Origin of the sequence: Paenibacillus sp. NAIST15-1 (assembly GCF_001894745.1) — a bacterium.
Taxonomy (GTDB): Bacteria; Bacillota; Bacilli; order Paenibacillales; family Paenibacillaceae; genus Paenibacillus_B; species Paenibacillus_B suaedae.
Genome location: NZ_BBYF01000011.1, coordinates 115,343 through 173,013, shown reverse-complemented (window position 1 = coordinate 173,013; position 57,671 = coordinate 115,343). Strand labels below are relative to the sequence as shown.

At 47.5% G+C, this 57,671-nt stretch carries 52 protein-coding genes (2 of these 52 running past the window's edge); 32 read left to right on the top strand and 20 right to left on the bottom strand.

Translation table 11 applies throughout. The features are described from left to right. Together PBN151_RS21205 and PBN151_RS21200 are read right to left on the bottom strand one after the other, a co-directional pair. Window positions 1-414, bottom strand: the 5' end (the start) of a protein-coding gene (locus PBN151_RS21205) for a Fe-Mn family superoxide dismutase (RefSeq protein ID WP_139295393.1). Its footprint begins 867 nt before the window's first position; only the first 414 of its 1,281 coding nucleotides appear in the window; the start codon lies at window positions 412-414; the stop codon falls past the left edge of the window. A gap of 185 nt (window positions 415-599) precedes the next feature. Further along, on the bottom strand, window positions 600-1,622 hold the full coding sequence (locus PBN151_RS21200; protein ID WP_021256127.1) for an alpha/beta hydrolase: 1,023 nt from the start codon (window positions 1,620-1,622) through the stop codon (window positions 600-602). A gap of 333 nt (window positions 1,623-1,955) precedes the next feature. On the opposite strand from PBN151_RS21200, the gene PBN151_RS21195 reads away from it, so the two are divergent. After that, a complete protein-coding gene (locus tag PBN151_RS21195) occupies window positions 1,956-2,705 on the top strand; it encodes an IclR family transcriptional regulator (RefSeq protein WP_028533615.1) in 750 nt (249 codons plus the stop codon). 233 nt (window positions 2,706-2,938) lie between these two features. Here the strand turns inward: PBN151_RS21195 and PBN151_RS21190 are convergent, their stop codons facing one another. Continuing rightward, a complete protein-coding gene (locus tag PBN151_RS21190) occupies window positions 2,939-5,269 on the bottom strand; it encodes a helix-turn-helix domain-containing protein (protein ID WP_072730594.1) in 2,331 nt (776 codons plus the stop codon). A gap of 442 nt (window positions 5,270-5,711) precedes the next feature. Between PBN151_RS21190 and PBN151_RS21185 the strand changes: the two genes are divergently transcribed. The 4 genes from PBN151_RS21185 (at window position 5,712) to PBN151_RS21170 (ending at window position 10,546) form a co-directional block, all read left to right on the top strand. Then, complete coding sequence (locus PBN151_RS21185) at window positions 5,712-6,689, top strand: ABC transporter permease (RefSeq protein WP_072730593.1); 978 nt, start codon at window positions 5,712-5,714, stop codon at window positions 6,687-6,689. A 21-nt stretch (window positions 6,690-6,710) separates the two neighbouring features. Further along, window positions 6,711-7,598, top strand: a complete 888-nt coding sequence (locus tag PBN151_RS21180) for a carbohydrate ABC transporter permease (protein WP_065291583.1) — start codon at window positions 6,711-6,713, stop codon at window positions 7,596-7,598. Between the two features lie 63 nt (window positions 7,599-7,661). Then, window positions 7,662-9,176: an extracellular solute-binding protein gene (locus tag PBN151_RS21175; protein ID WP_072730592.1), complete on the top strand. Its 1,515-nt coding sequence runs from the start codon at window positions 7,662-7,664 to the stop codon at window positions 9,174-9,176. A 65-nt stretch (window positions 9,177-9,241) separates the two neighbouring features. Then, complete coding sequence (locus tag PBN151_RS21170; RefSeq protein ID WP_072730591.1) at window positions 9,242-10,546, top strand: Gfo/Idh/MocA family protein; 1,305 nt, start codon at window positions 9,242-9,244, stop codon at window positions 10,544-10,546. 80 nt (window positions 10,547-10,626) lie between these two features. On the opposite strand, the gene PBN151_RS21165 is transcribed toward PBN151_RS21170, so the two are convergent. From PBN151_RS21165 to PBN151_RS21135, 7 genes are all read right to left on the bottom strand, one after another. Continuing rightward, window positions 10,627-11,364: an ABC transporter ATP-binding protein gene (locus tag PBN151_RS21165; protein ID WP_139295392.1), complete on the bottom strand. Its 738-nt coding sequence runs from the start codon at window positions 11,362-11,364 to the stop codon at window positions 10,627-10,629. Then, complete coding sequence (locus PBN151_RS21160; RefSeq protein WP_083545259.1) at window positions 11,361-12,200, bottom strand: ABC transporter permease; 840 nt, start codon at window positions 12,198-12,200, stop codon at window positions 11,361-11,363. Before PBN151_RS21160 ends, PBN151_RS21165 begins: the two co-directional genes overlap by 4 nt. Then, window positions 12,197-12,655 (bottom strand): nitrous oxide reductase accessory protein NosL, encoded by a 459-nt coding sequence (locus tag PBN151_RS21155; protein WP_072730590.1) that lies wholly within the window; start codon window positions 12,653-12,655, stop codon window positions 12,197-12,199. Before PBN151_RS21155 ends, PBN151_RS21160 begins: the two co-directional genes overlap by 4 nt. After that, window positions 12,652-14,103: a nitrous oxide reductase family maturation protein NosD gene (nosD, locus tag PBN151_RS21150; RefSeq protein ID WP_083545258.1), complete on the bottom strand. Its 1,452-nt coding sequence runs from the start codon at window positions 14,101-14,103 to the stop codon at window positions 12,652-12,654. Before nosD ends, PBN151_RS21155 begins: the two co-directional genes overlap by 4 nt. An 81-nt stretch (window positions 14,104-14,184) precedes the next feature. Next, on the bottom strand, window positions 14,185-15,588 hold the full coding sequence (locus PBN151_RS21145) for a sensor histidine kinase (protein ID WP_072730589.1): 1,404 nt from the start codon (window positions 15,586-15,588) through the stop codon (window positions 14,185-14,187). 5 nt (window positions 15,589-15,593) lie between these two features. Next, a complete protein-coding gene (locus PBN151_RS21140) occupies window positions 15,594-16,271 on the bottom strand; it encodes a response regulator transcription factor (protein WP_072730588.1) in 678 nt (225 codons plus the stop codon). Window positions 16,272-16,289: 18 nt separating this feature from the next. Next, window positions 16,290-17,276, bottom strand: coding sequence for a YncE family protein (locus PBN151_RS21135; protein ID WP_072730587.1), 987 nt, complete (start codon window positions 17,274-17,276; stop codon window positions 16,290-16,292). A gap of 211 nt (window positions 17,277-17,487) precedes the next feature. On the opposite strand from PBN151_RS21135, the gene PBN151_RS21130 reads away from it, so the two are divergent. Further along, window positions 17,488-18,213: a nitrous oxide reductase accessory protein NosL gene (locus PBN151_RS21130; protein WP_072730586.1), complete on the top strand. Its 726-nt coding sequence runs from the start codon at window positions 17,488-17,490 to the stop codon at window positions 18,211-18,213. A 189-nt stretch (window positions 18,214-18,402) separates the two neighbouring features. Here PBN151_RS21130 and PBN151_RS21125 read toward each other — a convergent pair whose 3' ends face one another. From PBN151_RS21125 to PBN151_RS21115, 3 genes are all read right to left on the bottom strand, one after another. Next, window positions 18,403-19,809, bottom strand: coding sequence for a hypothetical protein (locus PBN151_RS21125; protein WP_072730585.1), 1,407 nt, complete (start codon window positions 19,807-19,809; stop codon window positions 18,403-18,405). A 221-nt stretch (window positions 19,810-20,030) separates the two neighbouring features. Further along, complete coding sequence (locus PBN151_RS21120; protein WP_072730584.1) at window positions 20,031-21,116, bottom strand: glycosyltransferase family 61 protein; 1,086 nt, start codon at window positions 21,114-21,116, stop codon at window positions 20,031-20,033. Window positions 21,117-21,314: 198 nt separating this feature from the next. Beyond that, window positions 21,315-21,935, bottom strand: coding sequence for a flavin reductase family protein (locus tag PBN151_RS21115; protein ID WP_072730583.1), 621 nt, complete (start codon window positions 21,933-21,935; stop codon window positions 21,315-21,317). 108 nt (window positions 21,936-22,043) lie between these two features. Between PBN151_RS21115 and PBN151_RS21110 the strand changes: the two genes are divergently transcribed. Then, complete coding sequence (locus PBN151_RS21110; protein ID WP_072730582.1) at window positions 22,044-22,754, top strand: ArsR/SmtB family transcription factor; 711 nt, start codon at window positions 22,044-22,046, stop codon at window positions 22,752-22,754. Window positions 22,755-22,843: 89 nt separating this feature from the next. Here the strand turns inward: PBN151_RS21110 and PBN151_RS21105 are convergent, their stop codons facing one another. Then, window positions 22,844-23,572, bottom strand: a complete 729-nt coding sequence (locus PBN151_RS21105) for an SDR family oxidoreductase (RefSeq protein WP_072730581.1) — start codon at window positions 23,570-23,572, stop codon at window positions 22,844-22,846. A gap of 184 nt (window positions 23,573-23,756) precedes the next feature. On the opposite strand from PBN151_RS21105, the gene PBN151_RS21100 reads away from it, so the two are divergent. Continuing rightward, window positions 23,757-24,122, top strand: coding sequence for a winged helix-turn-helix transcriptional regulator (locus PBN151_RS21100; RefSeq protein ID WP_065291570.1), 366 nt, complete (start codon window positions 23,757-23,759; stop codon window positions 24,120-24,122). A gap of 245 nt (window positions 24,123-24,367) precedes the next feature. On the opposite strand, the gene acnA is transcribed toward PBN151_RS21100, so the two are convergent. Then, window positions 24,368-27,091, bottom strand: coding sequence for an aconitate hydratase AcnA (gene acnA / locus PBN151_RS21095; RefSeq protein WP_072730580.1), 2,724 nt, complete (start codon window positions 27,089-27,091; stop codon window positions 24,368-24,370). Window positions 27,092-27,505: 414 nt separating this feature from the next. Here acnA and PBN151_RS21090 point away from each other — a divergent pair, with 414 nt between their 5' ends. The 21 genes from PBN151_RS21090 to PBN151_RS20985 all read left to right on the top strand — a co-directional run bounded on the left by PBN151_RS21090 (window position 27,506) and on the right by PBN151_RS20985 (window position 50,740). Beyond that, a complete protein-coding gene (locus tag PBN151_RS21090; RefSeq protein WP_072730579.1) occupies window positions 27,506-28,513 on the top strand; it encodes an amidase domain-containing protein in 1,008 nt (335 codons plus the stop codon). Window positions 28,514-28,574: 61 nt separating this feature from the next. Then, window positions 28,575-29,678: a D-alanine--D-alanine ligase gene (locus PBN151_RS21085; protein ID WP_072730578.1), complete on the top strand. Its 1,104-nt coding sequence runs from the start codon at window positions 28,575-28,577 to the stop codon at window positions 29,676-29,678. A 244-nt stretch (window positions 29,679-29,922) separates the two neighbouring features. Then, the gene (locus PBN151_RS21080) at window positions 29,923-30,630 is read left to right on the top strand and encodes a response regulator transcription factor (RefSeq protein WP_072730577.1); all 708 of its coding nucleotides are present in this window, start codon (window positions 29,923-29,925) and stop codon (window positions 30,628-30,630) included. Then, complete coding sequence (locus PBN151_RS21075; protein ID WP_072730576.1) at window positions 30,627-32,123, top strand: sensor histidine kinase; 1,497 nt, start codon at window positions 30,627-30,629, stop codon at window positions 32,121-32,123. The genes PBN151_RS21080 and PBN151_RS21075 overlap by 4 nt, the downstream gene beginning before the upstream one ends. A 2-nt stretch (window positions 32,124-32,125) precedes the next feature. Then, window positions 32,126-33,175: a LolA family protein gene (locus PBN151_RS21070; RefSeq protein ID WP_072730575.1), complete on the top strand. Its 1,050-nt coding sequence runs from the start codon at window positions 32,126-32,128 to the stop codon at window positions 33,173-33,175. A gap of 27 nt (window positions 33,176-33,202) precedes the next feature. After that, on the top strand, window positions 33,203-33,682 hold the full coding sequence (locus tag PBN151_RS21065; RefSeq protein WP_072730574.1) for a PH domain-containing protein: 480 nt from the start codon (window positions 33,203-33,205) through the stop codon (window positions 33,680-33,682). After that, complete coding sequence (locus tag PBN151_RS21060) at window positions 33,672-35,201, top strand: PH domain-containing protein (protein ID WP_072730573.1); 1,530 nt, start codon at window positions 33,672-33,674, stop codon at window positions 35,199-35,201. Before PBN151_RS21065 ends, PBN151_RS21060 begins: the two co-directional genes overlap by 11 nt. Window positions 35,202-35,599: 398 nt before the next feature. Beyond that, window positions 35,600-37,819 carry a hypothetical protein gene (locus PBN151_RS21055; RefSeq protein WP_072730572.1) on the top strand — a complete coding sequence of 740 codons (2,220 nt, stop codon included), beginning with the start codon at window positions 35,600-35,602 and terminating at the stop codon, window positions 37,817-37,819. 127 nt (window positions 37,820-37,946) lie between these two features. Then, complete coding sequence (locus PBN151_RS21050) at window positions 37,947-39,140, top strand: HEAT repeat domain-containing protein (RefSeq protein ID WP_072730571.1); 1,194 nt, start codon at window positions 37,947-37,949, stop codon at window positions 39,138-39,140. Window positions 39,141-39,171: 31 nt separating this feature from the next. Then, window positions 39,172-40,560 (top strand): glycosyltransferase family 2 protein, encoded by a 1,389-nt coding sequence (locus PBN151_RS21045; protein ID WP_072730623.1) that lies wholly within the window; start codon window positions 39,172-39,174, stop codon window positions 40,558-40,560. A 27-nt stretch (window positions 40,561-40,587) separates the two neighbouring features. Then, window positions 40,588-41,394 carry a response regulator gene (locus tag PBN151_RS21040; protein WP_021256097.1) on the top strand — a complete coding sequence of 269 codons (807 nt, stop codon included), beginning with the start codon at window positions 40,588-40,590 and terminating at the stop codon, window positions 41,392-41,394. 39 nt (window positions 41,395-41,433) lie between these two features. Then, window positions 41,434-42,807, top strand: coding sequence for a nucleotide sugar dehydrogenase (locus tag PBN151_RS21035; RefSeq protein ID WP_370510442.1), 1,374 nt, complete (start codon window positions 41,434-41,436; stop codon window positions 42,805-42,807). A gap of 76 nt (window positions 42,808-42,883) precedes the next feature. After that, entirely contained in the window at window positions 42,884-43,735 is an 852-nt protein-coding gene (locus tag PBN151_RS21030; RefSeq protein ID WP_227774911.1) for an SGNH/GDSL hydrolase family protein, read from the top strand. An 833-nt stretch (window positions 43,736-44,568) separates the two neighbouring features. Next, entirely contained in the window at window positions 44,569-45,042 is a 474-nt protein-coding gene (locus PBN151_RS21025) for a hypothetical protein (protein WP_072730570.1), read from the top strand. Window positions 45,043-45,068: 26 nt separating this feature from the next. Further along, entirely contained in the window at window positions 45,069-45,494 is a 426-nt protein-coding gene (locus tag PBN151_RS21020) for a TlpA family protein disulfide reductase (protein WP_072730569.1), read from the top strand. 1 nt (window position 45,495) lies between these two features. Next, window positions 45,496-46,008, top strand: coding sequence for a MauE/DoxX family redox-associated membrane protein (locus PBN151_RS32560; protein WP_072730568.1), 513 nt, complete (start codon window positions 45,496-45,498; stop codon window positions 46,006-46,008). After that, window positions 45,992-46,387: a hypothetical protein gene (locus tag PBN151_RS21010; protein WP_072730567.1), complete on the top strand. Its 396-nt coding sequence runs from the start codon at window positions 45,992-45,994 to the stop codon at window positions 46,385-46,387. The genes PBN151_RS32560 and PBN151_RS21010 overlap by 17 nt, the downstream gene beginning before the upstream one ends. Beyond that, a complete protein-coding gene (locus tag PBN151_RS21005; RefSeq protein WP_072730566.1) occupies window positions 46,384-46,797 on the top strand; it encodes a hypothetical protein in 414 nt (137 codons plus the stop codon). The genes PBN151_RS21010 and PBN151_RS21005 overlap by 4 nt, the downstream gene beginning before the upstream one ends. Beyond that, on the top strand, window positions 46,797-48,599 hold the full coding sequence (locus PBN151_RS21000; RefSeq protein WP_072730565.1) for an ABC transporter ATP-binding protein: 1,803 nt from the start codon (window positions 46,797-46,799) through the stop codon (window positions 48,597-48,599). Before PBN151_RS21005 ends, PBN151_RS21000 begins: the two co-directional genes overlap by 1 nt. Before the next feature lie 356 nt (window positions 48,600-48,955). After that, on the top strand, window positions 48,956-50,287 hold the full coding sequence (locus tag PBN151_RS20990) for an ABC transporter substrate-binding protein (protein WP_083545255.1): 1,332 nt from the start codon (window positions 48,956-48,958) through the stop codon (window positions 50,285-50,287). A gap of 48 nt (window positions 50,288-50,335) precedes the next feature. Then, window positions 50,336-50,740, top strand: a complete 405-nt coding sequence (locus PBN151_RS20985; protein WP_175560766.1) for a hypothetical protein — start codon at window positions 50,336-50,338, stop codon at window positions 50,738-50,740. Window positions 50,741-50,936: 196 nt separating this feature from the next. Here the strand turns inward: PBN151_RS20985 and PBN151_RS20980 are convergent, their stop codons facing one another. Next, window positions 50,937-52,004 carry a hypothetical protein gene (locus PBN151_RS20980; protein ID WP_083545254.1) on the bottom strand — a complete coding sequence of 356 codons (1,068 nt, stop codon included), beginning with the start codon at window positions 52,002-52,004 and terminating at the stop codon, window positions 50,937-50,939. A 36-nt stretch (window positions 52,005-52,040) separates the two neighbouring features. Continuing rightward, window positions 52,041-53,027 (bottom strand): hypothetical protein, encoded by a 987-nt coding sequence (locus PBN151_RS20975; protein WP_072730562.1) that lies wholly within the window; start codon window positions 53,025-53,027, stop codon window positions 52,041-52,043. Between the two features lie 578 nt (window positions 53,028-53,605). On the opposite strand from PBN151_RS20975, the gene PBN151_RS32330 reads away from it, so the two are divergent. Together PBN151_RS32330 and PBN151_RS20970 are read left to right on the top strand one after the other, a co-directional pair. Beyond that, entirely contained in the window at window positions 53,606-53,728 is a 123-nt protein-coding gene (locus PBN151_RS32330; RefSeq protein ID WP_265332117.1) for a hypothetical protein, read from the top strand. A gap of 49 nt (window positions 53,729-53,777) precedes the next feature. Further along, on the top strand, window positions 53,778-53,975 hold the full coding sequence (locus PBN151_RS20970; RefSeq protein WP_072730561.1) for a hypothetical protein: 198 nt from the start codon (window positions 53,778-53,780) through the stop codon (window positions 53,973-53,975). Window positions 53,976-54,050: 75 nt separating this feature from the next. Here the strand turns inward: PBN151_RS20970 and PBN151_RS20965 are convergent, their stop codons facing one another. Then, window positions 54,051-55,124, bottom strand: a complete 1,074-nt coding sequence (locus tag PBN151_RS20965) for a hypothetical protein (protein ID WP_072730560.1) — start codon at window positions 55,122-55,124, stop codon at window positions 54,051-54,053. 271 nt (window positions 55,125-55,395) lie between these two features. On the opposite strand from PBN151_RS20965, the gene PBN151_RS20955 reads away from it, so the two are divergent. Continuing rightward, window positions 55,396-55,719, top strand: coding sequence for a hypothetical protein (locus tag PBN151_RS20955; RefSeq protein ID WP_021256091.1), 324 nt, complete (start codon window positions 55,396-55,398; stop codon window positions 55,717-55,719). Between the two features lie 231 nt (window positions 55,720-55,950). Here PBN151_RS20955 and PBN151_RS20950 read toward each other — a convergent pair whose 3' ends face one another. Further along, the gene (locus PBN151_RS20950; protein ID WP_065293670.1) at window positions 55,951-56,931 is read right to left on the bottom strand and encodes an electron transfer flavoprotein subunit alpha/FixB family protein; all 981 of its coding nucleotides are present in this window, start codon (window positions 56,929-56,931) and stop codon (window positions 55,951-55,953) included. Between the two features lie 56 nt (window positions 56,932-56,987). Next, window positions 56,988-57,671: the 3' portion of an electron transfer flavoprotein subunit beta/FixA family protein gene (locus PBN151_RS20945; RefSeq protein ID WP_072730558.1), read on the bottom strand. It continues 75 nt past the right edge of the window; 684 of the gene's 759 nt are visible here — the last part of the coding sequence; its start codon lies off the right edge, out of view — the gene reads right to left on this strand; the stop codon is at window positions 56,988-56,990.

Here is a 57,671-nt window from a genome sequence, read left to right as displayed (position 1 = left end):
AAAGACAGGTTTAATGGCTTTCAGAAAGTACTGGGATCGCTCCGTGATATGATCGAATACGACAGGGGCGTGCTCCGTATGCTGCACGGCTTGGCTGTTATGCTTAATGGCATCAAGCTGCTGAACGAACTGCTCGGATTGATATACAGAAGCGCGGAGCAATTCTTGAAGCTGTTGAAGCTGATCTGGCTGAAGGACATCTGGCTGCTGCAGGGCGGTGCGCAGCTGTCCCCTCGCTGCATCTTCCGTCTGTGACAGAACCTGTTCCCATTGGGCAAGCAGCTGCACGTATTCAGGCTCCAGCTGGGGCACAATTGCGCGAATGACCTCTGTATGCTTCTTCTCCTGCTGCTTCCAGTAGGCACTCTCTTCCAGTACACGCACAGGCATAAGTGGCCCGTATATGAGCTGCAATGTTCTCCCTCCTTGTGATTGAAATGGTTCTTTTTATTGTATTAGCTTCATAGGTTGACCTATGTAAAATGGCACAAAAAAACCGCAAGCGGGGGCTTGCGGTTCTACTTCGACTTATTCCATCTCGTATTCTGTGAAACTTCCTTGCCGAATTTATGAACGTCTCAATCGGCGTAGCAGGGGAGTTAGTTCTGTGCAATGAACAAACCGCGATCAGCACGATAGGCCGCATTCAGAAATGCGGATGTCTTCGACAAGTATTCTTTGCGCTGTGTGCGATAGATAAGCTCATGCTGTGTATTAGGGACGATCCATGCCTGCGAGAGCTTATTGGACTGATGGGCGGCAATGCCTTCTGCAATTCCATATGGCGCCTTGGAGTCCGCTGTTCCATGAACGAAGAGAATCGGCATCTCATAGTTCGTTGATTTCACTTCATTGTATGGAATTTGCTGTAGGCTCGTGCCATTGACAGCAGGGAAGAAGGTACGCAGCAGATCAAGCGATGGATGCTTCGGCAGTGGAGCGTACTGCTGCAAATTATGATATAGCGTATCTGGCTCCAGCAGGAAGGTGCTGTCCAGAATCATGGCATTAATATCATGAGTAAGCAGTGCTGCTTGAAGCGCCGTTCCGGCACCCATGGAGAAGCCCCATACGACGACGTGCTCAGCACCGCGTTCCTTCGCGAGCTTGACTGCGCCTAGCAGCTGTTCCTTCTCCAGACGGCCGCCTGTTGCTTTGGTCGGATGCTGTTCGGAAGCAAATCCATAGTCGAACATGATGACATTGTAGTCGAGTCGATGTGCGAATTTGGCAAGGTCATACATCGGCACCCAATATTCTTCTCGATTGGCCCCGTAGCCATGGCTGAAGATTAAGGTGCGCTTGGAAGGCTTATCAGATGGAATGTACCATCCGTCTACCAGCGTATGCCCATCGCGAGCGGGAAAGGATACCGTCTCGTACTTCATCCCTTTGGCCTCCATTGGATTGGAGAACAGCGGAGGTACTTGCGGATTAGCGAACATCCATGCGATGAATCCGTGCAGGGCAAGGAAGATGACAATTGCAGCGAAGAAGGTCGATAGGGATAGCGCAATGGCTACATGCTTCACTCGTAGTCTCCGCGCTGCCGCAGGGGCTGCTCCAGATGGGCCGAGCCATTCAGGCTGTAGTGCGGGAGATGTAATAACAGGTGTGCTCATGTAGATGACCTCCTTCGATGATGTAATGCAGAATGGTGTCGAGCCCAATAAATTCATATAGAACAAAAGTCCCGATGGGAGCTGATTCGTGTAAACGTTGTCTTCGTATCATTATCGTATGCGGGAATCCGCATAGGGTCAACGGATTTGCGCGATTTGTAAGGTGATTGTAATCGTCCCGTAACATTGCAATCTCCCTGTAAAAACATGTCGAAACAAGGGACGTTCGTAGGATGCGGGAGAATGGTGCTAGTATCTTTACGAAAATAAGGAAGAGAGTTATACTAGTTGTAACGATGTTCCATACTATGGAACCGAAGAGGGAGATACATGGTGGAAGAACGAGGAAAGCTAACCGTACGCGCCGTAGAGCGTGCACTCGATATATTAATGTGTTTTGCCAATGAGCGAGATATCAGCTTGACGGAACTTGCAACCCGCGTTGGGCTGAATAAGAGCACTGTTCATCGTCTGATGACAACATTGGAGGATCGCGGATTCGTACTTAAAAATGGCGATAAGTATCGCCTGGGATATCGGGTATGGGAGTTGGCGGCGAATTTGACGCAGGTCGATGATCCTGCTCAGCTGCTGCAGCCGGAGATGGAGCTCCTGCGCGATCAGTTGGATGAGACGGTGAGTCTATATGTGAAGGATGGCAACGACCGGATACGGATTCAGGCCGTGCAGAGCAATCAGGCGATCCGTAGAGTAGCGCCAGTAGGCGTTCGTTTGCCGTTGTTCGTGGGGGCATCCAGCAAGGTGCTGCTTGCCTTTGCTGAGACGCACGAGCTAGAGGCTGCATTGCGCGATTCACGCTGGCCGTCCTCCATTGACAAGGACAGCTATATGAAGCAGCTTGAGGAAGTGCGTCGACTCGGATATGCTGTGAGCTTGGAAGAACGCGAACTTGGAGCGGCGGCTGTATCTGTGCCGATCATGGATCGGAATCAGCGGCTGGTCGCAGCCTTGTCGGTATCGGGGCCTGTCAGCCGGATGTCGGCAGATACGCTTGTATCCTTTGCCCCGCAGATGATGGAGACTGCCCGCCGAATGGGCACGATGCTGCTGACGATGCAGTAACAGTCAGTCTGCTGCAATCGACGGTTAAGATTGTCTTTTTGCTAGATTCTGTGCATTGTAAATAATAAGTCCTTCGGCCCCTCTACTGCGGTAAGCAGTGGAGGGGCCGAAGTTGTATAGACCTATGAAATGCGCCTGACAGCACCCATCAGAACGGAGATCGGAATGCCAGCCATGATCTGCAGTGATGTATAAGGTTATGCTGAAGTTATTGCTCCAATTGCGACATCCTGCTATAGGGTTTGTGAGGAATGACGCTGGCGATATTGGCCGGGAGTTATTCCTTCGAGCTTCTTGAACATACGATTGAAGTAGGGGGCCTGGTAACCGGCCGATTCAGCGATTTCATTGATCTTCATATCCGTGGTCAGTAGAAGCTGCTTGCAATAGTTCATTCTTATCGAGGTAATATAGTCGACATAGTTCGTTCCTGTCATTTGCTTGAACGCTCTGCTCAGTTGAGAGATGCTGACGCCATTACTTTTCGCATAGGTTTCAAGTGCAACCTCTTGGCCGTTGCTTTGTGCAATCTGTTCGAGCAGATTGTCTACAATCTCCTTCATAGATGCATTGAAGCTGCGAGAGAGCGAATGAATGTAAGGGTGGATCACCTTCTCTTGGAACCAGGACAAGGATGCTTGTGGATTGCGCAGCATACGAAGCTCTTCATACAGCTGGGCGCTGTCATAGACGGCATACGGATTATGGCCGGCCTGAAGCATAGCGCGATGGATGCTTCCCATTAGTCGCAACAGCGCTTGATGGACAAGCCATTCTGCCGCGTGGCTTGCTTGCAGTGCCTCTACATACTGCTCCAAGGCTTGCGTCGCTTCCTGGGCCAGACCCATATTGAGAGCGTAAATAAGCTCCTGCTCAAGCACAAGCAGAGGGGCTTCAAGCAGCGTATTCGCTCTATCCAGCACTTGATCGGCCTGAAGCAATTGGCTCGTTGCGTCGAAGGTGCGGCACCGAAGCGCACGCTGAGCCTGCTCCATGGCATGGGGAATATCCATCCACGACGAGGTTGGCCCGTTATAGACGATGGTAGCCTGGATGCGCAGAACCTCATGCAGCACGTTGATATAATGGGAGCACAGACTGTGCAGCTCCTGTTGTGCTTCTGCTTGAGTATGATCCTGTGTGGGAAGTATGAGCACAAGTCCGAACGATCCATCTAAGAAATTAATCGTGTGAACATGTTCCGCTGCGGATTGGGATAGCTCTGCCACGATATTGATAGCTGCGTACGTTAATAGAACATCGTCTTTATCGGACAGCGGCTTATATTCTTCATCGGTTGGATGAAGTTGTAGAACGATTGCTGCAAATGACCTGCCTTCAATGGCGACCCCCATCGTATGAAGCTTCTCCATCATCTCCCTCTCTGTCCAGTGCGCTGCCTGTCCTGTAATGAATTGATTCATAATTGCCTCGCGCATGGACGGCACGGCCTGATTCAGCCTCCGTTCCAATGTTTCATTTGTAATTCGATAATGCTGCCACTCCCGTTCAATATAATCAAGCTCATTGTGAACATCCGTATCCGGGGAGCGCCAGCCTGTAAGCAAATTCATCATCCGGCGTATCGGTCGATACATACGGTGGGAAGCGAACCAGCTTAACGCTAACGCAGCCAGCAGGGCAAATATCCAGCACACAATGAGGATATGTGTATAGGGTTGTGTAGGTGCCGTAATGATGGATTGAGGGGTAGCCGATAAGTAAGTCCATTTGCCGCCCATTTTCTCCAAGGTTACGGTGTTTATGAGCAATGTATCCTGATCCAAGGGAACCTTGCTGCTTCCGCTAGGTTGATTCAATGCCTCTGTATGTTGAGTCTGATGAGATTGAATAGCGGCGAATGCCTCAGGATTCTGTCTGCTTGCTTCGCTTTGCCCAATAATGTGCCCTTCCTCGTCGAGCAGGTAAGCATATCGGTCTGGGTTCGCAAATACGAACAGCTTAGACGGATTGATGTAAATCACGATAGCCCCGTAGGATGCGTTTCCATTGAACGGCAGCTTCATTACGACGGCATGGGAAGAGCCTCTACTGAAGGGACGCTGCAATTCATGTGCCCAGAAGATGCCCTGCTCGGCCGACATAAGCTCCTTCCAGCGAGATTCTTCTGCCTGCTCCAATGTCCGAAGACCAATCGAGGGCTGAAGTACTTTGTTCTGCTTCGCCACGTACAAATACACCTGATCAATAATCGGATCGGCATTCTCGATAAGCGTGAGCGTATCGAGCAGACGGTTCGTTTCCTCGAACTGCTGTGCGAAATCCATATCGGAAATCGTCGGCTTGAAATGCGGCTTCACGACCATATGTAGAGCGTAATTAATAAGCTGCCCAAGCTGTTTATCGATTTGTTTGGCTGCTTCAATCATCTCGCTGTCGTTCTTCTCTTGAAACTGCTTCACAAGCTGCTGGTTGCCCATATATAAATAAGCCGCACTGATGATCGTGATTGGCAGGCAGGTCAGCAGTACGGCGAGCGCGAGACTTTTCCAATAGAAGATTCCCTTGGAAGAGGGACGTAGTATATCATGCAGCTTTCCCATGAATTCCTCCTGTGTGGCAAGATGATGAAACGGAATACTGGAGTAATCATTGATATTTGATATTGGAATAAAAATTGTAATTTGCTCGACTGCACGAAGCTGTTCATACAAGAACGATAGTATGGAATGTTCTGGTATGGTGACCGATTGTATTTATCATACTGAATGGCACAACGGATGAAAAGGCTTACAGAAAAAAAGTGCAGCCTCAGGAAATCGGGAAAATGCTGCATCGAATCTCGCAGCAGGTGATTCTTTGCGGGGCTTGCTTGTGCGTTCATCGAGCGATGAATAAGCGCGGTTATGCAGGCAGGCAAGATGCTTCAGCAAAAAAGTCAAATTGCATGAAATTGTGATAGCGTTTACATTGATAAAAATCCTAGCAGACATTGTGATACTCGTTGTCTCAATTGAACATGCAGAAGAAAGTGAGGTAGTACTGATGAGCATGGAACCATCAACATCTGCATCTGCAGCCCAGTTAGAACGGAGGACATCATCTAAACGAAGAGCGCGCACACGTGTATGGGTAGATGTGAAGAGGGATAGATACTTGTATTTGTTGGCGCTGCCAGGACTTCTCTTCTTCCTTGTCTTCAAGTATGTTCCGATTACGAATCTTGTGATCGCCTTCCAAGACTATTCGCCGTATTTCGGTGTGTTTCAAAGTCCATGGGTAGGATTCGAGCATTTCAGCCGCTTCTTTGCAAATGAAGATTTCTACATTCTGCTGCGCAACACACTCGCTATCAGTTTTCTGAATCTGTTGTTTTTCTTCCCGGCGCCGATCATTCTTTCTATCATGCTGAACGAGGTTCGGCATTCGATTGTGAAGCGAACAGTACAGTCTCTCATTTACATTCCGCACTTCTTATCGTGGGTGCTCATTTCGGGGTTGACGTTCCTCATGTTCTCGCAATCGGAAGGGTTGTTCAACAAGCTGCTGCTGTCTATGGACAAAGAGGCTTTTGATCTGCTCACGAATCCAAGTTATTTCTGGGGAATGTTGACGGCACAGTCGATCTGGAAGGAGGTCGGTTGGGGGACGATTATCTTCCTCGCTGCTATCGCAGGAATCGATCCTCAGCTGTATGAGGCTGCGGTGATGGATGGAGCAGGGCGGATGCACCGCATTTGGCATATTACGCTGCCGGGCATGCGCAATGTGATCATCATTCTGTTTATTTTGCGGCTAGGCACTATTATGGATACCGGATTCGAGCAGATTTATCTGATGATGAATGCAGCCGTCTCCAATGTAGCGGAAGTGTTCGATACGTATGTGTACAGGGTTGGGATTAAGCAAGGGGAGTTCAGTTACAGTACAGCCATCGGATTATTCAAATCGGTAGTTGGCGTCATTCTTGTGGTGGCGGCCAATCAAATTGCTAAGCGCTTCGGACAGGACAGTTTGTATTAATTAGGGAGGGAGACAAGTGCTATGAGAGATAACAGTGTGAGAGATCGCTTATTCAATATCGGGAACATAGCCATTCTGCTGCTCATCAGCTTGGCGACCGTCTTTCCTATTTACTATACAATCGTGCTGTCGTTCACGGATCCAACGGAATATTACACGAAGCCGCTTATTTTGTTCCCGGCCAAATGGTCACTGGATGCCTATCAGTACTTGCTCGCAAACGGCTTGTTTGTCAGCGCACTCGGTGTGAGCACCTTTCTGGCTACAGTAGGAACAGCATGCAGCCTCATCGTAACCGGGGGCTTGGCTTATGCGCTCTCTCGGAAGCGACTGCGCTTCCGGAAGGCCATTCTGTTTCTTATTTTGTTAACCTTTCTGTTCCAGCCAGGACTTGTGCCGCAGTATTTAATTGTGCGCAATGTCGGACTTATCGATAATATCTGGTCGCTCATTATTCCGTCGCTGACCAGTGGGTGGTACGTTCTGCTTATGAAGGGATTCTTCGACAGTATTCCCGATAGTCTGGAGGAAGCGGGACGAATTGATGGGTGTAACGAGATAAGCGTATTTTGGCGCATTATATTGCCCTTGTCACTTCCAGCGCTGGTCGCATTCGGCTTGTTCTTTGCGGTAGGGTATTGGAATACCTATTTCAACGCGCTTATGTACATTAACGATCAGAGCATGTGGCCGCTGCAGGTGCTGCTGCAAAACCTGCTGGTCGATCCGGCGGCAATGGGCGGCGGGGCAGGAGGGAGCGGTGCGGATTTCCGTATGAATCGCCAGATGCCGTCCGAGACGTTGAAAATGGCAGCGGTCGTTATAGCAACTGTGCCGATTATGCTGGTGTATCCATTCTTACAGAAGCATTTCGCCAAAGGTGCGATGGTTGGCTCTGTCAAAGAATGAATAAGTATAGGATGCACATGGACAGCCTGTAGCGTGCTCGCATATCAAAAAGGAGGGTTCAGAATGGTTCACAATTCATCACGTAAGTTGTCATCCTTGCTCAAGACAACAATGCTTATCATGCTGGCATGTTCACTGCTGCTGACTGCATGCGGCGGTGGAGGCAGAGGCGGTGCCTCTGGGGGAGAAGGTCCAACGAAGATTACACTGCAAACGTTGAATTATGCGCCCGACATGGTGAACAACAGCAATCCGATGTGGAAGGAACTAGAGAAGAACACGAATACACAGCTGGACATCACATGGCTGACACCAACGACGATTGAAGATAAGGTCAATGTGATGCTGGCGTCCGGTGAGATGCCGGATGTTACCTTTGTGGAGTCGCTGAACAACTCGCAGCTCCAGAAGATGATTAAGCAAGGCGTGTTCTGGGATTTGACACCTTTCATTACGGATTATCCGAATCTAACGGAAGGCGTTAAGGCGGCGATGTGGGAGGAGACGAAGATCGAGGGCAAGAACTATGCCATTCCACGGTACTATCCAAGCTTTGGCGGCGGTGTATTCCCGATGCTGCGTAAGGATTGGCTGGATGAGCTGAATCTGCAAGTGCCAAATTCCATGGATTCGCTCTTCGACGTACTGAAGGCATTTAAGGAGAAGGCGCCCGGCGGGAAGACTGATATCGTTCCGTATGCGGCATCCCCAGACTCGCTCGGTTTTGTATATAACGTCTTCAATGAAACGCAAGGCGCATGGAAGTTGAAGGATGGCAAGCTGGCGCCGATCATCACTGAAGATGCTTCCCGTGATGCGCTGCTGTGGATTAAGAAAGCCTACGATGCAGGACTGTTCCCGAAGGATTTTGCCATCTTAAAGTTCTCGCAAATTATTGATATGGTTCGTGGCGGCAAGGTAGGAGCGGTGGGCTTATCCATGAACCATGTCTGGATCCAAGGGGAAGTGCTTCGCCAGATCGATCCGAAGGCCGACCTCATTCCGACCTCTTACCTGGCGGATCCGCAGGGGGCTAAATATGTCCCTTCCGGTGAGTCCTATTATGGCGTGTATCTGATTCCCAAGAAGGTGCCAGAGGAGAAGGTGAAGAAGATTCTGGCGCTGTTCGATTATGGAAATAGCCCAGAGGGCAATATTCTGGAGTACTACGGTGTGAAAGATGTGCATTACAAGGAAGAGAACGGCAAGCGAATTGCGACTGAGCAGGCGAAGAAAGATCTGACGGGAGACGGCAACATGTCGAGCTTGTTCCACTTGATTAGCGACGATATGGCTATTGCTGCAGTGGGGATGCCAGATGAATTGTATGAACGCAACGTGAAAATTGTAAATGAGCGCAAGGAGCATGTTGTACCAGATCCAGGACGCGGCATTTATTCGGAAGCCTATAATCGGTTCTACCCGGAAATTAAAAAGAAGGTAGATGATATGCGGACGAAGGTGATCATTGGGAAAGAGACGATTGAAGCCTATGATCAGTTTATTGCGATCTTGAAGCAGGATAAAGAGCTGCAAATGATTACAGATGAAATGAATAAGGCTTACCAAGCAAAATAATGAGAGGCCAAGGAACGCTGCTGCTTGCGGGCGTTCCTTCGCTTCATTAGAGGGGGAGAAGCAACATGAAGCCTACCACTGCGGTTGTGATTGGAGCAGGGGATCGGGGAGCACGTGCATATGCTCCATATGCGCTGGAGAATCCGCATGAATTTCGTATTGTAGGTGTCGCTGAACCGAATACAGAACGACGACGCAAATTTGCCGAGCAATTTGCACTAACCGCTCAGCAGCAATTCGATTCTTGGGAGTCGCTGCTTGGCAACGAGAGGCAGGCAGAAGTTGCAATTATCTGTACATTGGATCGAATGCACCTCCAGCCAACGCTCCGGGCACTTGAGTTAGGGTATCATGTTCTGCTGGAGAAACCGATGTCGCCTGTGCCGGCAGAGTGTGTGGAGATGGAGCTTGCGGCCAAACGGCACAATCGTCTGCTCACGATCTGCCATGTGCTGCGTTATACGGCATTCTGGTCATCTTTGAAGCGGGAAATCGACCGAGGTGCGATTGGTGATATCGCCTCGATACAGTTAAATGAGAACGTGGGCAATATGCATATGTCGCACAGCTTCGTACGCGGCAATTGGCGCAATAGCGACGAGTCGAGCCCGATGATCCTGCAGAAATCATGCCATGATATGGACATTTTGGCGTACTTAATGGGGGAACCGTGCACACGCATTAGTTCGTTTGGCTCGTTAATGCATTTTCATGAAGGGAATCGACCGGAGGGTGCACCGCTGCGCTGTATCGAAGGATGTCCGGCAGAACATGTCTGCCAGTATCATGCGCCTCGTTATTACCTGGGGGAAGGGATTGGATGGGCGCGGAAAATTACAGACGATCATACGAAGGAAGGCATCATTAAGGCGCTGTGGGAAGGGCCGTACGGCAAATGTGTCTATCAGACGGATAATAATGTTGTGGATCATCAGGTCGTCAATATGGAATTCGCCAGTGGCGCAACGGCTACCTTCAGCATGTGCGGCTTCACACACGATAATACTCGCATTGTGCAGGTGATGGGCACGAAAGGGGATATTCGCGGCAATATGGAGGATGATGCTTTCACGCTCCATGATTTCGTGACGAAGGAGAAGCGTGTTGTCCATATCCATGCATCTGCTGCGGGGCATGGGGGTGGAGACGCGGATATAGTCCGCTCCTTTATTAAGGAAGTGCGTGATTTCGAGGCGGGAATGGTGACGGAGAGCAAGTCTTCTGCCTCTGTCTCCGTACGCAGCCATCTGATGGCATTCGCAGCAGAGGCATCACGGCTGGATGGGGGCAGATCGATTGATCTGCAGGCCTATTATGATGAACTGGCAGGAGCAGCGGTACAACCGCATGTTCATGAGAAACATTGCTAATCATGTCGTAATGCATGCATACTGATGAACTTAAAAAAGCCAGCGATCGCTGGCTTCTACTACGAGAGAAGAAACACTAATTACGAACTAGTGGCTATACGCTGGCATGTATCATAAAAGACGGCTTCCAAGGAACGATGTCCATTTTCTGTACGGCAAAGTCTAGCGACAGAATCGCATGCGACCATGACGCCTTCATTCATGAAGGCGACAGTATCGGCCGTGTCCTCCACGACAGACAAAATATGAGTCGAATAGAGGATTGTTGTTCCTTTCCTGCGTTCAGCATGGATTAGTTCCTTGAACGTATGCACCCAATAGGGATCAAGTCCGTTGGTGGGCTCATCCAGAATGATGATCGGAGCTTCAGGCAGCAACGCTTGTGCGAGCGCGAGCCGCTGCTGCATTCCCTTGGAATAATGGCTTACCTTCTTATGCTTGTCTTGTTCCAACCCAACGAGGCAGAGCAGCTCATCGATGCGACCTCGCGGCACCTGCAGCAGCTTGGAGAAAAAGTGCAGCACCTCGTATCCCGTCAAGGAACGGGGAAATACCATATTGTCAGGCATATAGGCGAATGTGGATTTATAGGCGCTGTCCGTGGACGATACCTTGTGCCCGTTCAAGTAAATGCTGCCTGACGTTGGCTTCACAATGCCGATCATCATCTGAATGATCGTGCTCTTCCCGGCGCCATTGCCTCCACATAAGGCGAAGCATTCACCTTGGCCGATTGAGAAGTGGATATCGCGCACCTGATTCTGCTTGGAATAAATCTTGGATACATTATCGAATCGAATCATCGCATTTGTCGTCATTTGCGGATGCGCCCCCCCTGCTTCACAATGATGATGGATAAGGCAAGCGGAGCAATGATCCATGCCGCAGCCGTCAGACAGAAGGCAATTTGTCCGGTGCTCCCCTCGGCCCATATCGTAAAGTCATAGAGCGTCGGCCCGAATATCATGCCGCTCTTCATTTGAACGATGCTCCACACCCGTATTAGCTCAACTGGGTTGAACAGGATGGATGTGGTTAAGAGTGTAATAATCCAATGAAAAGGGACAACACTGGAGACGCCCATCACGATATATTCGTACAGGAGCACGCTGAGCGCCCATGTCAGAATGCTGATGCCAAGCGCTTGGAATCGTGTGCTGGCATACACGCCGATGACCGAAGCTATCGCCAGGAAGATAGCCGCAAGCAGCAGGGTCAAGGCGATAAAGAGGAAAAACAAGGAGGCGGCGAACATGCCAGTGCGGTTCGTGATCCACAGCACAGTTCCGACAATACCGTAGCCGAGCAGGATAACGGCTGCAATGGCCGCCAGCATGCCTATGTATTTGCCAAGGACAATGGAAGTGGGCGATACCGGGTAGGTGAGCAGCAATTGATAGCCCCCATCCTCTTTATCTCCCGCGAGCATGGTACTGCCCATTAACAGCGTGAGAAGCGGAACGAGGAAGAGGGAGAGATTCAGAAGTCCTGCAGTCATTCTCGTAAACCCTTCGTATCCTGCCTGATAGCCGGTGCTGCCGAAGAATACGATGAACAGCGCCAGTAGTGTAAATAATATGGAGAAGCTTGCCAGCCAGCGGCTGCGAATGATCAGCTTCATTTCCTGCTTCGCAATCGAACCTATGTGCTTCATTGATGACCGTCCCATTTATGCTGCTTCAGGTCAGAGAACGACAGAACGTTTCCTTTGCCCTCTTGTGCAACGTATTGCTCTGCTTGTTCCTTGTTCGGAAAGGCCAGCACGCCATTCGCCATTGGTGTCCAGAAGTCTTGGTGGTAGGCGAACCAGGCCTGCTCCAGCTCTACCCAATTGCTTGCGGTGTATACATAGGACTTGGCAATCGGATTGTCTGCATTGTGATACGATTGGATATAATCCATCATGCAGCCGATATCATCGAAGGTCATAATCTTGCCGTCCGTTAATACAACCTCTGTTGCGTAGTCTTCGTTCGCTACGCTCATATTGCATATGATGCATACATCGATATCAGGGTTAATCGGGCGCGGCTCATAGCTTGGCTTGCCGCAGGATGTGGCAAGCAGGAGGCCGACTGCCGCTACGACTGTTCCGAATCTCCATGTCATTTCTGAATCCTCCCTTGTGCAAGAATGAATATGCCGCCAATTAGGAACAAGCATCCTGCGATGCCGACAAGATGGCGATTGTCTGTAGGATGTTCCGCTTCTAGGACTGATTGTGCAGGATCATCTACAAGTGGTTGAAGGGTGGGCTGCTGCGTAAGCGGGAACCGATCTGCTCCGCTCGTTGCGTTAGCGGAAGGCAGCATGCGATTAACTGCATTCCATAGCTGTATGGCAGGGCTCTCGAAGTAGAATTGCAGCTGCGGCTGCTTCGGCAGCAGCTTGTCATAGATGGAGCCTGCGTAGTAAGGTAGTTCCCCGATGCCGTCGCCGGTAATATCGAAGGAAGAGTAGTCGTCCCAATAATTGCCCGATGTGCCGTCATCAATGGCCTGCTTCGCATCCAAGCTACGTGCTTGCACGACATTGCCGATGAACTGGTTCCCCGATATGGTAGTTCCGGTATTGCCCTTCAGCAGACTAAGGCCAAGATGATTGCCCGAGATGACATTGTCTGTAATGATGCTGTCTCTCGCATCCTCCAGTGCGAGACCGTTGCTGTTGTACATCATGCGGTTGCCCCGCATCGTGATGCGATCGGTGTCATAGAGCAACACTCCATAGCCGCGATAATCAAGCTGCTTCTGCATGATGTTCTGCTCAATCCGAAAGGAGGAGGAGCTCATGGCCATCATCCCGTTAATGTTGTACATGAATTGATTGCCCGATACGAGACCTCCTTCACCGAACATGAGATGAATGGCGTAGCGTGAATCGGATATCGTGTTGCTGCTTAGCGTACTGTCGGCTGCGAAGTCGATGTAAATGCCGTCCTGAACATCATAAATGTCATTGCCACGTACAACATTACCACTGCCATAGAAGAGGTGAACGCCGTTGCCTCGCTTAGAGATACGGCTGTTATTGCTCGTTATCGTATTGTTCTCGATCTGATTGCGGCTTCCTTTGTTGACATAGATGCCATTCTGTACGCGGGACAGCGTATTGGACACGATCAAGTTGTCCGAGGAGGCGATATAAATACCAGCGTCCTGCTTTTTGCTGCCGCTCTGGATAATCTGAAATCCGGTTAGGGAAACGCCGGGGGCGGTAATCGTGACGACATGTCCTTGATTATTGCCGTTCAGCGTAACCTTAGCACTGCCTGCAGCTTGGAGCTTCAGTGGCTTATCAATGACAAGCTGTTCATGATAGCTGCCTTCTTGTACGGTAATGGTTGCGCCTACTTTAGCCTCATTAATGGCCTTCTGGATCGAATCTCCGGCACGAACGATGAACGCCTTCCCATTAGCGTTGGCGGCATGCAGCTTGCTTGTACCTGGGAAGCAGGTGAGGAGAGACAATAGCAAAGCTAGAGCGGCCAGCAGCATTTTTCTGTTGACTTGTCTGCAATTGGTCACAATTGGCCACCATCCTGTCCCCATTTTCATTTTCTTTGGCTCCTACATTACGACACAATTGTGTGCAAAGATGAAAGAATGTGTGAACGGAGCATGACAACCCGCAAGTTTTTATGTCTCTCTGTATCGCGGCAGCGCAATCGTCACAGTCGTCCCCTCATTCTCGATGCTGTGAAAGGTCAGCGTTCCGCCATGCATAGCAACAATATTGGACACAATGGCAAGCCCCAACCCTGTTCCACCATCCTTGCGGGTTCGCGCCTTATTGGCTCGATAGAACGGCTCGGTTATATGGGGAAGATGCTCAGGGGCAATGCCGATGCCGGTATCGCTGATGCTCAGCTCACAATGGGTGTCCGAGGTTGCGCGCAATTCGACGCTGATCGTTCCCTGTTCCGGCGTATACCTTATGGCATTGTCCAGCAGGTTATGGAGCACCTGTTCGATTCGATTTTGATCGGCTTCAATAATAAGCTCGGGATCAAGATCGATCGCCAATGCAATTTGCTGCTGGACAAGTATGTGTCTGTATGTCATCAGCACGTCCTCAATAAGCTGAGCATACACCAGATGGGTGATGGCAAGCGGATAGGCATTGTTCTCCAGCTTGGCCAGCTCTAGCAGATCATGAACTAGCCGCTGCATGCGGCCGGCCTCGCGGTGGATCAGGCTGATATAGCTTCGCTGATCTTGTTCAGATTCAACAACCCCATCCAGAATCGCTTCGCTGTATCCCTTCACATAGCTGATAGGGGTCCGCAGCTCATGGGACACGTTCGCGAGAAATTCTTTTTTGCGCTTATCCTCCTCGGCAACGGCACATGCCATCTGATTGAAGGCTTGTCCCACCTTGCCGATTTCATCATGTGTTGTAATCGGAACACGTTCCGCATAATTGCCATGTGCCATCTCATGGGCAGCGGACTCCAAGCGTCGAAGGGGCTGCGTGATGCGGTTGATTAATGTTCTGCCCAGCACAAGGGACAGGAACACGAAGCATAAGGTGATCGGAATGAAAATGCTGGTCAGTTCCTTGTTCATCTCCATAATGGTTGCAAGCGGGATGTACAGAAATAAGATGCCTTGCAAGCGATTGTCGTCCAGCAGCGGGATGCTGACAGATAGAATCGTGCGGCCGAATCGTTCCTCGAACCCGGACTTGGTGACGGGGTTGCCCTGAAGGAGCTGCTGGCGATCCTGCTCGCTGATGAGGGAGTCGTATTCAACTTCGAAGGGAAGGCAGGCGCTTAACTCGCGCGGGTTCGTGACAAGAAACACCTCCGAGTCAGACATCTTGTTGTACCAATCGATCTGATCGCGCAGCTTGGCGGTGACCTCTCCACCGCTATAGTTGCTTGCAAGGCGAAGCCCTTCCAGCCGCAGTCCTTCATCTACCTTTTCGACATAGTATTTTTCATAGAAATAGTGAGTGAGCGCATACGAAAAAGACACAGTTCCGATAATCGCCGCGCACACGATAAGCCACATTTTCTGTGCTAAGGTTAGCTGCTTCATGCCATTTACACCTCAAGTTTATATCCGATGCCCCACATCGTTTGAATGAATTCACCCACATTGCCGAGCTTAATGCGCAGTGTTTTGATATGTGTATCTACAGTTCTAACACTGCCCTCGTAGTCGATACCCCACACGTGCTCCAGAAGCTGCTCGCGGCTGAGTGCTTGTCCGCGGTGGCGGCATAAGAAGAGGAGAAGCTCGAATTCCTTCAAGGTGAGAGCTAAGGGCTTGCCGCATACCTTGACCGTTCTACCTCGTTCATTGATCTCGATTTGGCCGTATAGCTGAACCGTTTTGTCTGCTGCAGATTCTCGATTAACCCTGCGCAGAACCGCGTCGATGCGGGCGATCAGCTCGCTTGGACTGAACGGCTTCACAATATAATCGTCGGCACCGATTTTCAGGCCATAGACACGATCCCATTCTTCTCCTCTTGCCGTTAAGAAGACGATTGGCACGTTAGAGGACTGGCGTATGTTCAGACAGAGCGTGAAGCCATCCAGAACTGGCATCATGACATCGGCAACAATTAGATCGATGGACATGGCAGACAGAATCTCTAGCGCTTCCTCGCCATTCGCGGCTTGGTACACCTCGAATCCAGAGCTTTTCAAATACATATGCACGAGTGCTCTCATATCTTCTTCATCATCGATAATGAGCAATCGAGACTGGTTCATGCTTGCTCCTCCTTGCGCTTATGAGTTGGACGTAATCTGGAATGGGCCTTGGCCCACAGGGATGATTGAGCTGACGGTGAGTGAGTTGGGATCAATGACATAGATCTCATTGCTATCATAACTAGCGATGTATAGATTTCCGCCAATTTCCTTCATCTCGAATGGGTTGGCGCCAATTTTGATCGTGCCAAGCTCTGCGCCGGTATTCCGCGCGAACTTGCGAAGCGTGCTGGAACCGTGACTCAGTGCGAATATGCCTGTATCCGTCTGTGCAAAGCTTACGGGCATATAAGGAGCTGGGATGCGCCGAATAAGCGACCCGGTATCCATGTTGTACACATGGATGTCCGACTCGACTTCAGCTCCGCTTCCGTGACCGCCAACCCACAGCTCACGCCGATCATCCAACAGCAGACCGCCAGCCGAAGATTCGTTAATGCCGAATGTTTGTACAACTTGTTGCGATTGAGTATCTATAATGGACATCGTCGTATCGTCGAAATTGATGACGTACAGCTTGCTCCCGTCCTTCGCCTCATACATATGCAACGGCTGCTTGCCTACAGCAACCTCGTACTGAAGCGTGCCGTCCAGCCGGAAAGCGCGAATCGATTTATGATGCTGATCAACAAAATAGACAAATTGCTTCGAATGGGACAGCAGCGCATTGGCCGCTCCTTTGCCTATGTCCCACGTCTCGATCTGCTTTCCTGTAGACAATTGATAAATGAGCGCTTTGTCCGCCTGCTTGCCGTAGACGAGCAATTGGTCCTTCGCAAGGAATAGGGCGCCGCTAAGCGGGAAATCGAGCTGCCATGCCGCCGATACCTTATTGCGGACAGGATCAAGGAAAGAGAGACTATGGTCCTTCACATTGACGCTGACGATAATAGGCTGCTGCTCTATAGGCTGGAAATCATTTTTGCCGCACCCGGTAAGAACAAAAGCAAGAGTGAGCAGAACAAACAAAGGCAAAAGTGTGCGTAAGAAAGGTGCAAGGCGCATAAGGCGCTTCCTCCTGTTATTCAAAAAATGGAATATAGCAACATTATAGCGGCTTTAGACACAAAATCTGATCAAATCTATGAAGTTTTGTACTTCTTTTTGGAAAATTGCAACATAAAGTTCAACAATTCATTTCACTTCCTTCACAATCTCCTCACAATTGCTTGCTAGCATTTGTTCTGTAAATGAATTCCATCGTGGAGGGTGTTATATGAAAAAGGGGTTAGCTATTTTTATTTGTTCGATCATGATGCTGAGTATTCTTGCAGGATGTAGCGGTGCAGATCATGCGGGAGAGAAGGGCGGACAAGCTGTGGCGCCGGTTGAGGAAGCAGCGGCTTCGAATACGGGGAAGGAACAAGTAAGCCAAACGACTCAGAATAAGGCACAATCTAAGCAGGAGCTGGCTGCAGCACATGCGGAGGAGCCAACCCATGAGGACTTATGCGCCTTTTGCCAAATGAAAATCTATTTGAGAGAAGAAGATATGGGGATGTTTACAGCGCAAATGCAGACAGCAGATGGTCAGCATCTCTATTTTGACGATGTCGGCTGCTTATTGAATTATGAGCGAGATATGAAAGAGAAGCCGGCTGCATCCTGGGTGAGAGATTATAGTACATTAGAATGGGTGACAGCAAAGGATTCAACTCCGGTAAAGGCGGATATTAAGACACCGATGAAATATGGCTACGCGTTGTTCGCTACGCAGGATGCAGCGCAGAAGTTCGTGTCGGACAATCAAGCCCTGAAGGGCAAGGAAGCATCGTGGAAGGAAATTGATGAAATCTCCCACCAACGTTATTTGAAGAGAAAAGAGAAAATGAAAAACGGCGGCATGCACAATGGAAGCATGAACAAACCAATGGATCATGGCAATAATGGGGACGACAAGCACAAAAGCGATGATAAGCAAAAAAATGATGGCAAACACTAAAGTGATAACAAATACTAAAATGATGGCTCTGAAGGATAACAAACACTAGTGATGAGGACTAAAAGGAAATCTGTCAGCTGTCAGGCATGTTGATACACGTTGAGAAGGTGTAAGGGTAACAATGATAATGATGGTTTAAACAAAACAAGTCCCACCTGTTGCAAAGCAGCGAGCAGGTGGGACTTGTTGTTACAAAAGAAGCAGCAGCATTGCGACGAGTGTCGTGACGGTTAAGCCGATGATCACCGGAACAAGGTTGCGGCGTGCCAGCTCGAACGGGCTGACGCCACAAATTGCTGCTGCTGGTATGAGCGCCCATGGGATTAGCGTTCCCCCTCCGACCCATATGGCGGCAACTTGACCGAGTGCAGTCAGGGTATCTGTCCCTCCGCCAATGGTGGCCCCGAACAGGGACGCTATGGAGCCGGCAAGCGAGATGCCGGAGAATCCTGACCCATCCAATCCTGTAATAGCTCCTACAATGGTGAGGGTAATTGCACCGATGGCAGGGTGGAGTGGAACGCTGTGTGCAAGCGCCAACCCTAGATCATTCACAATCCCATGCGATGCCGCGGGCAGAGTTTTGCCGAAGATTTCGAAGAAGGCAGAATCTCCTAAATAGAAAAATGCGGCGATTGGAATGACAGGGCCGAATACTTTGAACCCAAATAGAAAGCCGTCCACGAGGTAGCTGGTTGTCTGTTCAAGTGCTTGCTTGCGATGGGTGAGCAGAGTAACGACGATGAGTATGATTGCAGCGGTTCCGCCGATAAGCGCCGTTGCTTCTCCACCCTGAAGATTCAACTTGAACAGCATGATGACGTCGATGGCGAAGAGCAGGGGAATGACAATGGCTAGAGTTGTTTTGGCAACGGGAGGTAAGGGAATACGAGTCACATGGAAGCTGCTGCGGTCGTCATTTTTGGCAAGACCGGTACTCATGGTCAGAAGACCACGCCCCATATCGCGGCGCATCATCCAGAACGCTACGACCGTGGTGACGACACCCATGACCAGTACAAGCGGGATGCTGGCTTCCAGCACGCTCTTAACGGGCAATCCGGCTGCATCCGCGGTAAGCTTTGGTGCGCCCTGAATGACGAAGTCGCCTGACAATGCGATACCATGTCCGAATAAATTCATAGCCATCGCAACAGCAAGAGGAGGCAGCCCTACGCGAATTGCTGCTGGCAGCAGCACTGCACCAATAAGAGCGACACCTGGCGACGGCCAGAAGAAGGTGCTGATGACGACCATAACAATCCCAAGTGTCCAATAGGCCATCGTGGGACCGCGCATTAGCTTGGTGAATGGAGATACCATCGTTTCATTAATGCCGGACGCGAGCAGCACACGGCTCATCGCGACAATAATCGAGATGATGAGAATGGTGCCAAGCAACTCCTTAATGGCATAAATAAAGCTGGTAAATATACCGCTGACCGCTGAACTGACCGAGGAAGTTGCCAGCAAGCCGAGCAGGAATATCCCCGCCATACATACAATAGTCGTATCTCTCCGCATGACGAGGAAGCCAATAATTAACCCAATGAACAGCAGATACACCCAGTGTATCCCGACGAGTGTAACGACCAATGGAATCGCCTCCCATAATGTAAGCGTTAACATAGGTTTCGGAAGCGTGGAAGCTCTTCGAATTATGTGCTTCATACTATGCGGATACCTATCATTTGGTCATCATCAGGCGGATGAGAGAGGATGCGAGTCGTTCACATTTGCATGTACCGGAAGATACAGCCAGCAAGCGGCGTGTCCTTGCATAGCCCTGTGCTAATCGCTACATATGGCAGGCACAACTAAATGCCTGCCATATGAAGGACGCGCTTCAGCTTGTCGATGTCGACGATCAGGTTATCAAAGCCAGCAAGTGGCTTTGGCGGCTGCTCGATATTACATAGAACCTCATAGTAATTCATACCTGCATAATTGCTAATTTTCCAAAAGTAACTATCCATAACTGTTAACGGCGTCAGTTCGATCAATGTAGAGCCTGGATTGCAGAACACGGTGTTAATGCTCCCGCTTCCGAACGGCGCAACGATAACTTGCGCTGACGAATAAATTGCAATCTTTTCGGCCGTGGACAGCGGTGTAAGCAAAATGCGGACGAAGCCCTTCTCGGCCAAAACTTGCATGACTTCTTCTTCATTAATGACGTGTCGAACGAACGCATCTTGGCGGCTAACGTAGATTCGCTCATAGCCAGGACGAGGAGCAATGGAAGCATTTTTCAGACGGGTGCGAATGTATTGACTGGCCCAGCTCGGACATCCGCCAATAAGGAATGGTACGGCCGGCACGACCAGCTTGTTGGCGACCAAATGGAAATCGTTACGGTCAACCTGTATTAACTTTTCCATCGGAAAGCCGAGCATTTGCAGCGATTCATATTGGAAAGAATGTGTCAGTTGACCAACCAAATATTTGTCGATAGCAATTCCACTCTGCTCCAGCAAATGAATGCGGGGCAAATAATCAAAAAACCAGTGCCCGAAAATAGCTTGGTGATATGCAGTTCCGGGAACATTATAGCCCCACATTAATGTGGCAACAGTTTCTGATGTATATTGCGGCTCAGGAAGCTCATTGAACGGGTAAGGATAAGGGGGGAGTTCTACGTCTTGAAGCCGGCGGTGGTCAGGCGTTACCACATGACCGCTCCCAGTCATGACCCTTCCCCCTGGTATAACGGCCACGAATGCTTCATCAAAGTGACATATAGATCCCCATCGAGGCGTGTCTACTCCTTTGGGAGGAGGAAGAATAATCGTTTCTGCCGGGTAAAGCACACGATACATTTCTTGAAACTGTTGAAGGTTAAGAGCGGCTCCGGCAGCCCAGTCCCGTGTTCGGTGATAAGTAAGATGCGGAAATACGTTCACTCTCGAGCCCTCCTTTTGCAGATTGCTTCAGTTGCAATATGAAACGAATAGTAGACTTTCTGAATAGAGTATGCCAAAGAGTAAGCGGCAGCGAGGGCGGCTCTAAAGGGGGAGATGCACATTTCATAGACCTGAAATGATAGCTCGCTGACCGGAAAAAGGATTGTTTCTCTCCGGTACAACGGATTTTTTATTGCTTTATGTTTCTGCTCGGTACGTCTTGCCGAGCTCAGTGCCAAGTCCGAAGTAGTGGCGGAAGTTATAAATAAGCGGACTCCATTTCCGCGGATCAATATGGTTATCCCCGATGAGAATATCCTCATGGGCATGAACGTGAACGGCTTCCGTCTCGACAATCGCCATAAACGAAGTATGCTCGGGGATACGAATATGTCTCACCTGTGCTTCGATTTGAATAGGGCATTCTGCAATGCGGGTAGGCTGTACGGCAACTGACTCAGTCGGTGTCAGATCACCCGCTTCGTACTTGTTCTTATTATAAGAAAAACCTAACGGCAGTTTCCATTCTGGAACCTGCTGCTTTCCTGTGTAAGGCGCCAGCTTTTCGACATTTCCCCACAGATCAGGGCTTGGCACATTGATGACGCATTCTTGATGACGCTGTAGATTTTCAAACGTTTTGCTTCCTAGTCCGATTCCAAGCACGATGCATTGCCCTAACGCCCAAGAGGAGGATAGGGGACTTATATTGACAGTTCCATCCTCATTTAAGGTGCTCAATAAAATAACGGGCGTTCCATAATAGAGGATTTTCGGTTGAATGTGTTTTGTTGCGATTTTTTGTTTGCTCGTCTCCATAGGTGCTGCCTCCTGTTATGTAGGTATTTATTCCTTCTGCCTCATTGTAATACGTAAATAATTCCATTATCATCGAAGTATGGATTACAAATTGGGGAGGGATATTGGATGTCCAGAAAATCGAATCCAAATGCAGCCGTAATTGCTTCGCTTGTCAGCGATTGTTCTCGTGCCTCTATGCTGACGGCTTTATTGGATGGCCGCTTCCACCCGGCTAGCGAGTTGGCTTCAATGGCGAACATCAAGCCGCAGACAGCTAGCTTTCACCTCTCCAAAATGATCGAGGCGGGCGTCATAATGATGGAGAAGCAGGGGCGCCACCGCTATTATGGCATTCGAGATCAAGAGGTAGCGCGTGTTATGGAAACCTTACTATCTATTGCGCCACCGGTTCCGATTCGCTCGTTGAAGCAGCATGCTGAAGATAAGAAGCTTCGCTTTGCACGCACCTGCTACGATCATTTGGCTGGATATGCTGGAGTTCAGGTGACAGAGTCGCTTATACGGATGGGCATGATGGAGGATGACGGAGAAGCTTTTCGAATTACGGAAAAGGGAGAGGCTTTTTTCGCAGAGTTACAAATTGATCTTACAGGAACGAAGAAAAAGCGTCGTGCCTATATCCTAAAATGTTTGGATTGGAGCGAGCGTCGCCACCATCTGGCAGGAGCACTAGGCAACGCGTTATTGGAAAGAATGCTGGAGCTGGGCTGGATGAAGCGGCTGCCAGATACAAGAGCCATTCATATAACGGAGATGGGTATAGCAGGCTTGAAAGAAACGTTCGAAATCGACCTAATGATCCTTGCGGAGTTGTAATGTGAACTGCTCTCCCTACAGAATGGACTTGATGAGGCAGTCAGCCCTGTGTGAAGAGCGTGTCATTGTCGTGATATGACTTGCTTTTGTTAACGTAGAAGGTAACCTCCATCAGGATACAGCGTGCTTCCTGTTGTATAGCCGTTCGTCATTAAGTAGATAACCGTATGCGCGGCTTCTTCGACGTCTCCTACCCTGCCGAGCAGGTTAAGGCGCGCAGATTGCTCATAGGCCTGCTCTCGTATGGCCTGTTCTGCACCTTCCCAGTTGAAGGGGGTTCGAACTGTCCCCGGAGAGATGACATTTACGCGAATGGGTGCTAGTTCTACGGCTAAGGCTTTGCCAAGACTTTCGATAGCTCCATTGCAAGCGGCGTATGATGCGCCGTCGGCAAGGGGACGTTGACTGAATGCACCTGACATCAGCACGATGGAGCCGCTGCGGTTCAAGTACGGCAGCGCGTATTTAACCGCATGGTATTGCGGCCAGAACTTGGCATCGAAGCAGCTGCGAGCTATTTCAAGCGTCGATGTAATCGGGCCGCGAACATACGAAGCCCCAGGCGTGAATAAATGATCAAATGGGCCAACCGTTTCGAAGAAGCGGTCGAGTTGAGCTTCATCGCGATTATCCAACGTATAAATCTCTGTCACATCTGTCCCTAATAGTTGACGGGCTTGCTCCAATTTATCTGCGGAACGGCTGGCAAGCACGATAGAAGCTCCTTGTTCAGCGGCTTGCTTGGCCGTCTCCAAGCCAATTCCCGAGCTCCCTCCAATAATGACAACACGTTGCTTGTGTAATGAAATCGTAGACATAGTTCTTGACTCCTCTCACTTGTAATTCGACGTTATTATGGAACAAGTAGAGAAGGGTGCCAAGTAGACACTTTCATCGTACTTAGTACGAAAAATCGTACTTTTTGACAGGCTAAGGAATTGGAGGGCAGGACATTTATTTAAAAATATAGGACAACATATCCCTTGCGAGGTGAATGAAGCGATGGATTTGCAGGAGCCGCGATTACTTGGCGTGATGACGACGCTTGAGCGAATCGGAGGCAAGTGGAAGCCTCTCATTCTATTTATTCTAGTAATCAATGGCACCCAACGATTTGGGGAATTGCGGCGGATCATTCCAGATGTCACCCAAGGCACGCTGGCCAAACAGTTACGGGAACTGGAACAAGATCAGCTTATTGAGCGGATCGTCTATCCGGAGGTGCCGCCTCGGGTGGAATACCGTCTCTCGGAGCATGGCCAGTCCTTGGTTACGGTTCTCGACAGTATGTGCAGCTGGGGGAGAGAACATTTGAAGTTCATCCATGGCCAACAGCGGGATGAAGGAGGGGGAAGGGGCCAAGGTTGATGGCGGGGCTGAGTCAGAGGCAGAGGCAGCAACAGTAACTGAAGTAACAGTAGCAGAGTCTGAGGATTGAGCTAGCCTTTTCTCGCCATACATTACGTCTCGTGAATTACAGGTACTTCTTTTTTCATACATGTATAAAAAAGTCCCCCTTATACCTTTATTGGAGGAACACATTAGGTGTCCAGCCAATATCGACGATAAGGGGGCTCTTTATGTTTACCATGTTGGGTCGAGATTAATTATAGTTACGCGTGCGAGCGCTCTTGCGCGATCATTTGGCGAAGAACCGTTTGCAGGATGCCGCCGTTATGGTAGTAGTCGACATCGACCATGCTGTCGAGACGAACTGTTACCGGGAATTCGAATTGCGTACCGTCTTCGCGAGTTGCCACAACTTGCAGGGATTGACCTGGCTCCACGTTGTTGGACAAGCCTACGATGCTGAATGTTTCCGTTCCAGTCAAGGCGAGAGTCTGCCAGCTGTTGCCGTCTTGGAATTGAAGCGGCAGAACGCCCATGCCGACCAGGTTGGAACGATGGATACGTTCAAAGCTTTCGGCGATAACAGCTTTTGCGCCGAGCAGGTAAGTACCCTTCGCAGCCCAGTCGCGGGAGCTTCCTGTACCGTATTCTTTACCAGCGATTACGATCAGGTTCGTACCGTCTGCTTGATACTTCATGGAAGCATCATAGATGGACATCACTTCATCCGTAGGCAAGTACTTCGTTACGCCGCCTTCTGTGCCTGGCGCGATTTGGTTGCGGATACGGATGTTTGCGAATGTACCGCGCATCATGACCTCATGGTTGCCGCGGCGGGAACCGTAGGAGTTGAAGTCCTGACGAGTTACGCCATTATCGATCAAGTATTGTCCAGCAGGGCTGTCGACCTTAATATTGCCGGCTGGCGAGATATGGTCAGTCGTTACGGAATCGCCGAGCAGCGCTAATACCTTCGCGTCGCGGATATCTGCAATATCGTTCAAATCAGAGCCAAGGTTCGAGAAGAACGGAGGATTCTGAATGTACGTGGACTTCTCATCCCACTCGTACAACTCGCCTTCTGGAACCGGAATGGAGTTCCAGCGCTCGTTTTGAGTAAATACATTTTCGTATTTATCACGGAACATATCCGGTGTAATCGCTTGAGCAACAGCTTCCTTGATTTCTTCGGATGTTGGCCAGATGTCCTTCAAGAATACAGGTTCATTGTTGCTGTTGTAGCCAAGCGGCTCGTTCGCAAGGTCAATGTTGACTGTACCCGCAAGTGCATATGCCACAACCAGTGGAGGAGAAGCAAGATAGTTCGCCTTCACCTGAGCATGGACACGGCCTTCGAAGTTGCGGTTACCGGACAAGACAGCGGCAACGGTCATATCCTCATCTGCGATTGCCTTGCTTACTTCGTCAGGAAGCGGACCGGAGTTGCCGATACATGTTGCGCAGCCGTAGCCGGCAACATGGAAGCCGAGCGCTTCCAGCGGCTCGATCAAGCCGGATTTGTTCAAATATTCGGTAACGACCAGGGAACCAGGCGTCAAGCTGCTCTTCACGTAAGCAGGCTTCTTCAAGCCACGCTCTACCGCTTTCTTTGCAACTAGACCTGCACCGATCATTACGCTAGGATTGGACGTATTCGTACAGCTAGTGATAGCCGCGATTACGACAGCACCTGTCTTCAGCTGTGTTGTCTCACCGTTCGGATGAGTAACCGCAACTTGCTGTTCGATCTTCTCGTCGCTCAGACCATATCCACCCTTATCGATCGGCGTGCGCACGATATCAAGGAAGGATTGCTTCATGTTCGTCAGCTCTACACGGTCTTGCGGACGCTTCGGACCAGCCAAGCTTGGTACGATCGAGCCGAGATCCAATTCAATGACATCTGTGAATGCCGGATCTTCGGTAGCCTCCGTGCGGAATAAGCCTTGGGCTGTATAATAAGCCTTCACGAGCTCGATTTGCTCTTCGGAGCGGCCAGTCAAGCTCATGTAGTTCAATGTCTCTTGGTCAACTGGGAAGAAGCCGATTGTTGCTCCGTATTCTGGAGCCATGTTCGCTACAGTTGCGCGGTCAGCCAAGCTGATGTTCCCAAGGCCTGGACCGAAGAATTCAACGAACTTGCCGACTACGCCCTTCTTGCGCAGCATTTGGGTAACTGTCAGTGCAAGGTCAGTCGCCGTAGCGCCTTCCGCCAAGCTGCCTGTTAGCTTGAAGCCGATAACCTCTGGTGTAACGAAGTAGAGCGGCTGTCCGAGCATGCCTGCCTCTGCTTCAATACCGCCAACGCCCCAGCCTACAACGCCAAGACCATTGATCATCGTCGTATGCGAATCTGTACCAACGAGCGAGTCAGGATATACTTCAGTAACGCCGTCAACCTGCTTCGTAGCCGCTACGGAAGCGAGGTATTCCAAGTTCACTTGGTGAACGATACCTGTTGCAGGTGGTACCGCACGGAAGTTGTCGAACGCCGTTTGCGCCCAGCGAAGGAAGCGGTAGCGCTCTTCGTTGCGCTCAAATTCCACGTTCATGTTATATTCGAGTGCATCCTTAGTGCCGAATGCATCAACCATGACAGAGTGGTCAATAACGAGATCGACCGGAACAAGCGGATTAATTTGCTTCGGATCTCCACCGGCTTTTTTCACCGTATCCCGCATCGCTGCCAGATCGACAACAACGGGTACGCCTGTGAAGTCCTGAAGCACGATACGTGCTGGAATGAATGGAATCTCTTTATTCTCATCACGGCCATTCGCCCAATTGGCGATCTGGTTTACGTGATCCTTCGTAATGGCGCGGCCGTCGAATTGGCGCAGGGCTGCTTCAAGCAGCACCTTGATCGAAAATGGAAGGCGGGAAATATCGTTGCCTTGCGCCTCGAACGCTTCCAAGCTGTAGTAGCGATAGGAATGATTACCGACGGTTAACTCGCGTGCTGTAGAAAAAGCATCTGTTCTTGCCATAGAGAAACCTCCTTCTTGGTTCTGTGTTCATCTCTTGCTTGGTGATGCATCTGATTCACGTGTGCTGGCAGGTATGCAGGTAGTTAATTTTTTTCTATCAGTTCCACTAGATGAAACGTTATTTCATAATTGCTTCACATCTCCAGTATAGCGTGTTCCCGTATGAGCGTAAAGAGGTTTTTCTGCATAAAAATGCCTAAATGTACGTGCTTTTCGCACATATTTGTGATGTCTGGTCGTTTGTTCGATAAAGAGCAGATTCGTAGCCCTAAGCACACAATTGATAACCGTGCTTCCCAAGGCCATTCCACAGGACATGAGCGATGTGGATGACGCATATATATGGTAGCAATATTCCGCGGCTTTCAAGGACGGTTGTCCGCCGGAGGCGCGCCCGTACAAGGAGGCAGTAGCATGCGGCAAGATTGGAAAAATACGCTGTATCTCTATGTAGATCAGCACAATCGCTCAGAAGTGGATGATCGGAATTATGCGGTTCAGGCACCTATCGAGGATATGGAGTATGTTATGAAGGCCAGCGAGCGGGCCAGAAGATTGAAATTGTGGTATCGCGAACGCGGAACAACACCGCTTAAGAGCGAGACAAAGGCTAAAATCGTACGCAAGCATGAAGGCGATGGAGAAGTGGCTGTCGACGTAGAGTTCCACGTCCAGCGCGAGTATGACCAGCAGGGTGTGTCCTTGTTCGATGAGCGAATTGACATCGAGCGATTGACACTGAATCGAGACGGTGACAGCTGGATTATTACACGAGTAGAAACACCAGCCCATGAGCGTCATGGCAGCAAGCTGGATGACGAGAATCATGAGGCGCAGCATTATGCTGAGAGGCAGAACCGCTCGATGCCCCTATTGAATTATGATGTGCTAGGCATGAATATGCGGCCGCAGAAGTCTTCCCCCTATCGGCGGGAGAGAGCGGTACAATATGCAGAACAATGGTGGAACGAGCCTAATCCCCGTTTTCTGTCGTTTGAGGTCGATTGCACCAATTATGTCTCCCAATGTCTCTTTGCAGGGGGGGTGCCTATGAACTATACTGGTAGAAGAGAAACGGGCTGGTGGTATAAAGGAATGGTCAACGGTCAGGAGAGCTGGAGCTACAGCTGGGCGGTCGCGAACAGTCTAGAGCGCTTGCTTGCTAATAGCGCATCTAGCTTGCGAGCAGAGCTGGTTGCACAGCCAACTGATCTGCAGCTTGGCGACGTCATCGCCTATGATTGGGATGGAGATGGCCATTTCCAACACACGACGATCGTAACTGCATTTGATGCAAACGGCATGCCGCTCATTAATGCGCATACGACGAACAGCCGTCACCGTTATTGGGACTATCAGGATTCCTACGCGTGGACTGAGGCTACGCAATATCGCTTCTTCCATATTATTGATGCTCTGTAGAGGAGCAGCATGGACAGCGTAGGAGGGACAACAGGCGCTTGATGCGCTGACGGAGGGAATTATGGGACAACAGGAGAAGATGCGCGTCGGCTTGGTGTACGGCGGCAAATCAGGAGAACACGAAGTATCATTATCGACGGCATTTGCCGTGATGGGAGCAATGGATTACGAGAAGTATGATATTATTCCATTCTATATTACAAAAACAGGGGAATGGCGCGTAGGAGAATTGCGTCATCAACCATTTAGCGATAAATCAGAGCTGACATTAGAAGGCGCTGCCGGTTACACGAAGGACGCAATGGAAATGCTGTTCGCTCGAGTCGACAGCACCGGAAATGCTGGGGACAGCATCGATGTTATGTTCCCACTTATTCATGGAACGAACGGGGAAGACGGAACGATCCAAGGCTTGTTCGAAATGGCGAATGTGCCTTATGTCGGCGCAGGTGTATTGGCATCATCCGTAGGTATGGATAAGGCTGTCATGAAGCAGGTATTTGCGCATGCCGGCTTGCCGCAATGCAAATATGTTCACTTCATTCGCAGCGAATGGGAGCATCATCAAGCCGATGTGATGGCCAATATTGAATCAGAACTTGGCTACCCATGCTTCATTAAGCCAGCTAACTTGGGTTCGTCGGTAGGCATTTCGAAGGCGCGCAATGATGCCGAGTTGAAGCAGGCAATCGAGGTTGCGCTTCGCTATGACCGCAAGGTAATTGTAGAAGAGTTCGTAGACGCTCGCGAAGTAGAAGTCAGCGTGCTTGGCAATGACGAAGCAGAAGCATCCGTGCCAGGCGAAATTGTGTCTTCCGGTGAGTTCTATGATTACAAAGCAAAATATATCGATGGCAAATCGCAGATCGTTATCCCAGCTCCGCTGGACGAAGAGCTTCTGGATCGCCTGCGCGAGATGGCGGTACTTGCATTTCGAGCGATTGACGGCTCAGGCTTGTCTCGCGTCGACTTCTTCGTACGACGTTCGGATATGCAGGTATTCATCAATGAAGTGAATACGATGCCCGGCTTTACGCCTTTTAGCATGTATCCGCTCATGTGGAAGGAAACAGGGATTGCGTACGGAGCGCTGCTGGATCGTTTGATTCAATTAGCGATGGAACGCTACAAAGTGAAGCAGCAGCTTTATTTTGAAAATGTATAAGCAGAAGGTGCTGCTTGAGTTATTGCAGGTTACGAACACGGAATTTGTGTAACCTAATTAATAGGAAGAAATAGAATGGGCTGTCTTGTGAGTAGAGCAACTACTTGCAGGGCAGGCCTATTTTTTATGTAATAACTAGGATGCATATGGTCTATCCAATTGCGGTCGATTTTATAAAGAAAGTATGAAATCCGAAGGATGCAGCTTAGGAACAATTATAATGTAGGCAAGGAGCGAGATACACATGAATGCGAACATATTACTTGTCGAAGATGATAGAGAAATCGCGAGAATTGTTAGAGATCATTTGCGTCGGGAAGGATACGAGGTCACCTGGTCTTCCACAGGACTGGAGGGGTGGGAGGATTTCCGCATTGGTACCTATGACATGGTTATCGTAGACTTGATGCTGCCGGAGATGGATGGGTTCACCTTGTGTAAAAATATCCGGCTGTCGAGCAAGGTTCCGCTTCTTATAGTAAGTGCGCGGCTGGAGGATGAGGTCAAGGTACAGGGCTTGAAGCTCGGGGCGGATGATTACGTGACGAAGCCGTTCAGCTTGTCCGAGCTTACGGCTAGAATCGATTCGCATCTGCGAAGATTCAAGCGTTATACGGATGGGGCAGAAGCCTCAACGGACAGCTTGTCCTTCGAGGGTGGGCTCGCTATTGATGAGAAGCACCAACTTGCAAGCATGGGAGATCAGTCCATCACCCTAACCGCCAAGGAATGGGCACTTCTCGTACTTCTTGCTCATCACCCGCAGCGTGCGTTTACGAAGAAGGAGCTATATGAGCATGTATGGCAGCAGGCCGATGCGGAAGGCAACAACACGGTGTCTGTTCATATTAAGAGTCTGCGCATGAAGCTTGGAGATGACGTACGCAATCCCACTTATATACAGACGGTGTGGGGAACGGGCTATCGGTTCATTGGTGAGCGGCGCAGATGAAGATTACACATTGGCTGATGATCACTTGTCTTGTCGTTATGATCCTGCCGCTCGTGGCATTCGCTGCTTTGTTCGGGCTGCTGCAGTCCTATGATGAACGGGAAGGATTAGCCGAATATATGGATGTGATGGAGCGCCTAAGTGAAGTGGAGCAGGTTATAGCAGCGCCTTCGCTGTATCGCATCCAGCCGCAGGACAAGTTCCAGGCGGTCAGTCGAGTCGCTGACCACTCGCTCAAGATCACACTGTATCGGGCAGATGGCGTTCAAGTATTTACATCGATGGAGAACAAGATGCTTCCATCCATGTATCGTGTCAATCCAGAGCAATTGTACGAGAACCTGTACAAGCTGGAGCAAAGCCATGATACGTATACGTTGAAAAAGCCCGTGTTCGAGAAAGGAACACTTATTGGGTTCTATGAAGTCACGATGGTGCGCGAAAAATGGCTTAACGCCTTCCAATATAGGACGTATATTGTCATTGGTTGTGCCGTGCTGTTTTTTATTGCCCTATATGGCGCGGCGCTCTTTGTTATTCAGCGGAAGTTGAATCTTCCAATGAAGCAGTTGATGCGGCAGATGACTGCATTTGCACGCAATGAGCTTGTTCCTGATATTAGCCGCAGCTCCAAGGACGAGATGGGAACCCTGATTGCCCATTTTTACGACATGAGAGAGCAGGTTGGGCAGGCCAGAGCGCAAATTGCTGCGGAGCAGCAGGAGCGGGATTACATGGTCGCATCGTTGTCCCATGACCTGAAGACGCCGCTTACCTCCATTCGAGCATATGCGGAATCGTTGCAGCAAGATAAGCAAGTAACAGCGGATGAGAAGAAGGAATACTTCGGCATTATGCTTGATAAAATCGGCTACATGCAGCAGATGCTGGACGATCTGGCGACCTACACAGCACTTCGTTCTACGGAGAACGGGGATGGGCAAGAGCAAGTCCTCGTGGACGGGGAAGAACTGTTCGATATGCTGTTCTCGGGATATGATGCGGTTTGTGCGCAGCGAGGCATTCATCTCGACATTCGAAATGAGGTGGCCGGCGTCTATCCATTCCATGCGAAGCAGATGATGAGACTCGTGGATAATTTGATGGGGAATGCAATCCGGTATACGCCGTATGGGAAAACGATTTGGCTGGGGGCTTTTTCAGAGAATCAGCCGCTGCCGGAATGGTTGTTCCCGGCGTTTGTTGACCGTGTTCAGGCTTGGAGAGGGAATGCGCTAGTGCTGCTCGTTCAGAATGAAGGCGAAGAGATAGAGCCACAGCATATCAAGAAGCTGTTCCAGCCTTTTTACCAGGCTGACCAGTCGAGGACGAAGTCTCGTACTGGCGGAGCATCAGGACTAGGACTTAGTATCGCAAATATGATCGCGGAGCGGCATGGCGGGAGCATCGGCGTATGGTCGGCTGCGGCGCATGGCACATTATTGGCCTGTCGATTTAGTTACGAACAAGGATCAGACAGAGAGGATGAATGAAGATGATGTTCCGATTTGCAGGCAGTCTATTACTAGCAAGCAGCTTGATCTTTACAGGCTGTACCAGTTCGGTGAAATTGAGCGGGGAACAACTCGTGAGTCAAGCGCTGGAAGCGGGTAAGAAGGAAGTCTCCTACTACGCGGAAGGTGTTACGGTTTCTTATGAGGACGGCAAAGAAACTGAGCGTTATATCCTGAAGGAATGGTCGGATGCAGAGACGAAGAAGAAGCGGGAAGAAGTAATAAAGGACAATGAGCGAGCCATATCTGTGAGTGACGGCAAGCTGATTACGGTATGGGATGAGCATAATCGGCAAGCATTCAAAATGGACGTAGGTGACGGGATGCGGCCGATGACGCAGCGGGAGCAGTTGAAAAATATGCTGGAACATTTGAACAAATCGTATCGTATTGAATCGATGGGAGACGAAAAAGTCGGCGAACATCAAACGGTTCATATTAAGGCCTCATCCAAAAAGAAGGATGCCCTGCTGAAGCAAATGGAGTTATGGGTCGATCAATCTACTTGGATGGTGATAAAGAGCAAGATCGATAGCGGTGCGGTCAAATCCACTTTCGAATATACGAGGCTGGATATGGCGCCGAAGTTCACGGCAGATACGTTCCAGTTGGGCATACCGAAGGATATTCCGGTGCGTGACATCAATGAGCTGAACCCGGCGAAGCAGGTATCACTGGAGGAAGCGAAGAAAGCGGCGGGAGCTCCATTTCTACAAATAACGGATAAGGATTTTTCGTTGAAGAAGACAGAGTTGGCGCAGTTAGAGGGAGAGATGAAGCGTACGGAAATCTCTTTGGAGTATGACAAAAACGGTATATCTTATGTAAGTGTCAGTCTGTTCAAGACACCTGCTGACGCACAAAGAGATCTGGGCACGGCAGTAACGGTGCGCGGAAAATCAGGATGGTATTGGGACGAAATACACTCGCTTACTTGGGACGAGGATGGATTCCGTTACACGATGATTCCGTCGAACCCAGATGTTGCGCAAGAAGAACTAATCAAGATTGCAGAGGGCATGAGTAAATAAGTCCCGATGGTTGGAGGGGGATGTAGAATGGAGAGTAAGCTGGGGCAAAAGTTGCATCCTGACTATAGGAAGGCATCTCGCATTGCAGGCGTCATTGCACATGGCATTATGGCTGCAGTCATTATTGCCTATGTTATTATCGCTTCTGTACAAGGCTGGATACAGTACCCCGCTTGGATTGCATCAGGATTATGGGCGGTATCTTTCATTTGGTTCGTATGGATTGAACCGATACTAACTTATCGTTATTTTGCATTCGAAGTGTTTGAGGAAGAGCTGCACATTCAATCAGGAGTTATTTATTTGAAGCATACGATTGTACCTATGAATCGCGTACAGCATGTAGAGACAGAACGCGGGCCGCTGCTGCGCAAGTATGGGCTCTCGCAATTGTCAGTCGTAACTGCGGCGACGACTCATCGGATTCTGGCAGTCCAAGAGGAAGAAGCGGAGCGGCTAAAGGCCAAAATTGCAGAACTGGCGAAGGTGGATGACCATGAAGAATAAGGAGATGCGCCTTCATCCACTGCACATGGGATTTTCGATTCTGCAGGTAGCCAAGGCCATATGGCCTTTCCTTATTCTCTACGCATGGAAGGCTAAGGATCACTCGTGGATGCAGATTCTTTTTGCCGCCATTGTTGTCTATGCAATCGTAGATGCGGTGTTGGATTGGAGAAGGTTCACCTTCCGCTTCGAGGAAGATAAGCTCGTCATCAATAAAGGGATTTGGATTCGGGAAGAAAAAACAATCTTCTATCGGCGCATTCACTCGGTACGCTTGGAGCAGTCCTTCCTGCAGCGTGTAAGCCGGACAGCTCAGTTGAAGATTGAGACGCCTGGTGGAGAGGAGGATGGAGATGGCGTGCTGCCTACATTGTCGCTTGCACATGCGGAGGAATTGCGCACTATTTTAACGCAGCGCAAGCAGAGTACTCCGCAGATCGGCCTAGAGAGCGGCGATATACCTAAGACGGCAGGCGCTAATCATATGCTGCCTAGTAACAATGTCCATGCGACAGCAGGCGCGGATCAGAAGGATCAGGACAAACCGTCAGAGGAGGCGGGCTTGTCCGCACGGGACATAAGGCTGAAGGTAGGAACATTATTCCTATCCTCGGCGACAACGATCCATTTAGGCATGCTGCTTGCCTTCTATTTGGCGATTACGAACTTCGCAGATGACCTGCTGAAGCTGATTCTGCCAGATGGGCTGATGCAAAGACTAATGGATCAGATAATGTCCGCGATCCCAAGCCATCTGACTTATGTCGTGCTCGGAGTCGGTGGTCTCATACTTGCATGGCTCATCTCAACGCTGTTGTTCGTCGCGAAGTACTATCGATTTACAGCGGTGGTGCAGGGGGACGAGATTGTCATTTCCTACGGACTATTCGAGAAGAAAGTGAACGCCTTCAAACCAGGCCGAGTGCAGGAAATCATTGTGAAGGAGGGCATGCTTCGTCAGCTGCTCGGGTACGCACAGGTGGAGGTCGGAGTGCTGTCAGCAGATAAGAAAGAATCCTTGCTGCTGCATCCGCTTATTCGGGTTCGGGATCTTCCACATTTGTTAGCCCATTTTGTACCGCAGGTTGAATTGGCGGACGATGCTGTGCAGCATCGTCCGCCTGGTCGGGCCTGGTGGTACTATGTTCGTATGGAACTGCTGCTCTTCCTTACCACTTACGGTCTGCTCTATTGGTGGCAGGGGAATATGGCCCATTGGCTGTGGCTCCTAATGCCGATATTGCTCGGGATGGGGACACTGCGACTTAAGGACGCGGGAATTGGTATCCAGAATAAGCAGCTAATGATACGAAGCCGCGCGATCGCTAGAAAGTCCTGCTATATGTTGAGACCGCATATTGTCTCGCTTTCAACGAAAGACAGTTACTTTCAGCGTCAGCGAAATATTCGCTCCCTACATGTTACGATTATGAGCGGACATTCCTATACTGCGACATGTTTCGACGACCGCGACGTCGCACATGTATGGCAATGGTACAGCCGTCACAAACCTGAATAACCAAACAGGAGGGGGAATCCTCCTGTTTTTTTATGTTCTGTAAAACTATGGTACAAAACGCTCAGGCGAAGGGTGACCATAGTCCGATAAATATACATTTTATTGGTAAAATGGTTACAAAAACGCAACTTTTCCGACGTATTCGCGTCAAATGATGACAAATGATATCGATTTACAATTTCTCCAACCTAATCGTTCGCGTAATCAGAAAAGGAGTGATCAAATCGCTTTGCAGCAGGCTTTTTCTTTGCTTCAGCGCTGCAATAACCAGCAGAAAATGAGGGTCCTAGTTTTCAAAACGCGACTATCTAACCATGTTATTCCAGAAAAAAACTTGGTTAGATAGTATAAGAGGTTGCGGACAACACTCACAGAAAGGGTGAACAGGTCACATATCTATGAACCGTAGGAAAAAGCGAAATCTCGTTATAGGCATACTGATGCCGGTCATAATTATATTTGCAGGCGGATTGTATTGGATGCCGGAGTTGCTGTCTTCCAAGCCTGTCGCCTACGCTGGTGAGGATGGCATCAAACTGAAGTTCAAGACGGAGGGCGACCGCATCCTAGAGTACAAAGAAGATGGCTTCGAGCCAATCTTTGTTAAAGGAGTCAATCTGGGCGCTACACTGCCTGGATACTTCCCAGGGGAGTTCCCGATACAAGAAGAAGATTATCTGCGTTGGTTCCAGCAGATACATGATATGGGTGCGAATGTGATCCGGGTGTACACCGTGCACAATCCGGTGTTTTACGAAGCGCTTGTGAAGTTTAACCGCGATAAAGCGGAGCGGCCGCTCTATTTTATTCAAGGCATATGGTCGCCTGAGGAAGAGCTGATCGAATCGCAAGATGCTTACTTGCCCGAGATCAAAGAGAAGTTCAAGCACGAAATTGAGAAGGTTGTACGAGCGGTATACGGCGATATTACGCTGCCAGATCAATCCGGTACAGCGAGAGGGAAGTATAGGACGAATGCCAGTGATTACTTGATGGCTTGGCATATCGGGACGGAATGGGACCCAGTGATGGTTGATAAGACAAACAAGAAGCATAGCAAGGTATCGGCTTACACAGGTTCCTTTTTCAACGCGACTGGGCAAGCAAGCCCATTTGAGAACTGGCTCGCCGAAATGCTTGATCACGCTGCCGCGGTGGAGAACGAATATGGGTGGCATCACCCGATGACGTTCACGAACTGGGTAACCACAGATGTGCTGAAGCACCCGGGAGAGCCACTATTCCAAGAAGATATGGTGAGCGTCGACGCAAGAAAAATTCAGCCGAAGGCTTGGAGCGCAGGATATTTCGCTGCTTATCACGTCTATCCGTACTACCCGGACTTCTTCCACTTGGATACTTCGCTGCAGACGATTCGCGACAAGCAAGGGCAGTTCAATACGTACAAGGCGTATCTGCGCAAGCTGAAGGCGGAGTTCAAGGATATGCCGGTCATGATCACGGAATATGGTGTGCCATCCTCGATTGGCATCTCTCATCTGGGTATGGGAGGACGCAATCAAGGCGGTCATAATGAGCGTGAGCAAGGGCGTATCGATGCATCGCTCACACAGGACATTTACGATGAGCATTATGCAGGAGCAATTCTGTTCATGTGGCAGGATGAGTGGTTCAAGAAGACGTGGAATACGATGAAGATTGAAGTTCCTGCTGACCGCAGGCCGTATTGGCTCAATGTGTTAACGAACGAGAAAATGTTCGGGCTACTGGGCATGTACCCGAGCAAGGCGGATGCCATTGTTATCGATGGGGATTCCAAGGATTGGGATGCTATTCCAGACGATGAGAAAATGCTGCTGAAGTCAGATTTGCCGGGGGTTCGTGAGATGTGGATCACCCATGACGAGGGCTATGTCTATACGATGCTTAAGCTGGATAAGCCGTTCGATCCTGACCAGCAGACGCTATACATCGGGGCAAATACGCAAACAGGCGGCAATCGCACCATGAAGGAGCTTCCGGGTATTAAGCTGGACGAAGGTCTGGAGACACTTACGGTCATCGGCAAGGACAGTGAGGTTCGCATCGCTTCGAATTATGACTTCAACAACAGACTGTATGGCCCATCCGGTTATTGGATGGTTGAACCGAAGCCGCAGGAAATGAAGGATAATTCAGGATTGTTCAATCCATGGAAGCTGGCAGTTAGTCTGAAGATGGAACCCCCGGATACAAGATCGGCGCATCCATTTCAAGATATTGTTGTAGGCAAGCTGCATCGAGGGACGAGCGACCCGAACAGCAAGTCATACAACTCGCTTGCGGCTTGGGAGGCGAAGGGCGACACCATCGAAATTCGAATTCCGTGGATGCTGCTCGGTTTCGCAGATCCAAGTACGAAGCAAGTCATTTCATATGGCAGCGTGGAACGAAAGCGAGATCTGCCGACGATTGCAACAGAAGGGATACGATTCTTGCCTTGGGTTGTGGAACGAGGAGGGAATTCATCGACAGGTGCACAAACTCGTGCATATAAGAACTACTCCTTACACAATATCCAAGTATACACATGGAAACAGTGGGATAAAGTTGGCTATACAGAACGCTTGAAGCAAAGCTATTACGACATGAAGGAAGTGTTCCATCGTCTTCCATGACAAATGCGGCCACTCATAGGTGGCATGCGACTTCCGAAAGCGGTTCGGCAAGTTCCTTGCTGATTGCAACATTGATAGGTGCTTGAAGAACTGCCACTTCTCATGGAACAAAGGAGGCACACGTTACATGTATACAAAGTTAGACCTTGCTGTGTCTTTCATCTACGTCTGTCTGGGCCTGATTGGCTTCGGCGTATTGATACTGCTCATCATGAAAGCCCGAAATATACGGCTGATGCAGCAACGGGACGCGATCATGAAGAAATATAAACCTTATTTTATCTATTTGCAGCGTCATATCGGTGACGAGGGTTCCTTCCAGCCGCCGAAGGGGGCAGTTGCACAATTGGAGGCCAGGGTTATCCAAGACAAGCTGATCGAATGGATCGAGAAATTCCGTGGGACTCAGCGTGACAAGCTAACGAAGCTGTGCGAAGATATGGGGCTCGTTCAATTGGATATGAAGAATCTGAACAGCATGTTCTACGCGAAGCAGATGCAAGCGGCTTTCCGCTTGGGAGGAATGAGATCGTCCAGGGCGGTTCCGCACCTGCTGGAACTGCTTAAGCAAGAGAAGTCGGCAGAGCTGATTCGAGTTATTGCCCGAGCTGTTGCGAAATGCGCGGACGATACGGCATCTCTGGGGGTAATGCTGGATGAGCTGGCGAGCCGTGAGCAGCACAATGAGCTGTTTGCTGCAGAGATATTGGAGGAATCAACGTTAGACGTGACACCACTTCTTGTTGGATGCTTAGCGGATAGCAATAATCGTCTGGTGAAGACAGCTCTGCTGGCGCTGCGCGGGCATGCTGGTGCAGAACTTACGCCTGCGTTGTTCAAGCTTGCTGACAACAAAGACAAGGATATACGCTCCTTAGCAATTAAGTTGCTAGTGCGCACGGGCAATGTGCTGACGAAGGAGACATTGTGCAGTTGGTTCAAGGATCCTGAATGGGAAGTGCGGGCGGCTGTTGCAGAGTCGCTCAGCACGTACAACCATACTGCCAGCATTGTCATCTTGAAGGAAGCATTGACGGATTCTAACTGGTGGGTTCGGTATTACAGCTCGAAGAGCTTGGCTACGATGGGGGATGAGGGCTTCCGCGCGCTGTGTGAAGCAGCACTTGAGAGAGATGATCCTTACAAGTCGGATATGGCCAAAGACCGTATTCAAGAGGAGCTTCTGCGCGAGCATTACAATACGAATCGGCGGAAACACGTGTCCAGCCAAGCAACGAAGAGGCTCTTATATGAGCAGTATTTCGGCAAGGCTGCGACAGCACCGATATTTCGAAGCGTAGGAGGCGATTATTCTGCTTAGAGACCTGCTTCTCATGTACGGCTTATTCGCCATGTACTATGTGATCGTCGTCAATAGTATTTACTTCGGCATCATGCTCTTCTCGTTCAAAAGCATTTTCTCGATTGTTCGCCGAAAACGTTACGCACTAAGCGGGACGATAGCGGGTTCAGAGCATGTCCCGCCGGTCTCGCTGTTGGTACCATCCTACAATGAAGAGCTGACGATTATCGAAAATGTAAAGTCATTAATGACGCTGAATTATCCAACCTATGAGGTTATCGTCATCAATGACGGCTCCAAGGATGAGACTTTGAACGTGTTGATCGAGGAGTTCGCCCTATATCGCATGGATAACTTGTCCATTCGGTATGCCGTGAATTGTACCAAGATCAATGCTGTCTATCATAATCCAGAATATCCATTCCTCTATGTCATTGATAAGGCGAACGGGGGGAAGGCGGATTCCTTAAATGCAGGCATCAATTTCTCGCATTACCCGCTTATCTCGTCCATTGATGCAGATTCGCTACTGGAGAAGGATTCCTTAATCCAAATGACAACCATGTATATGTCCGATCCAGAGCGATATGTGGCGATCGGAGGCAATGTACGCATCGCTAACGGTTGTTCGATTGAGAATGGAACGGTGAAGGAAGTGCGCTTGCCGAAGAAATGGTGGCCGATGTTCCAAACGCTGGAGTACTTAAAGGCGTTCCTCGGCGGTCGAATCGGCTGGAGTGCGATTAATGGACTGATTATTGTGTCGGGGGCATTCGGGTTGTTCCGCAAGGACTATGTCATTAAGGTCGGTGGATATCGCGATGGCTATCCAGGCGAGGACATGAACATCATTATTAAACTTCATCGCTATATGCTGGAAAATAAACTACCTTACAAAATTGCCTTCTGTCCGGAGGCAGTATGCTGGACGCAGGCGCCGGATACGTACTATATTCTGTCCAACCAGCGTAAGCGTTGGGGGCGAGGGAACTTGAAGAATATGATCGAGAACTACGATATGACGTTCCGTCCGAAGTACAAGGTGTTCGGTCTATTGTCACTGCCGTATACGATTATATTCGAAGCACTCAATCCTTATTTCAAAGTAACGGGATTGATGTCCTTAATCGGTTATGCGCTGTATGACATGACACATTGGGAAATTGTGCTGGTATTTATGCTCATTAACTTCTTATCGGGTTTATTGCTAGCTGTAGGCTCGCTTCTGCTGGAGGAGATTGCGTTCAAGCGCTATCCGCGCATTAGCGATCTCGTGCGAATGCTTGCATTCAGTGTGCTGATGTTTTTCGGTTATCGGCAGCTTGGCAGCCTATGGCGCATTCAAGGGCATATTCAATTTTTCCAGAACAACAATTCATGGGGAGCCATGACGCGTCAGAGTTGGAGTGAAGAAGGAGAACAAACGAAAACCGCCTAAACGGCGCAGGGAAGGTGGAGACTGCACATGCTTCAAGTAATGGAACGAAATGCAGAGTTCGAATTTGTACCGACTTTCAAGCAAACGGTGAATCATCTGGTGATGAGTTATCCCGGACATAGCGTAGGCATTATCTTTATCCATGCGAAGCCGCTTGGACGTACGTGGGAGGCTGAGCTCAGGTCAACGTTGGATAGAGAGCAAATTCCATTTGAGCTGATGAATGCCACAGATCAGAATGTAATTGCCGTTATGCTGCCGCGCGTTACTCTGGATCAGACGCACTATTACGCACTCATGCTGAAGAGCGTGGTAGAAGAGCGGTTGGCAGGGACGCCAATCGTATGTGCGGTTGCCGCAGTGGCAGATTCACAGGAGGCAGAGGATATTATTCTCGGTCGTTGGAACGACTGGCCGGCTGCAGATTCCTCCCATATTCGGGTTCTCCATGATCACCTTCAGCTCGAAGGAGCGAAGCGCATCCTAGTCGTGGATCACGATGCTAGCGTAAGAGAGTTCCTGAACATTTGGCTAACTTCGCAGGGGTATGAGGTGCACGAGGCTGAAGATGCCTTGACAGCGCTCGATGTTATTCATGCAGGTCAATTCGATTTAATCTTAACGGAGCTGAATTTATATGGGATTAATGGTCTGCCGTTCATTTCGCAAATTCAGAAGATGAATTTGGAGAAGCAGCCGAAAATCGTGATTCTGTCCGAGCAACGGGTAGGAAAGACGATTGATTACTGCTTCGAGCAGGGCGTTAGCGACTATATTACGAAGCCATTCTCGCCGGTAGAACTTGATGAACGGCTTAGCCGCTGTTTGTCATAACTATACACAATTATCTAGTGGATGGAAGGGTGAACAACTGTGAACATGTATGCTGCCAATTTAGAACATGCAATCGAACACAAAACTTCTGTAATCGGAGTCATCGGGTTAGGTTATGTCGGTCTGCCGCTTGCCATTGAGATGTGCAAGCAGGGCTTTCAGGTCGTCGGAATTGATGTTGATTCACGCAAGATCGAGAGTATCCATAACGGACATTCCTATATTAAGGATATCAGCGATGAGACGTTGACGCAGTGCATGAACACAGGCCGGTTGTTCGTGACGACTGACTTCAGTCATATTCAATTGCTTAATGCGGTCAGCATTTGCGTGCCGACTCCACTTAGCGAGAATCAAGATCCAGATACATCCTACATTACGCGTGTTGTGGAACAAATTAAAAAATATATGCGGAAGGGCCTATTGATTACGCTCGAGAGTACAACGTATCCAGGCACGACAGAAGAGCTGATTCAACATGAAATTGAAGCCTCCTTGGGTTACCGAGCAGGAGAGGACTTCTTCCTCTGCTTCTCACCGGAGCGCGTGGATCCGTCCAATCCGAAGTTCAATACATTCAACACACCGAAGGTCATTGGCGGGACGACACCAATCTGCCTCAAGCTGGGAGCAGCGCTATATGACAATATCGTAGAGAGCGTCGTTCCCGTCACTTCGACGAAGGTAGCTGAAATGTCGAAGCTGTTGGAGAACACGTTCCGCAGTGTCAACATCGCCTTCATTAATGAGATGGCGATGATGTGCGACCGGATGTGCATCGATATCTGGGAGGTCATCGATGCTGCAGCGACGAAGCCGTTCGGATTCATGCCTTTCTATCCGGGACCAGGTATCGGCGGCCACTGCATTCCGCTTGACCCCATGTACCTGTCTTGGAAAGCGAAGGGGTATCGTTTCTATAGCAAGTTTATCGATATCGCACAAGCTACCAATGCCAATATGCCATACCATGTCATGGAGAAGACATCACGTATTTTGAATCAAAGCTCTAAGTCGATTAAAAACTCGAAAATATTGATTCTGGGTATGGCGTACAAGCCGAACATCGACGATTTGCGGGAATCCCCGGGTCTTGAAATCTATGAGCTGTTTAAGGCGAGCGGTGCTCAGATCGATTATTATGATCCGCATGCGACACACTTCAAGAACAAGGCTGGCAAGACGGTGCATACGATCGATTATGATTTGCCGGCGTTCCAGACATATGACTGCATGGTGCTGATTACGAACCATCAATCGTTCGATTACGAACAGCTCGCGGATTTGAATATCCCGATATTGGATACGCGCAATGCATTCAAGGGCATTCATCGCCCCAACATTCACAAGCTCGGTTATACCGAACAAGAAAGCATACGAGATGCAGAAGTAGAAGAGGCGGTTCTTGTCTAAATCGGGCACGAATCCTATGCGTCCTCGGAATACTTGGATAGGAAGACTTCCGCGATTCGCCCGGGGTTCACGGGGGGTGTTAGTTACGCTGTTGCTGTGCTGCTGTGTCGCAGTCCTATTCTCGCTTCGATCTGCGGATACAGATCGAACGAAGGCGACATGGTTGTGGGATACGGAATGGATTCGCGATTCGGGGGAGGATATCGTCTCATTCTGCCGCACGAATGGTGTGAATCTCATCTATTTGCAGATAAGTTCCAGAGTAGAGCAGACCACCTACCGTGAATTTATTCGGAAGGCGCACGAAGCCGGGATTTACGTTCATGCCTTGAACGGTGCGCCGGAATGGGCGAAGGAACGGCACGAGGAGGAAGGAAAGTCATTCATCCGGTGGGTGAGTGATTACAATCGGCAGGCCGCAGAAGGCGAGCGATTTGCCGGTGTTCATCTGGATGTAGAGCCTTATTTATTGCCGGAATGGAAGCAGGATGAATCGAGTCTCGTCCACAGCTGGATCGACAACATGAAGATCTGGCTGGAGGAAGGGCGGGAGGCAGGCCTGTATATGGCTGCGGATGTTCCCTTCTGGCTGCCGCGTCTGGATATGCCGACTGGGAACGGCAAGGTGAGCAGCTGGATGCTGGAGCGATTCGACTCCTTGACGATTATGGCATATCGGGACAACTCGGATTCGATCTATGAATCGTCCAAGAAGCTGCTCTCGCAGGCGGACGAGCTTGGCAAGCCGATTGTCATTGGTCTTGAACTGGGCAAGACCAATGAAGGAGGCTACTTGTCCTTCCACGGCAAGTCGCTTGATTATTTCGAGGAGCAACTGCGTGATGTGAAGGAGCTCGGTGCAAGCCATTCCTCCTTCGCAGGAGCAGCGGTTCATCACTTGCGCGTGTGGTATGACCGCATGAATTAAAGGGTCGAGTTCGGGTTCGCATTGCTTCCCGAACTCGGCCCTTTTGTTTTAACGCTGGGGCACATTTTACTCAGGTTGAATCATACTTTCAATCTAGAGAATGGGGCTGAATGTTATGTCATAAGGTAAAATCAAGAGGAGCGAGTGATTAGGAGACAATACTCTTTTTAATTATTATTATACTGATTAATGGAACCACCGCTGGAGATGAAGCCTCTCAAGAAGGCAAAGCATTATTGCTTTCCAAGGTAGACGAACTAATGGAACTGTATAAGTTGAAGTGGTCTGCTATCCTTCAATCATTGAAATCCCCGCTGATACATTAAATTTATAGCATAATATCGATTTGGCTGCTTAAATATCCTAAGTGTACTAAGAGTGTATCTTCGTATCCTCCAATTATGAACAAGCAAGGGCTGTCCTAAAGAAGTCCGCCGATGATGTTATTTTCTCTTTTGCAAGCACAGCATAACGAAACAAATGAAAGTAATCGGGAATACATGGATCAAGTGGACAACAATGAAACGAAAAGGTTGAGTCTGAGGGGGGGATGTAACCTTAACTCAACCTTTTTTCCAATCTAACAGTTAACTCATAGGTAGTAAAAACTACGTATGAGACAGTCTCCTATGTGCGAAATATGTAGAAGAGGTTCAGTGAGAACTAGTAAATCGGATATGTTTCCAATAAACTACAATAAAATACATAGACATGCATAAAAACCGATGATATACTTTTGATATTCCAAAAACAGGGTTATAAATTGTTTTAATTTGTATTTAGGATCAATGTCAAATGTATAAAAAATTTGGGTGAGCAGAGGGGGAGATGATTTGGAAAACGTTGAAAGCAAAGGGGATTATCGAAAATTCTTAAAAGAACCGACGTCTTTTCGTTTAGATCTTGGTGACTATATCCCTAACATACAGATTGAGAACGTAAATCGAGTATTTTTGTACGATCTTATTAAATCGAATTACTTAATTGCTGTATTTTTATCAACAACCTGTTCTTCATGTGAACAAGCGTTGGAGGGAATGCAAACGTTTTGTGCTAAAAATCCTGAAATAAATATCGCTGCTTTTATTCACACTGAACCTACTCTATTTGAGATGTTAAAAAAATATGTGAATAACTTGTTTCCATTGTTCTATATGGACAAGGAGGTAATGAAATTTGAACTCCAAGTGAAAAGCTTTCCGTTAGGATTAACAATAAACGGGAAAGGTCAAGTTTTAGAATCAGGACCAGTTGGAGCAGAATTTTCTTTTGAAAGATTAAAAACCCCTTTAAGAAAGTTGTTATAAAAAAATGATCAGAGGGAGCAAAGCAGATGGTTAAATTGAGTGATATTTTCAATAAAGCCAAAAAATATCATGAGGCGTCAGAGGCCCGAAATGTAACTGAGATTCCTAACATTACGAAGTTGTTTAAAATATCTGATATAAGCAAACCTTGTGTTTATTGTGTTATTTCATTAAGCTGCGCACATTGTATTGAATTATTACCCCAGTTATCTATTTTTAATGGCAATATTCATTTTAGTTTGATTACGGATGGTGATGAATTAGAGAATAATGAGATAATAAGAGAACTTAAGTTTGACTTTCCTGTGTTTTCTTATAAAGAGCCACTTGAAAAAGCAAATATTTATGAAACACCTACCAGCATTTTAGTTGATGTGAAGGGTAATATTATTGAAAAAATGTTTACACCGAATGTTTCGGAAATACAAGCATTAATTTATAAGGAATTGTAAAATGATTCATAATTGCATAGATTTTTTGCTAGGGTTTGTGTTCGCCTTGTCAGCATATTCCAAACTCACTAATACATATGATTTTGAACGAGAAATCGAGAAACTTCAATTCATCCCACCCTTACTAAAAAAAACAAGTATTTACGTGTTGATAGGTATAGAACTCGTATTTTCGGTTTGTCACCTCAGCGACTTTTTTACTCCATGGAGACAGTTGTTAACCATTATTTTGCTTGTGTTTTTTATTGCCATAGTAATATATCAAAAGAACATTAATGGTTCTACTGAATGTTCTTGCTTTGGAAAAAACAACCTGCTAAATAAAATGCCGATTGTAAGGAATATAATATTAATTTCAATTTGTGCGATAAGTATTTTTATGGAAGGATATTCCGGTGTTTTCACTAGTACTTTTAATTATCTGATTACTCTATTATTGTTGACCAGTATTAACTTATATCAGGGTGTAAAGATATATAAAACTATGAGGGACATTAATGGAAAATTACAATGAAGTGGCAGTGGTGCTTGCATCTTTATTGCTATGTCTTATGGCAATCCGTGTAATACTCTTGTTTAAGATAAAATTTGAAGAAAAGAAATTTATTCAAAAAATACAAGAAAAAAAACGATTTTCTAAGATATTGTTGATTAGCTATAAATCAGCATATTTCAAAAACATTGATAGACATTTACTTGATCCTGACAATGATTTAATAATAGTATTTATATCAAATTCTTGGTTTTTTAATGCAAAAAAAAAGGTTTGGAGATACAAAAAAATGGTATATCTTGATTTAGCATCATTGAAAGAACAGGATTTCACGAGAATATTTATAAGTACCCCATCCGGAAAAATACACTCCAAAGGAGAGGTCATGAAATATCTATGAAATATAAAGAAATAAAGATGAATACCATAGCAAATATCTTAGTTGCCGAGAAAATTATCTATGATCATAAAACAAAAAGGCATTCACTTAACAGTGTAGTAAATTCAATACAAGTAAACATGTTTCCAAGCGCCATTATTACGGATGTCCACTTGAAATTTTTCCTTCCGAGTCCTGAATTTAATAGTTTATATAAATTAGTTATATACGCTCCAGATCATGTTGTGGTATTCAGTAGCTTAATAATCGAAGTTAAAAACTTTCGATTGAATTGTATGATGCCAGGAATGGATGCAGCGGTAAATGTGAAGTTTGCCGTAACTGAAGAAGGTACTTATCGATATTGCTTGTTAGATGAGAATAATAATATTATTTCTGAATATCCTTTATATGTTTCTTTATCAGAATAATGAATATACTAAACTATTTTCGAAACTACTGGTATATTTTCGAAATTGCTTGTAAAGGACAAAAATATAAAATAATAGGTATTATTCTGATAACTCTAGCAGAATCTTTGATACCAGTCTCTCAAGTGTATTTATTAAAGAAGCTAACGGATAGCATTGCAGAAGTATTGAATCAGGGCAACCAAGTGTATGATTCATTAATTTATATAGTAGGGCAACTTTTATTATTTATCTTAGGACAAATATTTAATAATAAAAAAACACTCCTTAGATCAAGATTGACACAATATGCGAACTATTATGTTGATAAGAAAATTGCAGATAAACTTGTACTTTTACCATTAATCTTTTTTGAGACGCAAGAAAATCATAATTTGATACAAAGAATTAATAGTGGTATTGGTAATCGGATTGTTATCTGTTTCATCTCTATTATGGACATTGTTAAAAATATTATTATATTGTGTGGATATACGTATTTATTATTTCAACTTCATTGGCTCCTAGCATTTCTGCTAATAATTCTTTTAGCCCCTTCACTTCATACAATTGCAATTACATCGCGCAAACAATATTCACAAGAACATTCACAACTACAAATATTAAGAAGGAGTCAATATCTTTTTAGTTTATTTACCAACAAAACAGTTCATAAAGAGTTCAAGTTATTTGGTCACTCCAAGTATATATTAAAGCTCTGGGAAAAGATGATGTGGAAGACTTCGGATGAACAATATGGGCTTGAGAAATATAGGATGAAGAAAGAGTTCAATATTGTTATCTTACATCAAGTGGTGAATGCACTGTTCATTCTGGGAATTATATTGATCGGTAGAAATAATAATATAACTATAGGGGATTTTGTTGCCTATTCTCAATTACTTTCAATGAGTACTGCTACTATAAAAATGTTATCTGGAGGAATTGGTACATTAATAAATCAAGGATTATATATAGTAGATATGAATAAGTTTATCACTATTCCAGAAAAAACAACAAACAAAATGTCGGTATTAGAAGATGTGGATCGTACGCATATAATTTCAGTTGAGAATATTTCATTTAAATATCCTAATAGTGATTCATTTATTTTAAAAAACATTTCTTTTTCAATTTCTCAAGGGGAAACCGTAGCCATTGTAGGGGAGAATGGATCAGGTAAAAGTACATTAATAAAGTGCTTGTTAGGTTTGTATTCTGCACAAGAAGGCAGAATTTTAATAGATGGGGCAGACATCGAAGATATCCCACAAAAAGAATTGTATAGAAAAATGACAGCTTTATTTCAAGACTTTGTGAAATATGAGCTTAAAATAGAAGAAAATATCACATTAAGTGAGACAGAAAATATTAATCAACTACAGTTTAATAAAGCAATTAATGAAGCTGAAGTCATTCAGTTTTTAGAAATGCTATCCGAAAAGGAAAAAACCAATCTGGGATATACCCTCGATAATGGAAGAGAGCTATCAGGTGGGCAGTGGCAAAGAATTGCGTTGGGAAGAGCGTTATATAAAGAGGCAGAGATAATTTTCCTTGACGAGCCTACAGCCTCCTTAGATCCAATAAGTGAAGTGAAATTAATCAATCGTTTTATCGATATTTGTAAAGGCAAAACAGCAATAATAATATCTCATCGATTAGCAAGTTGCCTTTCTGCAGATAAAATAATTGTTCTCGATGAAGGCAGAATTATAGAAGTAGGGAACCATGAAGAACTACTACTTTTACGTGGACAGTACTATAAAATGTTCCAATCACAAGCGAATAGCTATCAATACCAAGTTGGGTGTTCTTCATGAAAGGAGGTGATATAATTGAGCAGCCCTTATGGTTCCTGCGGTTCTGTGGATGAGTGCACGTCGAATCCTTGCGGAGATAAAAAACAAATTAAGTACAGACATCATTATAAATGTTCTCCGCTTGAATCAACTGTTACATGCGTTACTTTTGGTTACCCATGCGATGGAAAATGTTCTCATTGTAGTGATTTTATGGAGTCTGAATATTTATCTTGTTGCTAAACTAAAAAGGTCACGTAAGTGGCCTTTTTCCTGTTAAATATTATAGCGAACTCAAGAATACAGATGTTGGCTCCATTAAAGGGGAGCAGTCGTCTGTGTTTCCCATAGGTAATTGAATAAAAAGGAGGGTGACGATGAAGAAAATTTATATAGTGATACTATCGTTCTTACTATTAATAGTCGGATGTACTAACTCTAAAGAACAAAATGAGCAAGAAGTAACACTTAAAGTGTTAGCGTTTAATAGAGATGTTTTTAATCAGAAATACGGTAACTTTTTTCTCGCTACACACCCTGCATACAAGCTAGAAGTTATTTCTCTATATGAGCTATTGTCGCATGATCAGAATTATTATCAATCTTTGGAGAGGGCAATTCAGAAGGAACAACCAGATATTATTGTGATTTCTATGGATCATTACTTCAATTTAAGCGAGAATCAGAAGTTACAACCATTAAATAGTTGGATAAAGAGAGATGGTTTTAATCTAGCAACGATAGCGCCTGCTATCGTCAATTCACTCACAAATGAGCAGGGCGATATATACGGACTGACTCCAACATTTAATGCTTCTGCACTTTATATTAATAACACCTTCTTCAATGAAAAGGGAATACCTATTCCAAACGACCTACTCACGTGGGATCAAATTTTCCAACTTGCGCAACAATTCCAACATCAGGATAAAGAGAACAAGCAATATGGGCTTTACACGAAATATTCAGAAAATCCTTATATGATGGCACTTCATATTGGAGAGGGAAGTGGATTGTCCTTCTTTCATGCGAGAAATAAGCAGTTCGCGCTGAACGCGAAGGGCTGGGGGGATGTTTTCGAGAACGTGTTAAACTGTGTGAGAACTGAAGTCTGCTTTGATTTAAAATCTTCGGAAATAAAAACAACTGCGAAAAAAGAAGAGGCAATGAAAACCTCTTATCAAAAAAATCATCCTTTTCTGATAGGAAACATTGCGATGGCGGTAGATGACTCAACACTGTACAGCGCCCTTACAGGAAACAACAGTCTGTTCAAGGATTTGGATTGGACAGTATTGCCGTATCCTACAAGTGCTGACTTCCCGACGACGGGGAATGGAATCAACATGGAAGAAATCTTTGCAATTCCAGTAGGAGCGCAGCATCCAGAAGAGGCATGGGAGCTTGCTAAATACATTAATGGCGAGGACTATGGACGGATTTTTACTCAAATTAACCCAGGTGAGCTGCCAGCAAGAAAGCCTGCGAGCAATGAGGATAGTAGGTTGGAAGTGTTTTATAAATTGGACAAGATTAACAACAATATGATCAATACATTAAGAGGATTTCCAGATCCGGTTCTAGCCAAGATGGATCAACTCTCTCAAACCTACATGGCTGATATGCTCGATGAAAAAACTACGGTTCGTGATGCGCTTGACCAGATGCAGCGCGAATTGCAGGCGACCCTTGATAACAGTAACCATTAAAGAAGATCGCAGAATGAAGCGAGCCTCGTCCACAGCTGGGTTGACAACATGGAGAGCTGGCTGGAGGAAGGGCGGGAGGCAGGCCTATACATGGCTGCGGATGTTCCCTTCTGGCTGCCGCGCCTGAATATGCCGACTGGGAACGGCAAGGTGAGCAGCTGGATGCTGGAGCAATTCGACTCCTTGACAATTATGGCATATCGGGACAACTCGGATTCGATCTATGAATCGTCCAAGAAGCTGCTCTCGCAGGCGGACGAGCTTGGCAAGCCGATTGTCATTGGTCTTGAACTGGGCAAGACCAATGAAGGAGGCTACTTGTCCTTCCACGGCAAGTCGCTGGACTATTTCGAGGATCATCTGCGCGATGTGAAGGAGCTCGGTGCAAGCCATTCCTCCTTCGCAGGAGCAGCGGTTCATCACTTGCGCGTGTGGTATGAACGAGCGAAGTAAAGAGAGCTGCTTCACGGTTCAACAAACGTCGGCCTTCGGGAAGATATCCTCCGGCACAATCAACCCCTTCTCTTGCGAGAAGCTCCATGAGGGGGGATAGAACCTTCATACTTATCGAAAACGTAACGAGCCTGTGGATGTGTATCCACAGGCTCGTACCGTCTCGTTACTGTGTAAGGTGGAAAAGCTGTAACCTCTACTTCACTATCGTCTCCCTCGAACCGTGTATCGCGTTTGTTCCACCCACTAGATACACTGCGTTTTTGTCAGCATCCAATGCAGCTCTCAGCTTCGTTGCGACTACCTTTCCATCCTTTTTGTCCGTATAGTCATTGTGGAAGCGGTACTCTTTCAGTCTGTTATCCCACTCCACTTCACATCCGCTAATATCGACACCCAGCACCTTTTGGGCCAGTGGAGCAATCACTTCTTTTGCAACTTTGGCCGTAATCTCTTTGTCGGTCGTTACTTTTTCCTTTAGCCGCGATTTGTGAATGACTTCTATCGCCTTTCCCGACTTTGTGTCTATTTCAACGTAAACACCGTCACCTTGCAATATCCACATCGGTATGGCAAGCACTTTTTCATAGTCAAAATTACCATGTCTGAGTGTTGCCTCCGTCACTTCTTTCAATTCGTGATTGAACGCTGTTTTCACTAATTCTGCTGCTGCTTTTGTCCATTTTGGATCAAGTTCTTTGGCATCAACTTTAATCGAGAACCCATTGAGTTGATCTTTTGCTTTAGACCCGGCACCTGGTTTATAGAGCGAGATATAGAAGTCTTCCTCTTTGAAAAAATAGTTCGTATCTACAAATTTACCCTGTTTGTCGTCATATCGTCGACGCATTTCCACTTCATTACTCAGCACATAGGTTTTGTTTGGATACAACTCTTTTAATCTTTTAAGGACTATATTCCGATCCTCTTTACTGACTTCATCGATCGAGATTTTTGCAAAGCCCCACCCTATTTCACCTGTTTTCGGATTAAAGTCAATTGAATATTTGTCATCCACAGATCGGATTGTTGCACTCCCACCCGAACCGGAGTAGCTCTCGCCAACATCCTGCATCTTGACCTCTTTGCCTGCCAATTCCTTCATTGCTTTTTTCAGCTTGTCGGCCATCTTCTTGTCGATCTGAACCTTCACCTTCTCCGGTTGCTTCTGCTCTTGTGCAGCCGCAGCTTCGACAAGAATCGGTCCTCCCAATGAGGCTAGCATGCCGGATACGACCAATGTTGCGATGATAGCTTTTTTCATAAACAAGATCATCCTCCTATGCATCTGTTTGTGTTTTTAATTCCCTGCGGCCGCTCTGCTCCCGGACTTTATATACACGACGTTTTTCTCGGCATCCAATGCCGCTCTCACCGCCGTAACATCATTTTTTTCGATGAAGCGGTAATCTTTAAATAAGCTGTCCCATTTCACTTCATATCCCGTAATGTCGATATTGAATAATTTCTTTGCGAGCGGGGCGACCGCTTCTTTGGCTTCTTTTTCTGTCATCTCTTTGTTCGTCGTGACCTGATTGCCTTGTTCATTGATCAGGCTGATTGCTTTCCCTTTCTCCATGTAAACCGTCACTTTGTCGTCCTTAAGCACCCACGTATAATGCTCAATCTGCGCCTTCGTCACGTCGAATTGATGATCGAACGCCGTTTTGATCGCTTCCGTTGCCGATTTCAGCAATTTCGGATCAAGTTCTTTTTTGTCAATATCGATTGTCACAACGGACAGGGCATAACCTTCTGAAATATTAGCATTTACTGAAACTTTAAAATCCTTCCCGGAAAACTCATAAAACATATAATCTCCAAATTTGCCCTTGCTATTATCGTAGGATCGTGACTGTGTAACGTCTTTGTTAAATACGTATTTCTTCTTTGAATAGGCGTTCTTTAACTCTTTTAAAGCTTCGTCTTGAAATTTTTTGTCGACTTTGTCGATTGTCGTCTTGTTGGAAACAAACCATATTTTTCCGCTTTTGGGATCAAAGCCAACACCGTAATTTCCATCTGCAGATTGAACCGTGACCAAAGTCTCATTGTTATTGATATGTTCACCGGTATCCTTAAGCTTAACCTCTTTCCCCGCATATTGATTTACCGCTTTTTGCAGCTTGGGAGCCAACTTCTTATCGATGGGAACCTTCTTATTATCGGATTGCTGCTCTTGCTGATTCTCTTGCGCTGCCTCCGCTCCGGCAGGAATTGGGCCGGCCAATGTGGCCAACATACTAGATACGATCAGGGATGCTAAAATTGCTTTTTTGACACTCATTTTACTTCCTCCTATGTATAAATATATGAGCTCCATTTCCATGCTAACATTGAATAAATAAGATTCTACTTAAAAGATTCTGAATATAATTTAAGGAAAAAATCAGAAATGAAGGTGTATAAATATAACAATATCAATCCGCTTATTTGTGACATCATCTCTATTATTTTTTCATAGAAGGGTGTTGAGCTGCGGACTGTTCCGATATTTTTCAGCTTGATCTCTATCCCCGTGATAATACGAATGATCTTGCTAGTTTAAAAAGGAGGATGACGATGAAGAAAATTTATATCGTGATACTATCGTTCTTACTATTAATAGTAGGATGTACCAATAATAAAAAGGAAAATGAGCAAGAAGTAACACTTAAAGTGTTAGTGTAATTATTACCAATCTTTGGAGAAGGCAATTCAGAAGGAGCAGCCAGATATAATTGCGGTTTCTATGGATCATTACATTTATTTAAGTGAGAACCAGAGGTAGCAATCATTGAATAGTTGGATAAAGAGAGATGGAAACAATTCTAACATGAGAACAAGCAATATGGGCTCTACACGAAATATTCAGAAAATCCTTATATGATGGCACTTCACATTGGAGAGGGAAGCGGATTGTCCTTCTATCATGCGAGAAATAAGCAGTTCGCGCTGAACGCGCATGGCTGGGAGCATGTTTTCGAGAACGTATTAACCACAAATTAACCCGGGCGAGCTGCCAGCAAGAAAGCCTGCGAGCAATGAGGATAGTAGGGTGGAAGTGTTTTATAAATTGGACAAGATTAACAACAATATGATCAATACATTAAGAGGACTTCCAGATCCGGTTCTAATCAAGATGGATCAGTTTTCTCAAACCTATATGGCTGATATGCTTGATGAAAAAACTACGGTTCGTGATGCGCCTGACCAGATGCAGCGCGAATTGCAGGCGATCCTTGTAATACCGTAAACGAACGAGCCTGTGGATGTGCATCCACAGGCTCGTACCGTCTCGTTACGGTGTAAGGTAAAAAGGTTGTAGCGTCTACTTCTCCATCGTCTCCATCGAACCGTGTATCGCGTTTGTTCCACCCACCAGATACACTGCGTTTTTGTCAGCATCCAATGCAGCTCTCAGCTTCGTTGCGACAACCTTTCCGTCCTTTTTGTCCGTATAGTCATTGTGGAAGCGGTACTCTTTCAGTCTGTTATCCCACTCCACTTCACATCCGCTAATATCGACACCCAGCACCTTTTGGGCCAGTGGAGCAATCACTTCTTTTGCAACTTTTGCCGTAATCTCCTTGTCGGTCGTTACCTTTTCCTTAAGACGTGATTTGTGAATGACTTCTATCGCCTTTCCCGACTTTGTATCAATTTGAATGTAAACACCGTCTCCTTGCAATACCCACATCGGTATGGCAAGCACTTTTTCATAGTCAAAATTACCATGTCTGAGTGTTGCCTCCGTCACTTCTTTCAATTCGTGATTGAACGCTGTTTTCACTAATTCTGCTGCTGCTTTTGTCCATTTTGGATCAAGTTCTTTGGCATCAACTTTAATCGAGAACCCATTGAGTTGATCTTTTGCTTTAGACCCAGCGCTTGGTTTATATAGCGAGATATAAAAGTCTTCCTCTGTGAAAACATAGTTCGTATCTACAAATTTAGCCTGCTTGTCATCATATCGTCGTTGCATTTTTACTTCATTACTCAGCACATAGGTTTTGTTTGGATACAACTCTTTTAATCTTTGAAGGACTTTATTCTGATCCTCTTTACTGACTTCATCGATCGAGATTTTTGTAAAGCCCCACCATATTCCACCTGTTTTCGGATTAAAGTCAATTGAATATTTGTCATCCACAGATCGGATTGTTGCACTCCCAACCGAACCGGAGTAGCTCTCGCCAACATCCTGCATCTTGACCTCTTTGCCTGCCAATTCCTTCATTGCCTTTTTAAGCTTGTCGGCCATCTTCTTATCGATCTGAACCTTCACCTTCTCCGGTTGCTTCTGCTCTTGTGCAGCTGCGGCTTCGACAGGAACCGGGCCAACTACAGTGGCCAACATACTAGATACGATCAGGGATGCTAAAATTGCTTTTTTGACACTCATTTTACTTCCTCCTATGTATAAATATATGAGCTCCATTTCCATGCTAACATTGAATAAATAAGATTCCACTTAATAGATTCTGAATATAATTTAAGGGGAAAATCAGAAATGAAGGTGTATAAATATAACAATATCAACTCGCTCATTTGTGACATCATCTCTTCCGAGAGCGTGATTGCCTATCATGTTGAGAGTCAGAAGGCGGTTGCCAGTCTCCACCTTGCCGTGATTCAATATAGTTACACTTTTTACAGGCAAAGGAGCGGAGATCATGGGATTTCAGACAGAGTTTAATTCAGTATGCAAATTTAAGACGGAGCAGGAGCTGTATGAGCTGCTGGAATATGGACGGGGCAAAATGACCAAGCAGGGCTTTCGAGTGTTTCCGACAGGGCAGAAGGTGATTGCCTATACACCAGATAATGTGGCCGTAGCTATCGTAAAGATTGTTGCTTCGATCGCGGAAATCAATTTCCAAGGGGATGAAGTAACCGAGGTGGAGATGGAGTTAATACGCAAGCTGAATGAGGATGAATCACGTATTCAGACTGCATTAGCGCATGAAATGTTTTTCGGAGATCCAAATCGCAAATAATTGTTCAGTAGAAGCCCTACATGCCGAGAGGTATGGGGGCTTCTTTGTATTTGGCTGCGTCTTCGCATACAGTGATGGACGTTTGTAGACGGTTCCTATAGGCAGTTAATGTTGAAATAACTGAACAATCCTACGAAACTGGGAGCCCGGGGGTGAATTGGGCATTTTGCAAAAAAAAGAGCACCCCGATCGTCTTAAGCAACCGGAATGCCCTGCCTTACCGTTTTTATGCTATGCTTGCAGCGCCTGCTTGAACTGCTCAGTCAGGAGCGGCACGATTTCGAACAGGTCGCCCACGATGCCGTAATCGGCAATCTGGAAGATTGGCGCTTCCGGATCTTTGTTGATCGCGATAATGACGCGCGATTGGCTCATTCCCGCCAGATGCTGAATGGCGCCGCTAATGCCGCAGGCAATATACAGCTCCGGCGTGACGACCTTGCCCGTCTGTCCGATTTGCAGGGCGTAGTCGCAATAACCCGCATCGCAGGCACCGCGGGAAGCGCCAACAGCACCGCCAAGTAGAGAGGCGAGCTCCTCAAGCGGTTTGAATCCCTCGGCGCTGCGGACGCCTCGTCCTCCAGATATAATGATTTTCGCTTCACTCAAATCCATTTTGCCAACCGTATTTTGCACGACCTCGCGAATAACAGCGGATAGCGGCGGTTCAGGGTAAGCAATAGCCGTTACAGGCACTGTTCGGCCAGCTTCTGCTGCCGGAGGCTGAATGTTGTTCGGGCGTATGGTTACGATCCATGGTGCAGCAAGGAACTTCTTCTTCTCCATGGCCTTGCCTGCATAGATCGGGCGCGTGAATAATACCTCGCCGCTGCTGTCCACTTCAATTGCGATGATATCGGAAATTTGGCCGCTATGCAGGGAAGCAGCCAACTGCGGTGCCAAGTCTTTGCCCCAAGCAGTATGGCCGAAAAATACGCCATCCGGGTTGGCTGCTTGCACAACGGCTTGCAGCGCGGCAAAATAAGCCTCCGGATGATAATGAATGAGTGCAGTATGCTCCACAGTATAAATATGATCGACGCCGTAGGCCGCCAAGTCGCTGGAATAGCGGGTTGCATCCGCACCGATGATCACAGCGGCTACAGTGCCTCCATTGCCTGCGGCTGTGCGGGCTGCCCCAATCGCTTCATAGGACACTTGGCGAAGACTTCCACCCTTCGCTTCGGCTACGACAAGAATCGTTCTGGACATATCAATACGCCTCCTTGGAATATGAACTTACCGGATTCGTTGCATTCGATGCAGAACTATACGACCTTAGCTTCCGTCCGCAGCAGTCGGAACAACTCTTGGACTTGAGCGGCTGGTTCCCCGGCGAGCAGCTTGCCGGCTTGGCGCTGCGGAGGCAGGAATAGCTCCGCTTGAGCTGTACGTGCGTCAACCGTTACACCGAAGTCGTCGAGCGTAAGCTCACGGAAAGGCTTCTTCTTCGCCTTCATAATTCCTTGCAGCGAAGGATAGCGCGGATCATTCAAACCTTGCTGGGCGGTGAATAGGGCTGGAAGAGGCACCTCTACTACTTCTGTGTCTCCTTCGGCATCCCGGGAGCAGACGGCACGGCCATCCGCGATTTCAAGCTTCGTAATCGACGATACATGCGGAATGCCAAGCAGCTTCGCAAGTCTAACGGCCACTTGGCCGGAACCGTTGTCGACCGAGAAGTTGCCGCCAAGAATAAGATCGTAAGATTCTGTTCCGACAAATGCGTGCAAGGCATGCGCAACGGCATGCTCATCGCTGCCGATTCGCTCATCGTTGAGCAGCACGGCTTCGTCAGCGCCCATGGCAAGTGCTGTTCGCAGCGCCTCAGATGTACGCTCGGGTCCTGCGGAGACGACGATAACCTTGCCGCCTTGGTCATCGCGAATGCGAATCGCTTGCTCAACTGCATACTCATCATAAGGATTAAGGACGAATTTGACTCCGTCTTC

Bases quoted from the DNA above. Each gene is read 5' to 3' on its own strand.
- PBN151_RS21145 (WP_072730589.1), bottom strand. From the start codon at position 15,588: ATGAAGCAGCTAACCTTAGCACAGAAAATGTGGCTTATCGTGTGCGCG.
- PBN151_RS21155 (WP_072730590.1), bottom strand. From the start codon at position 12,655: ATGACATGGAGATTCGGAACAGTCGTAGCGGCAGTCGGCCTCCTGCTT.
- PBN151_RS21200 (WP_021256127.1), bottom strand. From the start codon at position 1,622: ATGAGCACACCTGTTATTACATCTCCCGCACTACAGCCTGAATGGCTC.
- PBN151_RS21045 (WP_072730623.1), top strand. From the start codon at position 39,172: ATGTACTATGTGATCGTCGTCAATAGTATTTACTTCGGCATCATGCTC.
- PBN151_RS20950 (WP_065293670.1), bottom strand. From the start codon at position 56,931: ATGTCCAGAACGATTCTTGTCGTAGCCGAAGCGAAGGGTGGAAGTCTT.
- PBN151_RS21085 (WP_072730578.1), top strand. From the start codon at position 28,575: ATGGGACAACAGGAGAAGATGCGCGTCGGCTTGGTGTACGGCGGCAAA.
- PBN151_RS21020 (WP_072730569.1), top strand. From the start codon at position 45,069: ATGGTTAAATTGAGTGATATTTTCAATAAAGCCAAAAAATATCATGAG.
- PBN151_RS21075 (WP_072730576.1), top strand. From the start codon at position 30,627: ATGAAGATTACACATTGGCTGATGATCACTTGTCTTGTCGTTATGATC.
- PBN151_RS20955 (WP_021256091.1), top strand. From the start codon at position 55,396: ATGGGATTTCAGACAGAGTTTAATTCAGTATGCAAATTTAAGACGGAG.
- PBN151_RS21010 (WP_072730567.1), top strand. From the start codon at position 45,992: ATGGAAAATTACAATGAAGTGGCAGTGGTGCTTGCATCTTTATTGCTA.
- nosD (WP_083545258.1), bottom strand. From the start codon at position 14,103: ATGAAAATGGGGACAGGATGGTGGCCAATTGTGACCAATTGCAGACAA.
- PBN151_RS21055 (WP_072730572.1), top strand. From the start codon at position 35,600: ATGAACCGTAGGAAAAAGCGAAATCTCGTTATAGGCATACTGATGCCG.
- PBN151_RS21060 (WP_072730573.1), top strand. From the start codon at position 33,672: ATGAAGAATAAGGAGATGCGCCTTCATCCACTGCACATGGGATTTTCG.
- PBN151_RS21100 (WP_065291570.1), top strand. From the start codon at position 23,757: ATGGATTTGCAGGAGCCGCGATTACTTGGCGTGATGACGACGCTTGAG.
- PBN151_RS21005 (WP_072730566.1), top strand. From the start codon at position 46,384: ATGAAATATAAAGAAATAAAGATGAATACCATAGCAAATATCTTAGTT.
- PBN151_RS21040 (WP_021256097.1), top strand. From the start codon at position 40,588: ATGCTTCAAGTAATGGAACGAAATGCAGAGTTCGAATTTGTACCGACT.
- PBN151_RS21185 (WP_072730593.1), top strand. From the start codon at position 5,712: ATGAGCATGGAACCATCAACATCTGCATCTGCAGCCCAGTTAGAACGG.
- PBN151_RS21175 (WP_072730592.1), top strand. From the start codon at position 7,662: ATGGTTCACAATTCATCACGTAAGTTGTCATCCTTGCTCAAGACAACA.
- PBN151_RS20965 (WP_072730560.1), bottom strand. From the start codon at position 55,124: ATGAGTGTCAAAAAAGCAATTTTAGCATCCCTGATCGTATCTAGTATG.
- PBN151_RS21160 (WP_083545259.1), bottom strand. From the start codon at position 12,200: ATGAAGCACATAGGTTCGATTGCGAAGCAGGAAATGAAGCTGATCATT.
- PBN151_RS20985 (WP_175560766.1), top strand. From the start codon at position 50,336: ATGGAGAGCTGGCTGGAGGAAGGGCGGGAGGCAGGCCTATACATGGCT.
- PBN151_RS21190 (WP_072730594.1), bottom strand. From the start codon at position 5,269: ATGGGAAAGCTGCATGATATACTACGTCCCTCTTCCAAGGGAATCTTC.
- PBN151_RS21135 (WP_072730587.1), bottom strand. From the start codon at position 17,276: ATGCGCCTTGCACCTTTCTTACGCACACTTTTGCCTTTGTTTGTTCTG.
- PBN151_RS21050 (WP_072730571.1), top strand. From the start codon at position 37,947: ATGTATACAAAGTTAGACCTTGCTGTGTCTTTCATCTACGTCTGTCTG.
- PBN151_RS20990 (WP_083545255.1), top strand. From the start codon at position 48,956: ATGAAGAAAATTTATATAGTGATACTATCGTTCTTACTATTAATAGTC.
- PBN151_RS21065 (WP_072730574.1), top strand. From the start codon at position 33,203: ATGGAGAGTAAGCTGGGGCAAAAGTTGCATCCTGACTATAGGAAGGCA.
- PBN151_RS32560 (WP_072730568.1), top strand. From the start codon at position 45,496: ATGATTCATAATTGCATAGATTTTTTGCTAGGGTTTGTGTTCGCCTTG.
- PBN151_RS32330 (WP_265332117.1), top strand. From the start codon at position 53,606: ATGATGGCACTTCACATTGGAGAGGGAAGCGGATTGTCCTTCTATCAT.
- PBN151_RS21105 (WP_072730581.1), bottom strand. From the start codon at position 23,572: ATGTCTACGATTTCATTACACAAGCAACGTGTTGTCATTATTGGAGGG.
- PBN151_RS21110 (WP_072730582.1), top strand. From the start codon at position 22,044: ATGTCCAGAAAATCGAATCCAAATGCAGCCGTAATTGCTTCGCTTGTC.
- PBN151_RS21170 (WP_072730591.1), top strand. From the start codon at position 9,242: ATGAAGCCTACCACTGCGGTTGTGATTGGAGCAGGGGATCGGGGAGCA.
- PBN151_RS20975 (WP_072730562.1), bottom strand. From the start codon at position 53,027: ATGAGTGTCAAAAAAGCAATTTTAGCATCCCTGATCGTATCTAGTATG.
- PBN151_RS21165 (WP_139295392.1), bottom strand. From the start codon at position 11,364: ATGACGACAAATGCGATGATTCGATTCGATAATGTATCCAAGATTTAT.
- PBN151_RS21115 (WP_072730583.1), bottom strand. From the start codon at position 21,935: ATGGAGACGAGCAAACAAAAAATCGCAACAAAACACATTCAACCGAAA.
- PBN151_RS21000 (WP_072730565.1), top strand. From the start codon at position 46,797: ATGAATATACTAAACTATTTTCGAAACTACTGGTATATTTTCGAAATT.
- PBN151_RS21130 (WP_072730586.1), top strand. From the start codon at position 17,488: ATGAAAAAGGGGTTAGCTATTTTTATTTGTTCGATCATGATGCTGAGT.
- PBN151_RS21080 (WP_072730577.1), top strand. From the start codon at position 29,923: ATGAATGCGAACATATTACTTGTCGAAGATGATAGAGAAATCGCGAGA.
- PBN151_RS20980 (WP_083545254.1), bottom strand. From the start codon at position 52,004: ATGAAAAAAGCTATCATCGCAACATTGGTCGTATCCGGCATGCTAGCC.
- PBN151_RS21090 (WP_072730579.1), top strand. From the start codon at position 27,506: ATGCGGCAAGATTGGAAAAATACGCTGTATCTCTATGTAGATCAGCAC.
- PBN151_RS21180 (WP_065291583.1), top strand. From the start codon at position 6,711: ATGAGAGATAACAGTGTGAGAGATCGCTTATTCAATATCGGGAACATA.
- PBN151_RS21070 (WP_072730575.1), top strand. From the start codon at position 32,126: ATGATGTTCCGATTTGCAGGCAGTCTATTACTAGCAAGCAGCTTGATC.
- PBN151_RS21140 (WP_072730588.1), bottom strand. From the start codon at position 16,271: ATGAACCAGTCTCGATTGCTCATTATCGATGATGAAGAAGATATGAGA.
- acnA (WP_072730580.1), bottom strand. From the start codon at position 27,091: ATGGCAAGAACAGATGCTTTTTCTACAGCACGCGAGTTAACCGTCGGT.